The organism is Pelomonas aquatica (genome assembly GCF_026712205.1).
GTDB lineage: Bacteria > Pseudomonadota > Gammaproteobacteria > Burkholderiales > Burkholderiaceae_C > Pelomonas > Pelomonas aquatica.
This window is the reverse complement of record NZ_JAPPUW010000033.1, coordinates 1-43,223: the sequence shown is the minus strand read 5'-3', so window position 1 is coordinate 43,223 and position 43,223 is coordinate 1. Positions and strand designations below refer to the sequence as shown.

The 43,223-nt window shown below is 67.5% G+C and carries 25 protein-coding genes and 1 pseudogene; 16 read left to right on the top strand and 10 right to left on the bottom strand.

Annotated features, from left to right (window positions below; genetic code table 11):
• Positions 1-124 precede the first annotated feature (124 nt).
• Both NYP07_RS22715 and NYP07_RS22710 read left to right on the top strand, forming a co-directional pair.
• On the top strand, positions 125-349 hold the full coding sequence (locus NYP07_RS22715; RefSeq protein ID WP_338091323.1) for a helix-turn-helix transcriptional regulator: 225 nt from the start codon (positions 125-127) through the stop codon (positions 347-349).
• Between the two features lie 291 nt (positions 350-640).
• Entirely contained in the window at positions 641-904 is a 264-nt protein-coding gene (locus tag NYP07_RS22710) for a hypothetical protein (protein WP_268154262.1), read from the top strand.
• A 12-nt stretch (positions 905-916) separates the two neighbouring features.
• On the opposite strand, the gene NYP07_RS22705 is transcribed toward NYP07_RS22710, so the two are convergent.
• Positions 917-2,518 carry a methyl-accepting chemotaxis protein gene (locus NYP07_RS22705; RefSeq protein WP_268154260.1) on the bottom strand — a complete coding sequence of 534 codons (1,602 nt, stop codon included), beginning with the start codon at positions 2,516-2,518 and terminating at the stop codon, positions 917-919.
• A 94-nt stretch (positions 2,519-2,612) separates the two neighbouring features.
• Between NYP07_RS22705 and NYP07_RS22700 the strand changes: the two genes are divergently transcribed.
• The gene (locus NYP07_RS22700) at positions 2,613-3,260 is read left to right on the top strand and encodes a CatA-like O-acetyltransferase (RefSeq protein ID WP_268154258.1); all 648 of its coding nucleotides are present in this window, start codon (positions 2,613-2,615) and stop codon (positions 3,258-3,260) included.
• A 156-nt stretch (positions 3,261-3,416) separates the two neighbouring features.
• Here NYP07_RS22700 and NYP07_RS22695 read toward each other — a convergent pair whose 3' ends face one another.
• A complete protein-coding gene (locus tag NYP07_RS22695) occupies positions 3,417-4,187 on the bottom strand; it encodes an exodeoxyribonuclease III (RefSeq protein WP_268154256.1) in 771 nt (256 codons plus the stop codon).
• 175 nt (positions 4,188-4,362) lie between these two features.
• Between NYP07_RS22695 and NYP07_RS22690 the strand changes: the two genes are divergently transcribed.
• Genes NYP07_RS22690 through NYP07_RS22680 form a run of 3 tightly spaced genes read left to right on the top strand, consistent with a single transcriptional unit; the run spans position 4,363 to position 10,282 of the window.
• Complete coding sequence (locus NYP07_RS22690) at positions 4,363-5,583, top strand: efflux RND transporter periplasmic adaptor subunit (protein WP_268154254.1); 1,221 nt, start codon at positions 4,363-4,365, stop codon at positions 5,581-5,583.
• Between the two features lie 13 nt (positions 5,584-5,596).
• Positions 5,597-8,782 (top strand): efflux RND transporter permease subunit, encoded by a 3,186-nt coding sequence (locus tag NYP07_RS22685; protein ID WP_268154252.1) that lies wholly within the window; start codon positions 5,597-5,599, stop codon positions 8,780-8,782.
• Positions 8,783-8,794: 12 nt separating this feature from the next.
• Complete coding sequence (locus NYP07_RS22680; RefSeq protein ID WP_268154250.1) at positions 8,795-10,282, top strand: efflux transporter outer membrane subunit; 1,488 nt, start codon at positions 8,795-8,797, stop codon at positions 10,280-10,282.
• A gap of 5 nt (positions 10,283-10,287) precedes the next feature.
• On the opposite strand, the gene NYP07_RS22675 is transcribed toward NYP07_RS22680, so the two are convergent.
• The 4 genes from NYP07_RS22675 to NYP07_RS22660 form a co-directional block, all read right to left on the bottom strand.
• A complete protein-coding gene (locus tag NYP07_RS22675; RefSeq protein WP_268154248.1) occupies positions 10,288-11,697 on the bottom strand; it encodes a dihydrolipoyl dehydrogenase in 1,410 nt (469 codons plus the stop codon).
• 67 nt (positions 11,698-11,764) lie between these two features.
• Entirely contained in the window at positions 11,765-12,766 is a 1,002-nt protein-coding gene (locus NYP07_RS22670; RefSeq protein WP_268154246.1) for a glycoside hydrolase family 5 protein, read from the bottom strand.
• Positions 12,763-13,980 (bottom strand): AGE family epimerase/isomerase, encoded by a 1,218-nt coding sequence (locus NYP07_RS22665; RefSeq protein WP_268154244.1) that lies wholly within the window; start codon positions 13,978-13,980, stop codon positions 12,763-12,765. Before NYP07_RS22665 ends, NYP07_RS22670 begins: the two co-directional genes overlap by 4 nt.
• Positions 13,977-16,136, bottom strand: coding sequence for a GDSL-type esterase/lipase family protein (locus NYP07_RS22660; RefSeq protein WP_268154242.1), 2,160 nt, complete (start codon positions 16,134-16,136; stop codon positions 13,977-13,979). The genes NYP07_RS22665 and NYP07_RS22660 overlap by 4 nt, the downstream gene beginning before the upstream one ends.
• 210 nt (positions 16,137-16,346) lie before the next feature.
• Here NYP07_RS22660 and NYP07_RS22655 point away from each other — a divergent pair, with 210 nt between their 5' ends.
• Together NYP07_RS22655 and NYP07_RS22650 are read left to right on the top strand one after the other, a co-directional pair.
• Positions 16,347-18,827, top strand: a complete 2,481-nt coding sequence (locus tag NYP07_RS22655; RefSeq protein ID WP_268154240.1) for a glycoside hydrolase family 2 protein — start codon at positions 16,347-16,349, stop codon at positions 18,825-18,827.
• A 157-nt stretch (positions 18,828-18,984) separates the two neighbouring features.
• Positions 18,985-22,074, top strand: coding sequence for a TonB-dependent receptor (locus tag NYP07_RS22650; RefSeq protein WP_268154238.1), 3,090 nt, complete (start codon positions 18,985-18,987; stop codon positions 22,072-22,074).
• Positions 22,075-22,153: 79 nt separating this feature from the next.
• Here the strand turns inward: NYP07_RS22650 and NYP07_RS22645 are convergent, their stop codons facing one another.
• From NYP07_RS22645 to NYP07_RS22635, 3 genes and pseudogenes are all read right to left on the bottom strand, one after another.
• Positions 22,154-23,686: a tryptophan halogenase family protein gene (locus NYP07_RS22645; protein ID WP_268154236.1), complete on the bottom strand. Its 1,533-nt coding sequence runs from the start codon at positions 23,684-23,686 to the stop codon at positions 22,154-22,156.
• 16 nt (positions 23,687-23,702) lie between these two features.
• The gene (locus tag NYP07_RS22640) at positions 23,703-25,088 is read right to left on the bottom strand and encodes a GH1 family beta-glucosidase (protein WP_268154264.1); all 1,386 of its coding nucleotides are present in this window, start codon (positions 25,086-25,088) and stop codon (positions 23,703-23,705) included.
• A gap of 111 nt (positions 25,089-25,199) precedes the next feature.
• Positions 25,200-26,042 (bottom strand): annotated as a pseudogene (locus tag NYP07_RS22635) (PfkB family carbohydrate kinase); the annotation flags it as partial.
• A gap of 154 nt (positions 26,043-26,196) precedes the next feature.
• Here NYP07_RS22635 and NYP07_RS22630 point away from each other — a divergent pair.
• Complete coding sequence (locus NYP07_RS22630; protein WP_268154234.1) at positions 26,197-27,237, top strand: LacI family DNA-binding transcriptional regulator; 1,041 nt, start codon at positions 26,197-26,199, stop codon at positions 27,235-27,237.
• 128 nt (positions 27,238-27,365) lie between these two features.
• Positions 27,366-29,999: an MFS transporter gene (locus NYP07_RS22625; RefSeq protein ID WP_268154232.1), complete on the top strand. Its 2,634-nt coding sequence runs from the start codon at positions 27,366-27,368 to the stop codon at positions 29,997-29,999.
• A 78-nt stretch (positions 30,000-30,077) separates the two neighbouring features.
• Here the strand turns inward: NYP07_RS22625 and NYP07_RS22620 are convergent, their stop codons facing one another.
• Complete coding sequence (locus NYP07_RS22620) at positions 30,078-30,338, bottom strand: hypothetical protein (RefSeq protein WP_268154230.1); 261 nt, start codon at positions 30,336-30,338, stop codon at positions 30,078-30,080.
• 169 nt (positions 30,339-30,507) lie between these two features.
• Here NYP07_RS22620 and NYP07_RS22615 point away from each other — a divergent pair, with 169 nt between their 5' ends.
• The 6 genes from NYP07_RS22615 (at position 30,508) to NYP07_RS22590 (ending at position 43,102) form a co-directional block, all read left to right on the top strand.
• Entirely contained in the window at positions 30,508-33,471 is a 2,964-nt protein-coding gene (locus NYP07_RS22615) for a Tn3 family transposase (protein WP_268154228.1), read from the top strand.
• A 229-nt stretch (positions 33,472-33,700) separates the two neighbouring features.
• Complete coding sequence (locus NYP07_RS22610) at positions 33,701-37,231, top strand: FG-GAP-like repeat-containing protein (protein WP_268154226.1); 3,531 nt, start codon at positions 33,701-33,703, stop codon at positions 37,229-37,231.
• Positions 37,232-37,267: 36 nt separating this feature from the next.
• Complete coding sequence (locus NYP07_RS22605; protein WP_268154224.1) at positions 37,268-37,591, top strand: hypothetical protein; 324 nt, start codon at positions 37,268-37,270, stop codon at positions 37,589-37,591.
• Positions 37,578-37,976 (top strand): hypothetical protein, encoded by a 399-nt coding sequence (locus NYP07_RS22600; protein ID WP_268154223.1) that lies wholly within the window; start codon positions 37,578-37,580, stop codon positions 37,974-37,976. The genes NYP07_RS22605 and NYP07_RS22600 overlap by 14 nt, the downstream gene beginning before the upstream one ends.
• 163 nt (positions 37,977-38,139) lie before the next feature.
• A complete protein-coding gene (locus NYP07_RS22595) occupies positions 38,140-42,300 on the top strand; it encodes an RHS repeat domain-containing protein (protein WP_268154221.1) in 4,161 nt (1,386 codons plus the stop codon).
• Positions 42,301-42,331: 31 nt separating this feature from the next.
• Positions 42,332-43,102, top strand: a complete 771-nt coding sequence (locus tag NYP07_RS22590) for a hypothetical protein (RefSeq protein WP_268154219.1) — start codon at positions 42,332-42,334, stop codon at positions 43,100-43,102.
• Positions 43,103-43,223 lie beyond the last annotated feature (121 nt).

Here is a 43,223-nt window from a genome sequence, read left to right as displayed (position 1 = left end):
GTACCTGGTGCTTGCCACGCTCAACCTCGTCGAGTGCATCGCCTTCGTCGGATCGGCAGCTGCGTCCAAGTAGCTTCGCGTCCCGGCCTGGTCAAGGTGGCGCGCCCGGACGCTCACGGACAGGCTGCTCGGTCCCGGAGTCGACAAAGGCGACCTGCCCAAGTTTACGAAGCGCGAACTGGATGTGCTGAGCTGGACTTCCCAGGGCAAGACGGCCTGGGAGGTCAGCGTCATCCTCGGCATGAGCGAGAAGACGGTGAACTTCCATCTCGGCAACGCGATGCGCAAGCTGGGCGTGACGTCCAAGCACCAGGCGGTGCTGAAATGCGTGGCGGCGGGCCTGCTCTGAGTGCTTCGGCGCATACAACCTGGAAGACTTGCTAGGTTACCGGTTCACCAAAAACAGGGACAGTTTGGACCCAGCAAGTCCTCTCCCATCCCTGCTGGAGCCCCCCATGAAGATCATCGACCTCGTCTACCAAATCCTCGGCCTGCCCAAGCTTGGCGGCTGAGCACATGCGCCACCCACGGCGTGAACCGGACGCGGCCCGCAACGGATGCCCCAGGTGACCGGCTCCAGACCACGAGCCCCGCACCCTTGGCGCATCCGTTGCGGCCCCCGCGCCCACAGCCGCCCCACATGCAGCCCTGCGCCACCACCGTGTCCATCTCCGCTGCAACCTATGCCCGGCTGCTGAGCCTCGCCGACCAGGCGCCGCTCGAATGCCTGCCCCTGACCTCGCGCACGCTGGTCCACGCGAAGACGCTGGGCTATCAACAGATCGGCCAGATCCGCAGCACGCCGCCGCACCGGCTGCTGGCCGACCTGGGCGAGGAGCGCACCGCCGAACTGACGCGGGCGCTCTACGACTTCGGCATGCGCCCGCTCGGGCCGCGCGACTGAACTGCCGCCGCATCAGGCCTGCTTGGCCACACGCCTCAGGTCGACCGCGTCGGGCAGCGACCGCGTCTCGTTGGCCGCGAGGCGGAACACGCGCAGCGCCGCGACCACCTGGGCCGTGTCGTTGAGCATCTGAGCGGCCGCACGCGCCAGCTGTTCCACCATCGCCGCGTTCTGGTGCGTGATGCCGTCGAGCTGACGCATCGCGCCATGCACCTCGACCACGCCGCGCATCTGTGCCGCGGCGGCGTTGTCGATGTCGCCGATCAGGCCCGTGAAAGCCCGCACCTTGGACAGCGTCGCGTCGATGCTCTCCCGCGCGGTGCGCGTCTGCGCCTCGCCGGCCTGCACGCGCTGCGTCGAATCGTCGATCAGCGACTTGATCTCGCGCGCGGCCAGCGAGCTGCGCTGCGCCAGTGCCCGCACCTCGCCCGCGACGACGGCGAAACCCTTGCCGTGCTCGCCCGCGCGCGCCGCCTCGACGGCCGCGTTCAGCGCCAGCAGATTGGTCTGGAAGGCGATGCTGTCGATGAGCTGCACGATCTCGCCGATGCGGCTCGACGAGCCGGCGATGCCGCCCATCGTGTCGGTCACCGAATGCACGGCCTCGGCGCTGTGGCGCGACACCTCATGCAGCTCGCCGACGACGCCGTTGGCCGCCTGCGTGCCGTTGCTGGTGTCGCGCACCGTCGCCGCGATCTGCTCCATGCTGGCCACCGTCTGCTCCAGGCTGGCGGCCTGGGCCACGGTGCGTTCGGCCAGGTCGCGGTTGCCGTCGGCGATCTCGTTGCCGACGCTGCGGATGCGGTCGATCTCCTGGCGCGTGTCGGTCACCATCGCACGCAGGTTCACGCCGACCTGGGCCAGCGACGCCTCCAGGCCGCGCAACTGCGGTCGGCCGCTGCGCTCCAGCGTGGCGGCGAGGTCGCCGGCCGCGAGTGCGTTGGCATAGGCCTCCACCTTGCGCAGCCCGGTACGCCGGCCGCCGTCGCGCCATGCGGCGAGCGCGCCGCCGGCCGCCAACGCCGTGCCCGCCGCCACCCAGGGGCCGGCCGCGGCGTAGGCCAGCGTGCCCAGCATGGCCACGGCGACGTGGGCCGATGCCTCGCCCAGCCAGGGGGCGCGGCGGCGCAGGCCGGCCCAGGCGCCGGCCCAGCCCGTGGTGACGATCTCGCCCGCCCTCAGCCGGTGGCGCAGGCGGCCGGCGCGCGCCTCCTCGCGCATCCGTGCGAACAGCGCCTCCGTCGCGTCGACCTGGGCACGCGTCGGCTGCGAGCGCACCGACAGATAGGCCACCGGCCGACCGCCGTCGAGCAGCGGCGTCACATTGGCCAGCACCCAGTAGTGGTCGCCGTCCTTGCGCCGGTTCTTCACGAGGCCGGACCAGGGCTGGCCGGCCTGTATGGTCGCCCACATGTCGCGGAAGGCTTCCTCGGGCACGTCCGGGTGGCGCAGGATGTTGTGGGGCTGGCCCAGCAGTTCGTCCAGCGTGTAGCCGCTCGTCGCGACGAAGACGGCATTGGCGTGCAGGATGCGGCCCTTGAGGTCGGTCGTGGACACCAGCAACTGGCCGGCCGGGAAGGGGAACTCGCGCTGGGTCGCGGACTGCAGTCTCATGGGGTACTCCTCTGTGCAACGTGCGAGCATGCGTCCCCGAACCTCGTCCAAGATTGATCTTGCTCAACCTGCAGGAAATGCGCCCCAGCCCGCCATGCAAGACCGTGAAATCCCCCTCGAAAACTGGCCCCGGCGTGCAGCGCTGCAGCATTTCCGTGCAATGGCCCAGCCGGCCTTCAGCGTGACCGCCGACGTCGACGTGACGGGCCTGCGCGAGCGCGCCGCCGCGCATGGCGCCACGCCCTGGCTGGCCTATCACCATGCGGCGCTGGAAGCCGCCAACGGCATCGACGCGATGCGCCAGACCCTGGTCGACGGCGGCCTCGGTGTGCGCGAGTTCGGCGTCGTCCACGCCAGCAGCACGGCGCTGCGCGAGGACGGCAGCTTCGGCTTCGTCACGCTGCCCCGCGACGCGTCGCTGGCGCGCTTCGCCGAGCGCGGCAAGGCCAACCTGGCGCGCGTGCGCCGCGCCAGCGGCTCGCTGTTCGCCGGCGACGATCCCGGCGACGTGCGCGCGCAGACCCTGGTGCACATGACGGCACTGCCCTGGTTCGCGTTCACGGCCTTCACGCATGCGCGCGCCGCGGGCGACGACCGGCCCAAGATCGCCTTCGGCCGCTTCAAGCCGGTGGCCGGCCGGCTGCTGATGCCGGTGGCCGTCGACGTGCACCACGCGCTGTGCGATGGCGTGCACGTCGGCCGCTTCTTCGAGCGGCTGCAGGCGCAGCTCGATTCGATCTGAGGCAAGGCTGAACAAGTCCCTCGCGCGCAGCGCATCCCTGCTTTGGGCGGTCTGCTGCGTTGCAAATCCTCGCCGTAGCCCGCGCTACGGCTGCGGTTTGCGCCTTGCAGCCCATCCCAAACCAGGGCGCACTGCATCGCGGGGACTCGTTCAGCCTTACCTATCAATCGTCACGACGACCGGCGCATGGTCGCTGGGCCGCTCGTTCTTGCGCGGCAGCCTGTCGATCTCGCAGGCCGTCACGCGGGCCTTCAGCGCCGCGCTGACGAGGATGTGGTCGATGCGCAGCCCCTGGTTCCTGCGGAAGGCCAGGTTGCGGTAGTCCCACCAGCTCCAGCTCTTGGCCGGCTGTTCGAACAGCCGGAACGCATCGGTCAGGCCCAGCTCGACGAGCTGCCGGAACTGCGCACGCTCCTCGGGCGTGCAGTGGATCTGGCCGGCCCAGGCCACCGGGTCGTAGACGTCGCGGTCCTCGGGGGCGATGTTGTAGTCGCCCATCAGCACGAGCTGCTCATGGGCCTGCATCTGCCCGCCGACCCAGCCGCGCAGCGCGTCCAGCCAGCCCATCTTGTAGGCGAACTTGTCGCTGCCGGGCGCCTGGCCGTTGGGGAAGTAGCCGCCGATGACGCGCACGCCGCCGACGGTGCCGGCGATCACGCGGGCCTGCTCGTCGGCAAAGCCGGGGATGTTCTTGACGATGTCGGTCGCCGGCTCGCGGCTGATCAGCGCGACGCCGTTGTAGGTCTTCTGGCCGAACCACTGCACCTGCCAGCCCGCGGCGCCGAAGTCGGCGGTCGGGAACTTGTCGTCGGTCAGCTTGGTCTCCTGCAGCACGAGGGCGTCGACCGGGTGGGCGGCCAGCCAGTCGAGCACCTGCGGCAGGCGGATGGACAGGGAGTTGACGTTCCAGGTGGCGAACTGCTTCATCGCGGGCTTCTCGAGGCGGGTGTTGGCCGGCATTGTGACGGGCGTGTGCAAGGGCCGTTCGCGCGCTTGGTCAGTGTCCGGTCAGCCAGGGTTTTCTAGAGTGCCGCCGATTCATGAGGCCGCTGCGGACCGGAGCCCGGCGGCCAACACCTCGTCACCAATGCCCCAGACCGTCATGCGCTTGACTCCATCCGCCGGCCGCCGGCCGCAGCTCAGCTCCCGGGGACGCAGCCTGCGTATCGCAGCGTCCACCGTCGTCGCCATCGCGCTGGGCGCGCTGCTGTTGCTGCGCCACCAGGACGCCCCCAAGGCGGCCCCGTCCTCCCCTTCCGTGCTGATGCTGAACGGCGACACGGTGCGCCTCGATGCGGCCCAGATCACGGAGTTGAAGGTGGGCCCCGTCGAGACCCGGCCCTTCCAGGCCCGGCGCGAGGCGCTCGGGATCATCGACTTCGACCAGGACCACGCGGTCCAGGTGTTCTCGCCCTACCAGGGCCGGATCGGCCGCGTGCTGGTGCGCGCCGGCGACGAGGTGCGCAAGGGGCAGGTGCTGTACACGGTGCAGATCCCCGACCTCGCCCAGGCGGCCTCGGCGCTGATCGCGGCGGCCGGCAGCCTGCAGCTCACCACGCAGACGCTGCAGCGTGCCCAGGGCCTGGCGGCCGGGCAAAGCATCTCCCAGAAGGAATTGCAGCAGAACGTCGCCGACCAGCAGACGGCCGATGGCGCCTACCGTGCGGCGCGCAAGACCCTGGGCCTGTTCGGCCTCGGCAGCGGCGACATCGACGCGATCGAGAAGTCGCGCCGCGTGGACACCGAGATGCCCGTGCGCAGCCCGCTGGCCGGCCGCGTCGTGGCGCGCGCGGCGTCGGAAGGGCTGCTGGTGCAGCCCGGCGCGGGCAGCCCGCCCGTCATGGTCGCGGACATGCGCAGGCTGTGGATGGTGGCCAGCGTGCCGGAGTCCGAGCTCGGCGGCTATCGCCTCGGGCAGAAGGTGAACGTGACCGTGTCGGCCTACCCCGGCAGGCGCTTCACGGGTCGGCTGGCCTATATTGGCGACGTCGCCGACCCGGCCTCCCACCGCATCGGCCTGCGCACCGAGGTGGCGGACCCCGGCCATCTGCTGCGGCCGCAGATGATGGCCCAGTTCAGCATCGAGCTGCAGGCCGCAACCGTTGGCCCGGCCGTGCCCGAGAACGCGCTGGCCCGCGAAGGCGACGGCAGCATCAGCGCCTGGGTCGCCCGGGACGCGCAGAGCTTCACGCGCCGCAAGGTGGTGACGGGCCTGACCCAGGACGGCTGGGTGCAGGTCGTCGACGGGCTCAAGGCCGGGGAGCGGGTCGCGAAGGACCGCGCGCTCTTCCTGAGCAACCTGGCGCAGATGGCGCAGAACTGAGCGGAGCGTCGAGATGTTCCGTCCTTTGCTGGCCTTCGTGCTGACGCGCCGCCCCATGGTGCTGCTGGGGCTGCTGGCCTTCCTGGCGGCCGGGCTGCTGGCCTTCTACCAGCTCAATGTCGAGGCCTATCCCAACCCCGCGCCGGTGATCCTGGAGATCACCGCCCAGTCGGCCGGCCAGTCGGCCGAGGAGATGGAGCGCTACTACACGCGCCCCATGGAGATCGGCCTGGCCACGACGCTGGGCGTGGACAACATCCGCTCCACGTCGTTCTACGGCCTGTCCTTCGTGCGCGTGACCTTCAAGTACGGCGTCGACTACGTGGCGGCGCTGACCCAGACCGCGATCAACCTGCAGCAGAACGTCAGCCTGCCCAACGGCGTGCAGCCGCAGATCCAGGCATCGAGCCTGGTGGGCGAGATCCTGCGCTACCAGGTCAAGGGGCCGTCCACCTACAGCCTGACGGACCTGCGCGGCATCCAGGACTGGGTCATTCAGCGCCGCCTGCTCACGGTGCCCGGCGTCAGCCAGATCGTGACCTGGGGCGGCACGACGAAGGAGTACCACGTCGAGGTCCAGCCCGGCCGGCTGGAGAGCTACGGTCTGACGCTGCAGCAGGTCATCCAGGCGCTCGGCAACGCGAACAGCAATGTGGGCGGGCGCACCGTCAGCGTCGGCGAGCAATCGGTGAACGTGCGCGGGCTGGGCCTGGTGCGCAACATCCAGGACGTCGGCAACACCGTGCTCAGCCAGCAGAACGGGCAGCCGGTGCTGGTGCGCGACGTGGCCGAGATCAGCTTGGGCAACGTGCCGCGGCTGGGCGAGGCCGGGCGCGACGCCAGCAACGACGTGGTCACCGGCGTGGTCATCATGAACCGCACGATGCAGACCAAGGACGTGATCGCGCGCGTCAAGACCGCCGTCGACACGCTTAACCACGACGGCAGCCTGCCCCAGGGCGTGCACCTGGAGCCCTACTACGACCGCTCGACCCTCGTCGACGTGACGACCCACACCGTCATCCACAACCTGGTGTTCGGCTGCGTGCTGGTGTTCTTCATCCAGTGGATCTTCCTCGGCGACCTGCGCAGCGCGGTCATCGTCAGCGTCAACATCCCGTTCGCGCTGTTCTTCAGCATCATCATGCTGGTGCTGACGGGGGAGTCGGCCAACCTGCTGTCGCTCGGCGCCGTCGACTTCGGCATCATCGTCGACTCGGCCGTCATCCTGGTCGAGAACGTCTATCGCAATTTCCAGCGCACGCCGCGCCAGCGCGTGGAGGCGCTGCGGGCCATGACGCGCGGGCCCCACGGCATGGAGACCGACCCGGCCCTGGGCTGGACCCAGCGCCTGCGCATGATCTTCATGAGCGCGCTGCAGGTGGACAACTCCATCCTGTTCTCCACCGTCATCACCATCGCGGCCTTTTCGCCGCTGTTCCTGATGACGGGCGTCGAGGGCCAGATCTTCGGCCCCATGGCCCGCACCTACGGCTATGCGCTGGCCGGCGCGCTGCTGGCGACCTTCACGGTGACGCCGGTGCTGGTGGCCTATCTGCTGCCGCGGCGCGTGAAGGAGGAGGAGACCTGGCTGGTGCGGGGGATCCACCGCGTCTACGAGCCGCTGCTGCGCTGGTCGATTGCGCACGTGCGCTGGATGTGCGGCTTCGCCGTTGCCTTCCTGCTGGGCGTGGCCGTGCTGGCGGCCAACCTCGGCAGCGAGTTCCTGCCGGCGCTGGAGGAGGGCAATCTGTGGATCCGGGCCTCGATGCCCCCGACCATTTCGCTCGAGGCCGGCACCGAGAAGGCCAACAAGATGCGCCGCATCATCCAGAGCTTCCCCGAGGTCATCACGGTGGTGTCCCAGCACGGCCGGCCGGACGACGGCAGCGATGCGTCGGGCTTCAACAACGTGGAGCTGTTCGCGCCGCTCAAGCCCTTCGACCAATGGCCGGCCGGCGTGGACAAGGAACAGCTCGTGAACGAGCTGCAGGAGCGCCTGACGCGCGAGTTCCCGGGCGTGGGCTTCAACTTCTCGCAGTACATCCAGGACAACGTCGAGGAAGGCCTCTCCGGCGTCAAGGGCGCCAATTCGGTCAAGATCATCGGGCCCGACCTCGTGACCCTCGAGAAGCTCGCCGGCCGGGCCATGCCGCTGATGGGCCAGGTCCAGGGCGTGGGCGACCTCGGCATCTTCAACGTGCTGGGCCAGCCCAACCTGAACATCCAGATCGACCGCGCCAGGGCCGCCCGCTATGGCCTGAACACGGGCGACGTCAATGCCGTGGTGCAGGCCGCGCTCGGCGGCACGGTCGCGACGACGGTGCTCGAAGGCGACCGGCAGTACGGCCTGTCGGTCCGCTACGCCGGCCCGGCCCGCGCCGGCCTCGAGCGCGTGCGCGACCTGCGCGTGGGCTACAGCACCGGCAGCGGGACGGCCTATGTGCCGCTGCGCGACATCGCCACCATCGGCCTGGACACCGGCGCCACCTACGTCTATCACGAACGCAACGAGCGCTACATCCCGATCAAGTTCAGCGTGCGCGGCCGCGACCTCGGCAGCACGGTGGCCGAGATCGAGGCCAAGCTGGGCCATGAACTGGCCCTGCCGGAGGGCTACCGCGTCGAATACGCCGGCGAGTTCGAGGAACTGCAGAAGGCCAAGGCCCGCATGGCCGTCCTCATCCCGGCCGCCATGCTGCTGATCCTGGTGCTGCTCTATGCGCTGTTCAACAGCATCGGCTACAGCCTGCTGGCGCTGGTGGCGGTGCCCTTCACGGTGGCCAGCGGCGTGCTCGCGCTGTTCGTGTCGGGCCAGGTGGTCAGCATCTCTGCGGTGATCGGCTTCGTGTCCCTGCTCGGCGTGTCGGTCATGGACGGCATCCTGATCCTGACCTACTTCAAGGAGCTCAGGCTCGCCGGCAGCACGCCCGAGCAGGCCATCTACGACGCCTATCTGCACCGCATGCGTCCCTTGCTGATGACGGCGCTGTCGGCCTGCATCGGCCTCTTCCCGGCCGCCATCAGCCACGGCATCGGCAGCCAGGTTCAGCGCCCGCTCGCCACGGTGGTCGTTGGCGGCATGTTCCTCGGCCCGTTCTTCCTGCTGGTCGTCGTGCCGGCCCTGCGCCTGGCCGTGCTGCGGCGCGTGAAGCTCAAGAAACGCCGCAAGGGATTGGGCGGCGACGCACTGGCCTGAAGGAGCACAAGCATGAAATCCCCGGACAAGCACCTCCCGAGGCCCCTGGCTCGCGCCGTCCAGCTGCTTGCCGCCGCCGCGCTGGCGGGCTGCGCCGCCGGCCCCGACTTCCATGCGCCGCCCCCGCCCCAGGCGACCGGCTATCTGCGCGGCGAGCCCAAGGACGCCGCGGCACCGCCGAGCGAAGCGGCGGCGCCCCAGCCCCGTTGGTGGGCGGCCTACGGCTCCGAGCGGCTGAATGCGCTGGTCGAGCGCGCGCTGCAGCGCAACCCCGGCATCGCCGCGGGCGAGGCCAGCCTGCGCCAGGCCCAGCAGAACGTGAACGCCCAGCAGGGACTGTTCTATCCCTCCGCGCAACTGGGCTACAGCGCGGCCCGGCAGAACTCGGGCACCGTGCTGTCGTCGCCGCTGAGCTCGGGCCAGTCGCTCTACAACCTGCACACGGCCCAGCTCACCGTGGGCTTCGTGCCGGACGTTTTCGGCGGCAACCGCCGCCAGGTGGAGTCGCTGCAGGCCGCCGCCGACAGCCAGCGCTACCAGACCGACGCGCTGCGCACGACCCTCGCCAGCAACGTGGCCGCCGCCGTGCTGCAGGAGCAGTCGCTGCTGGACCAGCTGCAGATCGTGACCGAAGCGCTGAGCCTGGCGAAGGAACAGCTGCAGCACACCAGGGCGCAGCAGGCGGCCGGGTACGGCAGCGGCATGGACCTCGCCCAGCAGGAGGCCGCCCTGGCCCAGGCCCAGGCGCTGCTGCCGCCGCTGAACAAGCAGTTGGAGCAGACCCGCGACCTGCTGGCCGTGCTGTGCGGCGACCTGCCCAGCGAGCTGGCGGCACCGGACGAAGGCCCGTCGACCGGGCACCTGGCCCGCCTGCGCATGCCGCAGCCTCTGCCGCAGGTCGTGCCGTCGCAACTGGTGCAATACCGCCCCGACGTGCAGGCCGCGCAGGCGCAACTGCACGCGGCCTATGCGCAGATCGGCGTCAGCGTCAGCAACATGCTGCCGCAGTTCTCGATCGGCGCGAACCTGGCCTACAGCGCGGCGACGCTGCCCAACCTGATTTCGCCGGCCCGGCAGTCCTGGGGCCTGGTGGCCGGCCTGACCCAGCCGCTGTTCGCGGGCGGTGCGCTGACCGCCCGCAAGCGCGCGGCCGAGGCCGCCGCCGAGGCGGCTCAGGCGCAATACCAGGGCGCCGTGCTGACCGCCTTCCAGAACGTGGCCGACACGCTGTACGCGCTGGAGCACGACGGCAGGGCCCTCGAAGCCGCGGAGCGCAATGTGGCGGCCAGCGAGCGGCTGATGGCCCTGACCGACCAGCAGTTCAGCCAGGGCTATGCGGCGCGTCCGGCCTGGCTGGCGGCGCGGCAGGCGCTGCTGCAGGCCCGGCTGGCCCAGGTCGGCGCCAAGGCCAGCCATCTCGGCGACAGCGTGGCGCTGTTCCAGGCGCTGGGCGGCGGATGGCGCCCGGGCGCCGACGAGCAGGCCTCGGCCGGCCGCTGACAGGCTCAGGCGCCGGCTTCGGCCGAGGTGTCGCAGTCCAGGCAGGTCTCGATGGGCGGCGGGGGCAGGTGCAGGTCGCTCTGCAGCTGGCGCAGCGCGGTGCGCAGGCCTTCCTCGACGACCGGGTGGTAGAAGGGGCTGTCCAGCATCTGCTGCACCGTGTCGCCGCGCTGCACGCTCCAGGCCAGCAGGTGTCCGAGGTGCTCGGCGGCCGGGCCGATCATCTCGGCGCCCAGCAGCCGGCCCGTGCCGCGCTCGGCATAGACGTGCAGGCCGCCGCGGTTGACGAGCATCACGCGGCTGCGGCCCTGGTCGGCGAAGCTGACGCGGCCGGTGTCGAAGGCGCGGCCCGCGGCGGTCAGCTCGGCATGGCTGGCACCGGCCAGCGCGATCTGCGGGTCGCTGAAGACGACGGCCAGCGGCGCGCGGCGCGGGCGCCGGTGCACGCGGGGCCAGCGCGCCGCGTTGTCGCCCGCGATGCGGCCGGCGTCGGCGGCCTCGTGCAGCAGCGGGCGGTCGTCGGTCACGTCGCCGGCGATGAAGACATGGCTGTCGCCCCACTGGCCGGTGTGGCGATCCAGCTGCGGCTTGCCCAGGCCCAGCGCCTGCAGGCCGAGGCCGTCGAGATTGGGCTCGCGGCCGGCGGCGCAGAGCATGGCGTCGAAGCGCTCGTCGCCGATGCGGACCTGGTCGCCGTCCAGCACGGGGTCGGGCACGCCCGCGTTCAGGGTCAGCGGCAGCTCGTCGGCAAAGAGCCGGCGGGCCAGCGCCTGCAGCTCGGGGTCGGTCAGCGGGCCGACGCGCTCGCTGCGCGCGAACAGGCGCACGCGCACGCCCAGGCGGCGCAGGGCCAGTGCCAGCTCCAGGCCGATGACGCCGGCGCCGTAGACGGCCAGCGAGCGCGGCAGGTCCTGCCAGTCGAACACGTCTTCGTTGATGAGCAGCTTGGCACCGAGCCGTTCGCGCCAGCCGGCCGGGATGCGCGTGTGCGAACCGGTGGCGATGACGAAGGACTTGGCTTCGACGCGCTGGCCGGCCACGTCCAGCGTGTTCGGTCCCGTGAAGCGCGCCCGGCCGAACAGCCGCGTGGCCTCGGGCCAGCCGCGCACGGTGTCGAGCACGAAGCCGACGAAGCGGTCGCGCTCGCTGCGCACGCGCTGCATGACGGCGCGGCCGTCGACGCGCGGCGCCTCGGCCTGCACGCCGAAGCGGTGGGCCTCGCGCACGGCCTGGGCCGCGTCGGCCGCGGCGATCAGCAGCTTGCTCGGCATGCAGCCGACGCGCGCGCAGGTCGTGCCGTAGTGGGTCGCCTCGATGAGCAGCACGCGCTCGGTGTGCACGCGCGCGGCTCGGTAGGCCGCCATGCCGGCGGTGCCGGCGCCGATGATGGCCACGTCGCAGGAGAGGGAGGTCATGAGGCGATCCTTGCTCAGGCCAGGCAAGGATAGCCCGGGCCCCATCGCCTCCGGCATCCCGGGACTTCTAGCGGAGGAAGGGCGCCAGCCAGCGCATCTGCGGCTTGTCCCGGCCATCGGCATCGGGCTCCAGCGACAGGAAGTAGTCGCCCCAGCGCGGGCCGCCGGCCCACCACAGCCAGCCGGCCCAGACGTCGGCATTGGCCTGCAGATGCTGCAGCGCGCCGCGCACGGCCTGCTCGCAGACGGCGTTGGGGCCACCGCCGATCTCGCCCAGCAGCGCGCGGCGCTTGTGCTGGCGCAGCCAGGCGGTGAAGCGGCGCAGGCGCTCGGCGCCGATCTCGGGGCTCACGCAGTCGGGCTGGGTGCCGGAGCCGTCCTTGTCGAAATACTGGTGCACCTCGAACAGCATGCGGTTCAGCGGGTCGTGCACGCGGTCCATGACCTCGGCGTTGGCGCTGCCGTACCAGGTCGATTCGAACCAGCTCCAGGCGCCGGTGTAGCCGTTGCCGGGCACGGTGACGAGATTGGTGGCGCCGGTGGCGCGAATGGCGTCGATGGCGGCCTGGGCCGCGGCGGCCCAGGTCTCGGTGGGCAGGCCGTGCGGCTCGTTGACGAGGCCGAACTGCACGCGCGGGTTGCCCTTGAACTGCAGGGCCAGGCGGCGCCAGAAGTCCGCGAACGCGGCGATGGGCAGCTCGGCCGTGCCGACGCGCACCTCCTTGTAGGCCGCGTAGTTGTGCGGGTCCAGCAGCACCTGCAGGCCGCGCGCGGTCGTGCCGTCGACGAATTCGCGCAGGCGGGCCAGCTCGGCGGCATCGAGCTCGCCGCCGAGCACCGGCTGCAGGCGCTCCCAGCGGAAGGCGATGCGCATCAGGTTCATGCCGCTGGCCTGGTAGTAGGCCGTGCTGGCGACACCGGGGTAGACGAAGTCCTTGCCGTGGGTGCCGGGGAAGGGCAGCTTCTCGCCCCATTCGGCGCCGGACAGGCTGATGCCGCGCCATTCCAGCGGGGCGGCTTGGGCCGTGGCTGCCGCGAGCAGCGCGGCGCAGAGGAGGCGGCGGATCATGTGATGTCCTTGGCGGGCGGCTGCACGCCGAGCGCGGCGAGCACGTCCTGGCAGGCGCCCAGCGTGTGGTAGTCGGTCTTGCCGGCGGGGCTTTTCTCGTCGGTCACCTTGCCGTTATCGGGCGCGAGGATGCGGTACCAGGCGCCGTGCTCGTGGTCGACGAAGTGCTGCCAGGCATAGGCCCAGATCCGGTCGTACCACTGCCAGTAGCCGTCGTCGCCGCTGTGCACCGCCAGCCAGGCGGCGGCGGCAAGGCTCTCGGCCTGGACCCAGAAATATTTGTCGGCGTCGCAGACGTCGCCGCCGGGTGCGAAGCCGTAGACGAGGCCGCCATGCTTTTCGTCCCAGCCGTGCTTCATCGCGGCGTCGAAGAAATGGCGCGCCGTCGGCAGCAGCCAGCCGGGCGCCGCGTCACCCAGGCGCCGCTCCAGCATCAGCAATAACTTGGCCCACTCGGTCAGGTGGCCGGTCTGGAAACCCCAGGGCCGGAAGATGTTGGTCTTGTCGTGGCGGTTGTAGTCCCAGTCGGGCGTCCAGTCGGTCTTGTAGTGCTCCCAGACGAGGCCGCCGGCCAGGGCCGCCTGGCGTTGCGCGACGGAGGTGGCCAGCAGCAGCGCACGGTCGAGGTAGCGGGCCTCGCCGCTGGCGGCATGGGCGGCCAGCAGGGCCTCGCAGGCATGCATATTGGCGTTCTGGCCGCGGTAGGCGCCCAGCTGCCAGTCGGGCGTGGCCTCGTCGGCATAGAGGCCGTGGGCGGGCTCCCAGAAGCGCTGCTCCATCAGCGCGAAGGTGGCCGCGATGCCCTCCCGCGCGCCCGGCACGCCGGCCTGCGCGGCATGCGAGTTCGCCAGCAGCACGAAGGACAGGCCGTAGCAGTGGTTGCCGCCGTCGGTGACGGTGGCGCGACCCTCACTCCAGTCCAGCGTCCAGGCGTAGCCGCCCCGGGGCTGGGCGTGGGCCTGGTTCACGAAGGCCAGCGCATGCGCCACGTCCTTGGCCGATCCACCGAACCAGCGCCACGCCAGCGCGTGGTTGAAGACGAAGCGCGTGCTGCTGACGAGATGGCGGCTGCGGCGGTCGTAGACGCTGCCGTCGTCCTTGAAGAAGTGGAAGCAGCCGCCGGTTTCGTCCATCGCACGCGGCGCATAGAAGGCCAGCGTGCGGCGCATATGGGCCCACAGCGCCTCGGGCTTGCGCATGTCGGGAAGATTCATTTCAAGACCTCCTGGTTCAGGAAGCGGGTCAGCTCGTCGGCCATCCGGGCGTGGACGTCGATGCGGGGGTGGGCCCAGGCAAAGGCCTGGAAGGTGTGGGTCCAGACCTTGGCGTCGCCCTCGGCGCGCAAGGTGGCGGCGGCCTGCTCCAGCGCGCGCGGGATGGCGGGCTCGTCCTTCCAGGCCGTCATGCCGCCGGCCAGCAGCAGGAGCCTGGCATCGGGGTAGCGGCCACGCAACTGGCGCACGAAGGCGAGATAGCGAGCGCCGAAGTCCGCCGCGATGGGCCGGCCCTTGGAGGCCGGGAAGCCATGGTCGTTCTGGCCGAGGTTGAGCAGCACGACGTCGGGCGAGCGCGGGTCGGGCGGCGCGACGGGTGCGTCCAGCCGCGGGGCCTCGCGGTTCCAGACCTGGGGCATCAGCAGCTCGTGCCAGGTCGCCGTGATGCCGATGCCGCTGACGGCGATGCCGACATAGTCCGCGCCCAGCCGCTCGGCCGTCAGGGCGCCGTAGGCACGCGTGCCGTCGTGGAAATAGAGGTCGTCGTACTGGTCGTCGCCGAGGTCGGCGTTGCAGGCGCCCGCGGTGATGGAGTCACCATAGAAGACCAGCCTCAGCGGGCGGGCCGGCGGCGGGGCCAGCAGCCGGCCTCCTTCGCCCAGGCGCAGGCCGGTGAAGACGGCCTCGGCCATCGCGCCCTCGGTGCGCTTGATCAGGCGCAGGCTGTGCTCGCCGGGCGGCAGCGGCTCGCGCAGCCGCCAGTCGGACGCGGCATTGCCCGGCACGGCCAGCCAGTGGCGGACGCCGTCGATCTCGACCGTGAAATGGCTGCTGCCCCAGTGCGTGGACGCGAAGCCCAGGCCCAGCTGCGTGCCGGTGAAGCGCGCGCGCAGTTCACTGCCGCTCCAGGCCAGCAGCCGGCCGTCGGGCACGTTGGCTATGCGGCCGACCCAGCGTAGCTGCGGGGCGTCGGCCGCCACCGGCCCGCCGGGCAGGGCTTCGGGCAGGAAGTCGCTGCGGCGCAGGGCCGGCGGGTAGATGCCGGCGGACATCACCGCCAGCAGGCTGGCCCGGCGGCCGCTGCCGGCCCATTCGTCTCGCCTGACGCGGACGTGCAGCAGATGCGCCGTGGGCTCCAGGTCGCGGCCGACGACGCCGTAGTGCCAGCCGAGATAGCCCTTGCGCTCGGGCACCTGGCCGCGCAGCGTGACCCAGGGGCCGTCGTCCACGCGGGCCTCGAGATTGCGGTAGTGCTCGCTCTCGGCATGGAAGACGGCGATCTCGCTGCCCCAGGCAAGGAAATGCGCCTCGGCGTCGTCGGCCCGCGTGACCCAGCCGTGCTGCTGGCCGGGCCACTCCGGGTGTACCTCGCCGCCGCGCGCGAAGCCCTGCCGCCGGTAGGGCTGGAGCGCGTCGCCGGCCAGCATGCGCGTGAACTCGTGGGCCTGGCCGTAGAGGGGCGGGGGCAGGGCGGGCACGGCTTTGATCGGGCCGCGCGCGGCGGCGCGCAGCAGCTCGGCCAGGGCCAGCGCGATGCGCTGGTGGCCGGTGGCATTGGGGTGCACGGGCTCGTCGTAGAGCGCGGCCCAGCGGTCCTCGCCGGCCTCCACGCGGGCCTGCATCCAGCGGCTGAAGTCCAGCGCCGTCAGGCCGTAGTGGGCGGCCAGGCGCAGCTGCAGCTCGGTCGCGTCGCGCGGCTGGCCGCCCTGCTGCGTGAGGCCGAGCACGACGACGGCCGGCGGCTTCCGCGCCGTCAGCAGGCGGCGCAGGATGGCCTCGAAGCTGCCGCCGCGCACGGCCGGGTCCAGCCACTGATCGTTGACGTCGAACTCGACGACGACGAGGTCCGGCGACTTGTCCAGCACCTGGGCCTGCAGCCGCTGCACGCCGGCCGCCGAGTCCGTGCCGCCGACGCCGGCGTTCACGAGCCTGACCCTGGGGCCGAGGGACTTGGCCAGCAGCGCCGCCCAGCCGCGCTCGCGCGGCGGCTGGGCGGCATGGCCCGTCGTGATCGAGCCGCCGATGGTGGCCAGCGTGACGGCCTCGCCGGCCTCCAGCCTCTGCATGACGGCCTGCAGCCGGGCGTCCGCCTGGCTTGCGGCCGGCAGCATCGACGACAGGGCCAACGCGAATCCTTTCAAGCCGTGCTTGTTCATATGAACCTGGGGCGGCGCCGGCCTCGGCGGGTTCCGGCGACAAAATGTTTACTAAACTTATGTGATTATGTTCTCTAGCCGATGCGGCGAAAAGCGCAAGCCCGTCGGACAACATTGGGACTATCCCCGAGTGCAGCTAAAAATCCGGCGAAACAAAATGCGCAACATAAACATGTTTAGTTTAGTGAACGCGACGTGACTCCTGAACGATTGATTGACCTGCACGACGGCTGGCAACTGGCCGAGGCGCCCGAGGGCATCGACGGCCCGGCCCTGGCCGCCTTGCCCGACGCGGCCTGGCTGCCGGCCGGCGTGCCGGGCACGGCTCACGGCGCACTGCTGGCCGCCGGGCGCATCCCCGACCCCTTCGTCGGCTGCAACGAGGCCGAGGTGGGCTGGGTCGGCGAACGCCGCTGGGCCTGGCGCCTGGGCTTCGACGCGGGCGAGCTGGCGGCGCGGGAGGAACTGGTCTTCGAGGGGCTGGACACCTATTGCACGGCCTGGCTCAACGGCGCGCGCCTGTTCGACGGCGACAACATGTTCCTGCCACGCCGCGCTGACGTGCGCGCTCAGCTGAGGCCCGGCCGCAACGAGCTGCTGCTGTGCTTCGAGCCGGCGCTGGCGCGCGCCCGCGCCGTGGAGGCCGTGCACGGCGAGCGCGCGCGGTGGAACGGCGACAGCGCCCGCCTGCATGCCCGCAAGGCGCAGTACCACTTCGGCTGGGACTGGGGCCCCGAGCTGATCGTCAGCGGCCCCTGGCGCGCGGTGCGCCGGTGCAGCTGGTCGGCGCGCATCGACGAGCTGCAGTGCCGCAGCCGCATCGACGGCCGGCGCGCGACGCTGCAGGTGGCGGCGGATCTGCAAGGGGCGGCCGCCGGCCAGCGCTGCAGCTTCGAGCTGCTGGACCCCGAAGGCCATCGCGTGGCCGCGGCTACGGCGGCTGCGGCGGATGTGGCGCGCGCGACGCTCGCCGTCGCCGATGCCCGGCTGTGGTGGCCGCGCGGCCTGGGTGCGCAGCCGCTGTACACGCTGGTCGCGCGGCTGCTGGACGGCGACCGCGTGCTGGCCGAGAGCCGCCGCCGCATCGGCCTGCGCACGCTGCGCCTGGTGCAGGAGGCGGTCGACGGCGAGGCCGGCCGCAGCTTCCATTTCGAGGTCAATGGCCAGGCCCTGTTTGCCGGCGGCGCGAACTGGATTCCCGACGACAACCTGCTCGAACGCATCACGCCGGCCCGCTACCGCGAGCGCGTGGCCCAGGCCGCCGCCGCCAACATGAACATGCTGCGCGTCTGGGGCGGCGGCATCTACGAACACGAGGCCTTCTACGAGGCCTGCGACGAAGCCGGCATCCTGGTCTGGCAGGACTTCATGTTCGCATGCGGCCTCTATCCGGCCAATGCCGGGTTCCTGGCCAGCGTGTGCGCCGAGGCCGAGGCGGCCGTCAAGCGGCTGCGCCATCACGCCTGCCTGGCGCTCTGGTGCGGCAACAACGAGGACTACATGCTGGCCGAATCGGTCGGCCTGGCCGGCCCCGGCGTGCCGGCCGAGCGCTTCGAGGCGCGCGCGATCTACGAAGGCCTGCTGCCCGAGGTCTGCGCCGCGCTGGACCCGGACCGCGGCTACTGGCCCGGCAGCCCGTTCACGCCCGGCGACGGCGTCAAGTCCTCGGACGCGACCATCGGCGACCGCCACAGCTGGGAGGTCTGGCACCAGCAGATGCTGCCCTACCAGAACTATGGCGACGTGCAGGCGCGCTTCGTCAGCGAGTTCGGCATGCAGTCGCACCCGTCGCTGGCCCTGCTCGAATCGGTGCTGCCGCAAGCCGAGCGCTTCCCCGAGAGCCGCACAATGCAGTGGCACAACAAGGCCGGCTCGGCGGCCGGGCCGGACGGGCACCGCCGCCTGGCCGTCTACCTGGCCGACAACCTGCGCGTGGGGTCCACGCTGGCGGACCATGTCTATGCGACGCAGTTCGTGCAGGCCGAGGCCATGCGCGTGGCCTACCAGGACTTCCGCCGCCGCTGGCAGGCGCCCGGCGCACGCGCCGTGGGCGGCGCCCTGGTCTGGCAGCTCAACGACTGCTGGCCGGCCACGAGCTGGGCGCTGATCGACTCGGCCGGCACCGCCAAGCCCGCCTGGCACACGGTGCGGCGCGCGCTGGCGCCGCTGGCCGTGGCCCTGCGGCTGGAGGCTGGCCAGGCCCGGCTCGCCGTCATGAACGGCGCTGCGGCCGGCCGCGCCCTGAGCCTGCGGCTGCGCGTGTTCGCGATGGACGGGCGCGAGCTCGCCGGCGCCCGCCTCGCGCTGGACGTGCCGGCCTGCGCCAGCCTCGAAACGACGCAGCCGCTGCCGGCCTGGAGCGAGCCCGTCGCGGCCGAACTCTGCGCCTTCGAGGCGGGCGACGGCCGCGAGCTGGCGCGCGACTGCGCCTGGACCGAGCCCTTTCGCTTCTACCGGCTGGGCGGCGCGCGCATCGACATCCGGCGCGACGGCCAGGCGCTGCTGATCGGCTGCGACCAGCCGGTCAAGGGCCTGTGGCTGCAGGGCGCCGACCTGGCCGACAACTTCATCGACCTCGTGCCCGGCGCGCCCCGGCGCGTCGAGGTGGCGGGCGCCTTGCCGCAACAGCTGCAGGCCGTGGCCCTGGACCACGCCGGCCGCGTCCTACCACTCCTGGGGCAGGGAGGCTGAGCGACACGCTATGCGTAAACCCTCTCGCCGAGCGCCATGATGTTGACTACAACAAAAATTGTTAGCGTTACCAATTGATGGCGGCGCGCAGGCCCGCCATCGCTGCACGAGGCCCACAGAGGCCCCGATGTTTCCCACCAAAGAGGAGCAAACGAGGATGAGACAATTCAAGCGGACAGCGCTGTCCCTGGCGGCGGCCCAGACCCTGGTGGTCTGGATGGCACCGGCGATCGCGCAGAACACGGCGGCCCCGGCCGCGGCGCCGGCGCCCGCCAAGGACGCCCAGCAGCTGGAGACCGTGATGGTGTCGGGGCGGCGCGCGGCGCTGGCCACGGCGCAGAAGATCAAGCAGGACTCGGACGAGATCGTCGACTCGGTCGTGGCCGAGGACATCGGCAAGCTGCCGGACCGCTCGGTGACCGAGGTGCTGCAGCGCGTCGTCGGCGTGGCCATGGATCGCGTGTCGGCCTCCAGCGACCCGGTGCACTTCTCGGCCGAGGGCTCGGGCGTCGTCATCCGCGGCCTGACCTATGTCAGCTCGACGCTGAACGGCCGCGAGACCTTCAGCGCCAACCAGGGCCGCACGCTGGGCTTCGAGGACATGCCGCCCGAGCTGATGGCCGGCGTGGACGTCTACAAGAACCCGTCGGCCGAGCAGATCGAGGGCGCCATCGGCGGCCTCGTGAACCTGCGCACGGCCCTGCCTTTTGACTTCAACGGCTTCAAGGCCTCGCTGTCGGGCAACGTCACCCACAACTCGCTGAACGGCAAGAGCAAGCCCAGCGTGTCGGGCCTGCTGTCCAACACCTGGAACACCGACCTGGGCAAGTTCGGCGCGCTGATCGACGTCGCGCACTCGCTGAGCTCGGCGCGCACCGACGGCATCGTCGTCGACCCCTACTACATCGCCACGCCCACCTCCACGCAATGGAACCCGCGCGACATCGGCTGGCGCCAGCAGTCCTATGACCGCACCCGCGACGGCCTCTACGGCGCGCTGCAATGGCGCAAGGGCGATGTGGAAAGCTCGCTGAGCTTCTTCCGCTCCAAATACCAGTTCGACTGGAATGAGTTCAACGTCATCGCCCAGATCAACCCCTACAACGTCAACGTGCTGTCCGGCAGCTACGACGCCAACGGCGTGCTGCAGAAGGGCGTGCTGACCGGCAAGCAGAACGCGGACGGCAGCTACCAGGGCATCGAGGTCGAGAACCAGACCCGCTTCTCCAAGCGGGCCTCGCAGACCGACGAGCTGGCCTGGAAGATCGGCGGCAAGGTCAACGACCAGCTGACGCTGACCTCGGACTTCCAGTACATCCGCTCCAAGACCAACAATTTCGATTCGACCGTGGGCACCGCGGTGCAGTTGCCCAAGGAAACCATCGACCTGACCGGCTCGCTGCCGCGGCTGGTGTTCGATGCCAGCGACCTGGCGACGCTGAACGACCCGAGCAAGTATTACTGGTCCATGATGATGGAGCACCTGGACAAGGGCAAGGGCACGCAGAAATCGTGGAAGGGCGACGCGCGCTGGGTGTTCAAGGACAACCCGGTGCTGAACGACCTGCGCGTGGGCGTGCGCATCGCCGAGCGCGACGCCGAGACCATCAACAGCAGCCCCAGCTACAACTGGGCCTCGGTCACGCACGCCTGGCAGCTGGGCTGGAACATCAAGGACCTGGCCTGGATCGCCAACACCGACATCCCGACCTTCAAGAACAACTACAACGGCTACTTCGGCGGCAAGTACAACCTGCCGGCGCTCTACTTCCCGGCGCCCTCGGTGGCCTTCGGCTGGCCCAACAGCTATCAGAAGCTGCACCAGCTCTACCTGCAGCAGTGCGCGGCCCTGACCCACCCGGACTGGGGCTGGAAGCCCGGCGTGACCGGCTGCGACCAGTGGAACAGCGCCCAGGGCGGCGTGCAATGGGCGCCGGCCACCTTCACCACCGACCCGGCCGGCCGCAACTCGCAGAAGGAAACCACGACGGCGGTCTATTCGCAGCTGCGCTTCTCCTTCGACGAGCTGGGCGTGCCCATGGACGGCAACGTCGGCCTGCGCGTGGTGCGCACCAGGAACGAGGCCGACGGCTACACGACGATGACGGCGGCCGTGCCGCCTGCCGGCGCGGTCGGCCTGGCCGTCCCGCCGCTGACCAGCGGCGGCAAGGCGCAGAACTTCAACCAGAGCTTCACGGACGTGCTGCCCAGCCTGAACCTGAAGTACAAGGCCAATGCCGAGCTGCAGTTCCGCTTCGCGGCGGCCAAGGCCATCGCGCGCCCGCAGTTCAGCCAGATGCAGGCCTATCTGCCGATGACGCAGAGCATCGAGGTGGATCCCAAGCTGGTGCCGCCCACGGTCACCAAGGTGTCGCAGACCGGCAATGCCGCGGGCAACCCGCTGCTCAAGCCGATCGAGTCGACCCAGGAGGATCTGACGGCCGAGTGGTATTTCGCCAGGAACGGCTCCCTGACGGTGGCGGCCTTCAACAAGGACCTGAAGAACATCATCGTCAACCAGGCCTTCAACCAGACGGTGATCGACAACAACGGCAAGCCGACGAACTTCGTGCTGAATGGCCCGGTCAACGGCGCCAAGGGCTATGCGCGCGGCCTGGAGTTTGCCTACCAGCAGTATTTCGACCATCTGCCGGACTGGCTGCAGGGCCTCGGGCTGCAGGCGAACTACACCTACGTCGACAGCAAGATGACGCGCTACAACGCGGTGTACTCGAAATACTGCTCGCCGGGTCAGGGCCAGGACAACCTGAACCTCTACATCAACGGCTGCGACACAGACGCCCGCACCTTCGGCGACGTGCCGCTGGCCAACCTGTCGAAGAACACCTTCAACCTGGCCCTGCTCTACGACCGCGGCCCGGTCTCGGCCCGCGTGGCCTACAGCTGGCGCGGCAAATACCTGTACGGCGTGGCGCTGAACTCGGACAACACCGGACCGAACCAGACCAATGCGCTGGACACCAACCCCGCGAGCCCCACCTATGGCAAGCACGACGGCGATGCGAACAACATCCCGCTGGGCCTGCCGCTGTGGGCCGACGGCTACGGCCAGGTGGACGCCGGCCTGCACTACAAGTTCGACAGCGGCGTGTCCGTGGGTTTCGAAGCGCAGAACCTGACCAACAGGACCTACAAGCAGTTCATGCAGCAGCACATCGGCATGCTGGGGCATAACTACTTCACGTCGGGCCGCAGCTACACGGTGACGATGCAGTACAGCTTCTGATCCAAGGGCCGGGGCTCGCCCCGGCCGCCAATGATCAGGCCCCGCGGCGCCAGCCACGGGGCCGGTTACTTTCGAGGCCTCAGCGGCGTGCGGCGGCGCAGTAATGCCTCACGAATTCCTCGTGCGAAGGCATCGCGGCCACGCATTGCGCGATGGTGTCGGAGATGCCCTTCAGATAGGCCGCCGTGTCGTCGGCGCCCTGCAGCTCGGCCAGCGGCAGCCAGGCCCTGGGGCGCAGGTTCTGGCCTTCCATGACCTCCAGCCAGCTGGCCTCGCGGAACTCGTCGCCGTCGCCGTAGACCAGCCGCCCGCTGGATTCGTAGAGCCGCATGCGCCGGCGCAGCGGGGCCGGGATGTCCATCGCCGCGCAGGCCCGCCAGAACGGGCTGTCGTCGCGCTGGTTCAGGTGGTAGTGCAGCATGACGAAGTCGCGCACCGACTCGTAGCGGGCACGGCTGCGCTGGTTGTACTCGGCGATCTCCAGCGCATCGAAGCCGGCGTGCGGGAAGCGCTCGATCAGGTCGCCGATGCCCATCTGGATCAGATGCAGGGCGGTGGACTCCAGCGGCTCGACGAAGCCCGCGGCCAGGCCGATGGCGACGACGTTGCGGCTCCAGGCCTGGCGGCGCATGCCGGTGCGAAACCTGATGATGCGCGGCTCGGCCAGCGGCCGGCCGTCGAGATGCCGCAGCAGCAGGTCGGCGGCCTCGTCGTCGCTGACATGGCCGCTGGCATAGACATGGCCGTTGCCGACGCGGTGCTGCAGCGGGATGCGCCATTGCCAGCCGGCGCGGTGGGCCGTGGCGCGCGTGTAGGGCAGCAGCGGGCCGGCCGGCTCGCTGGGCACGGCGACGGCACGGTCGCAGGGCAGCCAGTGGCTCCAGTCCTCGTGGCCGGTGGCCAGCGCCTTTTCGATCAGCAGCGCCTGGAAGCCCGAGCAGTCCAGGAAGAGGTCGCCCTCGATGAGCTCGCCGCCCTGCATCTGCACCGCGCGCACCTGGCCCTGCCTGGGGCCGGCCTGCTCGTGCAGCAGCGCGTTGACGACCTTGCCCTCGGTGCGCCGCACGCCGCGCGCCTCGCTGAGGCGGCGCAGCGCCTGGGCGTAGAGCGAGGCGTCGAAGTGGTAGGCGTAGTTGATCGCGTTCAGCGGCGAGTTCTGCATCTCCGGCCGCGGCAGCATGAAGCGCCCCGCCCGGGCCGCGCTGTTGCAGATGGCGTAGGCGTCCAGCGGCAGCGCGCGGCCCAGCGCGCGCATGCGCAGCCAGTATTGGCTGAAGTCCACCGGCCAGAGCTTCTCGCGGCCGACGCTGCCGAAGCCGTGGAAATAGCGCTCGCCCCGGCGCCCCCAGTCGACGAACTCGATGCCGAGCTTGAAGCTGCCCTGCGTGGCCTTCAGGAAGTCGGCCTCGTCGATGCGGGCCAGGCTGTTGAACAGCCGGATCGGCGGGATCGTCGCCTCGCCGACGCCGATGATGCCGATCTCGTCGGACTCGACGAGGCGGATCTCGTAGGGCGGCTTCAACACCGCGCTCAGCGCCGCGGCCGACATCCAGCCCGCCGCGCCACCGCCCACGATGACCACCTTCTGCAGCGGCCGGCCCCAGTCGTCCATGCGGCGTCCCGTGTTGCTATCCCGCGGCGCGCTCGCGCAGGAAGTCCGCGTAGGCCAGCGCGCTGCGCTTGAGCGTGCGCTGCTGGGTGTCGAAGTCGACGTGCACGAGGCCGAAGCGGCGCTCGTAGCCGAAGGCCCATTCGAAGTTGTCCAGCAGCGACCAGATGAAATAGCCGCGCACGTCCACGCCGTTGGCCATCGCGCGCGAGCAGGCCGCGAAATGGCGCTTGATGTAGGCCTGGCGCTGCCGGTCGTCGACCTCGCCGGCATCGCCGCCGTCGTCGCTCGACATGCCGTTCTCGGTGATGTAGAGCGGCGGCAGCCTGACGTATTCGCGGTCCAGCGCCTCCAGCAGATCCTGCATGCCCTGCGGGTAGACCTCCCAGTCCATCGTCGTGCGCTCCACGTCGGGGCGGCGTACCCAGTCGAAGCGGTCGGGGCCGGCGGAGCGCAGCACGGCGCGGCTGTAGAAGTTCAGGCCGAGGTAGTCGACGGGGCGCTGGATGATGTCCATGTCGCCCGGCGCCACGACGGGCTCGCTGTCGTCCCGCAGGCGCCACAGCTCGGCCGGGTACTCGCCCTTGAGCAGCGGGTCCAGCACCCAGCGGTTCTGGAAGGTCTCGAACAGCCGGGCCGCGTTGCGGTCCGCGGCCGTGTCGGTGTCGGCATAGCCCGGCGCCACGTTGGCGACGATGCCCTGCCTGGCCTTGGGGTCGTTGGCGCGCAGCGCGGGCAGGGCCAGGCCGTGGCCGAGCAGCAGATGGTGCATGGCCTGGGCCGCCGAACGTGTGGACTTGTGGCCCGGCGCGTGGTGGCCGTCGCCATAGCCCAGATAGGCCGCGCACCAGGGCTCGTTGTGCGTGGTCCAGGCGGCCACCCGGCCGGCCAGTTCGCGGCTCATCAGGTCCGCATAGTCGGTGAAGCGCTGGGCCGTCTCGCGGTTCAGCCAGCCGCCGCGGTCCTCCAGGTGCTGGGGCAGGTCCCAGTGGTAGAGCGTCACGAAGGCGCGGATGCCGCGCTCGGCCAGGCCGTCCAGCAGGCGCTTGTAGAAGTCGATGCCGCGCGCGTTGGGCCGGCCGGCCTCGTCCATCACGCGCGGCCAGGCGATGGAGAAGCGGTAGGCGTCTAGTCCCAAGCGCTCGAGGATGTCGAGGTCGTCCTGCCAGCGGTGGTAATGGTCGCAGGCCGTGGCGCCGGTCTCGCCGCGCAGCACCTTGCCGGGCGTCGCGCAGAAGCGGTCCCAGATGGATTCGAGCCGGCCGTCCTCGTGCACCGCGCCTTCGATCTGGTAGGACGAGGTGCCGGCGCCGAAGATGAATTCGCGCCGACGCATGGCCGAATCGGCCGGTGGCGAGACGAGGTCGGACAGCGACGCGAGATTGGGGGGCGGGGGCAGGTCCATGACGGCGTTGCGGCGGTGGTTCAAGGGGTGGGAGAGGGCGGCAGGGCCTGCAGCGCGTCGCGCCAGCACGCCAGGGCCTGCGGGTGGGCGGGCAGGGGGGCCGCGCAGCCCGCAGACGAAGGCCGCATAGCGGTTGGCCAGGGCCAGCGTGGTCGGCAACTCGCGCCGCTGCGCCAGCCCGGCCAGCAGCAGGGCGGTGAAGGCGTCGCCGGCGCCGACCGTGTCGACGAGGCGGGGCTGGGGCTCGCCGGGCCCCTGCGCGAGCAGGGCACCCCGCGGGCCGTAGAAGCGCCAGCCCGCGGCGCCGCAGGTCAGCACCAGGCGCTGCAGCGCGAAGCGCTCCATCAGGGCCGCGACCTGGGCGGCCTCGGCGCCGGCCGGGTCGGCGAACCAGCCGGCCAGCCGGGCCAGTTCCCCGTCGTTGACCTTGACCCAGTCGGCCAGCATCAGCGATTCGGCGGCCAGCACGGGCGTGTCGGTGCCGGGGCGCAGGTTCAGGTCCAGCAGGCGCAGGCCGGCAAAGGGTTTCACGAGGGCGCGTATCGCCGCGCGCGACACCGGATGGCGCTGGGCCAGGCTGCCGAAGTAGAGGACCGCGGCACCGGCATCGGCCAGCGCGGCGCCCGCGGGGCCGGCGTCGAGATGGTCCCAGGCCGCATCGCCATGGATCTCGAAGCTGTGCCCGCCGCCGGGCCGCTCGTGCACGCCGACGCGGCCCGTGGCATGCGCCGCGTCACGCTGCAGGCCCAGCCCGGCCAGCCCGTAGCGCCGCGCGCTCTGCAGCACGAGGCGGCCGTGGGCGTCGTCGGCGCCGATGCGGCTGATGAAGAGGGCCGGCACGCCCAGCGCGGCCAGCGAGCGCGCCACGTTGAAGGGCGCGCCGCCCGCGACCGGGCCGTCATGGAATTCGTCCACCAGGGCTTCACCCAGGACGGCGATGGGGCAGTGGGACATCTGGGCAGTGAATCGGGAGATGAAATATTCTATGCAACAACATATGTTTAGTGAACAAATCGAGCCAAGGGTGATCCCGGATTCCCCGTGATGCCTGGCGGGCGATGCCACAATCGCGCCGGTTTGCGGAGCTAAACAAAGTGGAGTTCGGACCATGACCGACAAGCGGGGGGTGACGATTCGAGAGCTGGCCCAGGCGGCGGGGGTGTCCATCGGCACCGTGTCGCGCGCGCTGAAGGGCCAGCCCGGCCTGTCGGAGCAGACGCGCAGCCAGGTGCTCGATGTCGCCCAGCAGCTGGGCTACGACACGGGCAAGCTGCGCACCGGCAAGCCGCGGCGCATCCTGTTCCTGTACAGCCGCAGCATCGGCTCGCTGGCCAACAACCCCTTCTATTCCTATGTGCTGCACGGCGCCGAGACGGCCTGCCGCGAGGCCGGGGTGCCGCTGAGCATCATGTCGGTGCTGGCAGGCGACGACGTGGCCGGCCAGGTGCGCCGGCACGAGTCGGACGCGCTGCTGGGCGCGGGCTATTTCGACCCCGAGGCCATGGAGGCCATCCGCCGCTGCGAGCTGCCGCTGGTGCTGGTGGACCACTTCTTCCCCGGCGTGCGCTGCGTCAACGACGACAACCAGCTCGGCGCCTGGCTGGCGACGCGGCATCTGCTGGAGGGCGGCGCCAGGCGGGTGGCGGCCATCTTCGGCCCGCTGGCCCACCACTCGGTGTCGCTGCGGGCCAAGGGTTTCCGCCGCGCGCTCTACGAAGCCGGCCGGCTGTTCGACCCCGACTACGAGGTCACGCTGGACCCGGCGCTGGAATACCGCGAAGCCGGCCGCGACGCGATGCGCCGCCTGCTGGACCTGCCCGAGCCGCCCGACGCCGTGTTCGCCTACAACGACTCGACGGCCATCTTCGCCATCGAGGTCTGCCGCGAGCGCGGCCTGCGCGTGCCCGAGGACATCCGCTTCATCGGCTACGACGACATCGAGGAGGCCGCGCACAGCAAGCCGCCGCTGTCCACCGTGAAGATGGACAAGGAGGCGCTCGGCCATGTGGCGGCGCGCGCGCTGATCGAGGGCGACATCGAGCCCAGCGATGCATCGCTGCCGGTGGAACTGGTCGTGCGCGAGAGCTCGCGCATCGACGCCGGTGCCGCTGTCGCCGCTCCGACCCGCAAGCCCAGGCGGCCGGCATAGGTGTTTGCACCGCCTGCCGCCGGAGGAAACATCGGCAAAATCAATTCTGTTTACTAAAAAGTGCCGTTTTACGCGGCCCAGGAGACAGAGCCTTGATTGCCGATGCCGATGGGGCCGCTGCGCCTCCCATGCCCCGTTCCGCCGTGCCGGCAGCGCCAAGCGCGGCCACGGCCCCGCAGGACCGCGTGCCGCTGCCGCAGAAGATCGGCTTCGGCCTGGGCTCCTTCCTCGACATGTGGGGCCACTGGCTCTACCAGTCGTTGGCCTTCCACGTCTTCAACGTCTTCCTCGGCGTCGCGCCGGGCCTGATCTCGACGGCGCTGGGGCTGAAGATCTTCGTCGACGCCGTCTCCGACGCGCTGTTCGGCTGGATCTCCGACAACACCCGCACGCGCTGGGGGCGGCGCCGGCCCTTCATCCTCGTCGGCGGCGTGCTGGCGGGCATCGGCCTGCCGCTGATGTTCGCCGTCGGTCGCGGCTGGAGCGACGGCGAGTATTTCGCCTTCATGCTGGTCTCCACCTGCCTGTACGTGCCGGTGATGAGCTGCTTCAACATGCCCTGGAACAGCCTGGGCGCGGAGATGACGCCCGACTACCACGAGCGCACGCGCGTGATGTCGGTGAAGAACGCGATCCAGAAGCTTCCCGAGCTGGCGATGTTCGTGGCCGCGCAGTTCACGACGCTGGCGGTCTTCAACGACGCCTCGGGCAAGCCCGACATCCTGCGCGGCGCCCAGGTCTACACCGCCATCCTGGGCGGCATCATGGTCGTCGTGTCGGTGCTGATCTTCTCGCTGACGCGCGAGCGCTACTACGAGGCCGTCGTCAAGCGCAGCACGCGGCGCGTGCCCTTCAAGGACACCCTCTACCGCACGCTGAAGAACCGCCCCTTCCGCCAGATGCTGGGCACCATGCTGGCCTACAACATGGCCACGGCCATGGTGGGGCTGCTGGGCTATTACGCGACCGTCTACTACGTCTGCGGCGGCAACGTCGTCGAGGCCACGCGCTGGAACTCGATGATGGGCGTGGCCGGCCTCGTCTGCGGCCTCGTCGGCATCAGCTTCGCCGGCCGGGTGGCGCGGCGCCGGGGCAAGCGCAACGCGCTGATGACGGTGCTGTCGCTGGGCATCCTCGCCTTCGTCGGCGACTGGTTCTTCTATGATCCCGTGCTGCCGGCCCTGCAGCTGCTCGCCAGCGGCGGCGTGGCCTTCGTCGGCGCGGGCTTCTGGACCCTCTATGAGCGGGAGCTGCCCCGGTATGCCGAGGTCACGGAACTCGACACCGACCCGAAGGCCTTTTGCGAGGCGCTGAAGAACGAGCTGCTCGCCGTGTCGTGGGAAGTCGATCTGGCCTGGCCGCAAAACGCCCATGCCGAAATCGTCGACGGCCGGCTGTCATTGAAGAAGCCCCCGAGGGTGTCCGCACATCCCGACGCCACACGGTTGCAAGAGGAACTCGACAAGCGCCTGCGGCCGGTCGGCATCATCGACGTGCTGATGGCCGTCGAGAGCTGGCTTGACTTGCACAAGATGTTCAAGCCGCTGGCCGGGACCGAGAGCCGGCTGGAAGACCTGCGCGTGCGGGTCATCATGGTGCTGTTCTGCTACGGCTGCAACCTTGGCCCCGCGCAGCTGTCCCGGTCGATCCGCAGCCTCAGCGCCAAGCAGCTGGCCTGGATCAACCTGAAGTACGTCACCGAGGACCTGCTGGAGAAGGTGACCGCCAAGGTCATCAACAAGTTCAGCGAGTTCGAGCTGCCCAGCTACTGGGGGACCGGCGAGCACGCGTCGGCCGACGGCACGCGGTTCAACCTCTATGAGCGCAACCTGCTCAGCGAATACCACATCCGCTATGGCGCCTATGGCGGCATCCAGTACACCCGCGTGTCCGATCGCTTCATCGCGCTGTTCAGCCACTTCATCAGCTGCGGCACCTACGAGGGCCTCTTCATTCTCGATCACCTGAACGTCGACGAGTCGGAGCAAACCTCGATCCGGCCGAGCAAGTTGCATGGCGATACCCACCAGCAGAGCTACGCCGCGTTCGCGATGTCCAAGTTGATCGGCGTCCAGCTGATGCCGCGGATCCGCGCCATCCACAACTTGGACTTCTTCAAGCCGACCAAGTCCGCCAAGTACGAGAATATCGACAGCCTATTCAAGGGCACGATCGACTGGGAGCTGATCGAGACCCACTTGCCGATGATGTTCAAGATCGGCGTGTCCATCAAGCTGGGCCGGCTGACGCCGTCGACCATCCTGCGTCGCCTGGGCACGCACAGCCGCAAGAACAAGCTGTATTTCGCGTTCCAGGAGCTGGGCAAGGTCCTGCGCACGATCTTCCTGCTCAAGTACATCAGCGACGTCGACCTGCGCCGATTCATCAATGCGGAGACGAACAAGAGCGAGCAGTTCAACAACTTCCTGAAGCTGAGCTTCTTCGGCAATGGCGGTCTGATCGCCGAGAACCTGCGGCACGAGCAGCAGAAGGTCATGAAATTCGGCCACCTGATGGCCAACATCCTGATCCTCTACAACGTGCACGACATGGAGCGAGTCATCCGGGAGCTGAGGGACGAGGGCTTCCCGATCTCGCCCGATGTGCTCGGCGACCTCAACCCCTATCGGCTGGCGCACATCAACCTGCTAGGCGACTACGCAGTCGACCGGCGCCGGCGCGTCGCCGATCTCATCGTCGAGCCGATCCTGCGGAAGAAGGCCAGCGGCGGGGGAGGGACAGCGGCAAACGGCGCGGCATAGCCGGCCTGGCCGGCCGATGCTATGGACCCGGGATTCGGTGAGGAGGGAATTTCGAAATTCACTCGCGTGGTCAAAGACTTACGCTATTTTTGGCGTGAAATCACATGAATCCCGGCTGACCCTCTTGAGCGCGACGGAATACTGGACGGCCAGCACAGCGTCGTTCTGGGCCTGGCAGTGCACCTGCGAGCGGCCCCAGCGCGTGAGCCAGAACAGGGCCAGGCAGGCACTGCGGGGCGCGTTGCCGGCACGGTTCCAGCGGTAGACCGTGCGCGCGCCGACGCCCAGGACCTTGGCAATCCGGTCCGCTGGCGGGTCGCCCAGATCGCCCAGGATCAAATGCCAAACTGGCAGGTTCCGGGGTGATCTCGGATTTCGTGCCAAACCTACACTCTCGTGCCGTTACCTCTATCAAATCAACTGCTTAGCGCGCTCCCAGGGAGTGCGGCGATACTGGCCGCAGGCCCTGCCGAGCAGTACATGATCGGGCCCTCGGAGCCCGGAGTCCATGTCGCACACTCGCTATCGGTATGTCGGCCGCGCCTCGCTTCCTCGTCGCCTGTCCCCGGCTGAGTTCGAGGCGCACTTCGCCCTGCCGGCCCAGGTCCTGGTCAAGATCAAGGATGGGGCCGAACGCAAGCTGCGTTTGAGCCTGGCGGCACAGGTCGCCGTCCTGATGGCCACGGGCATGCATCCGCAGAGCACGGAGCCTCTCCCCCTGAATCTGATGAAGGGGCTGTGCTCGCAGCTCGACATCAGCGAGACGGTCATCGCATCAGTCGCGGCGATCAACAAGTCGCAGCGTACCGTCTGGGACCACCGCGCGAAAGCGCGGGACATCCTCCAGATGAAGCTGTTCGAAGAACAGGAACACCTGCCGAAGCTTCGCTCGGTCATGGCGATGCACGCGCTCAACGCGGCCAGCGTCGACGAGCTCGTCACGGCTGGCTGCCACGCGCTGTTCGACGCCAATGTCGTCCTGCCCGCTGACCGTGCGATTCGCGACATCGCTCGCCAGGCCTTCCAGAAGGTCGAGAAGGCCGCGCAAGAAGCCGTTGAGCGGGCCGTTGAGCCGCAATGGCTCGAAGCCCTGGTCGAACTCATGTTCACCGAGAGCGTGAAGCCTGGCGAGACGGTTCTGGAGTGGCTGAAGAAGTCGTCCGGCAAGCACGCCCCGAAGACGATCAAGGAGGTGACCCAGAAGGTCGACTACCTGAAGTCGCTCCACGTCCACGAATGGGACCTGTCCGACATCTCGTACCACCGGCTGCGCGCCTACGCGCTCATGGTGCAGGGACGGCCGCCATCGGAGACCTCCAAGCGCGAGCTGAAGTCGCTGAAGCTGCAGCTCGTCTGCTTCCTCCAGTACCAGTTGATGAGCCTGACCGACGAGACGATCTACCGCGCGTCTCGTCGTTGCGCCGACCTGCGGCGCGCCGGAAAGGACCGTGCGAAGCAGGTGCGCGAGGTCCGCAGTCACGAGTACCGGCAGACCCTCGAAACCGTGCTGGTCACGGCGGGCGACAAGACGCGAACCCCGCAGAAGCGGCTCGACGACATTGAGGCGATGGTCAAGGCCGTCGTCGGCGGCAGCGACGACACCGACGCAGCCATCATCCGGGAGACCTTGTCCAGCATCGAGCAGGCCGAGCGGGTGGAGGCCGTGCTCGATGCGTTCTCGGCGCTCGACTTGCAGGCAGCCAATGCGTCCAAGGACCTCAAGGTGATCAAAGCCCTCAACGGGCTGCGGGATGCCAAGGCCAGCGCCCTGCCAGAAGACTTCGACGCCTCCATCGTCGACCCCGCCTGGCGGGAAATGGTCGGGGCAACGGACCGTGAGCAGGCGCTCCGCGCCTTCATGGCTCACGCGATGGAGCGGATCCGGGACAGCCTCACCGGCGGAAAGATGTGGGTCGACTACAGCGGCGACTACCGCAGCCGCGAGGACTGCCTCATCCCGCGCGAGGAGTGGGATGCCAACAAAGCGGGGATCTGCGCGGCCCTCAGGCTGGAGCTGGATGTCGACAAGGTTCTCAAGGTACAGCTGGACCTGTTGAAGGATGGCCTGCAGGAGGTGTCCAAGCAGCTTGAATTGGGCTTGCTCGAAGTTGACGAGGCCGGCGGCGTGAGGATCGCCCGCCTGCGGGCTGCCGAGGAAGACCCCAAGCTCCAGAAGACGCAGGCGATGCTGGACAAGAAGATCGGCGAGGCCCAGCTGGCCGAGGTGATCATTGTGATGGACCGCAAGACGGGCTTCAGCGAAGCCTTGCTGGGCCGGCGGGCGAAGTCCAGGCAAGAACTGCTGAGCATCTACGGCGGCTTGATCGCCGGCGCGACGGGCATGGATGCCAAGGGCGTGGCGACCATGGTCTCGGACCTGAATGCTGCCGACGTGTCCTCGGGCATGAGGACGCTTGAGCTGAAAGACCGGGTCATGCGGGCCAACGCCAAGGTGCTCGAATTCCAGCAGCGCATGCCCATCGTGAAGGCCTGGGGCGACGGCAGCCGCAGCTCCAGCGACATGATGGCCCTCGATGCGACCCGGCATCTGTCGCACGCCCGGCAGAACCCGCGCCGCAAGACCATGTCGGCGGGCATGTACTCGATGAAGCTCGATCGCTACGTGATCGGCTACGGCATGCCCATCGTGCAGAACGTGTGGCAGGACGGCCCCGCCGTGCATTCGGTCTTCGAATACAACAACGCGTTGACCAGTTCCGAGCGCTGCCGGATCGAGCTGAACGCCGTCGACACCCACGGCTTTTCGTTCGTCGGCATGGCGGTCGCCAAACTCTTCGGCTTCGACCTTTACCCCCAGTTGGCCAACTTGCCCGATCGCAAGCTGCTCGTGCCCAACGGTTTCGAGGTCGAGGCCAACCTGGACCGGCTGGTGAATGAAGGCATCGCGCTGCGGCCGCTGAAGGACGGCTGGCATGAGGCGATGCGCTACATCGCCTCGGCCCGACAGGGCAAGGTGTCGGTGGCCTGGCTGATTGCCCGCAACGGCGGCACGGCCAATGGCGAGCCCGCCCATCGCACGTTCCTGGAGTACGGCAAGCTGCTCCGCACCATCTTCCTCTGCGACTACTTCACCGACGTCGATCTCCGCCGGGAGATTCACACGCTGTTGAATCGCGGTGAGGCTGTGCATGTGCTGCAGCGGGCCATCTTCCCGGGGCGCCTGGCGCCTGAGCGCGGTCGCCGGCGCGATGAGCTGCAAGCGCTGTCGGGTGCGCACTTTCTGCTGACCAACCTCGTCATCGCCTTCAACACGATGAAGTTGCAGGACGCGCTCGATGACCTGCGCGAGACGGGCCAGGTGATCGGCATCGAGGTCCAACGGCACATCTCACCCGTTCGGTGGGGCGACATCAATTTCCGGGGCCTGCACGTTTTCCAGCTCGGCGAGCATGAGGAGCACCTCGTCGAACGGCCGGCTGGCCGCCTCGAGCGTCGGCCCGGGCGCTTCTAAGAAGACCCTGCTCGCGGAGCGAGCCGCTGATGCACGCTGGGAATCGATAGTTCCAAGCAGCCTTGGTGCGCAAGCCGGATCGGCAGTTACCCGCGGTCCAAATGGACTATTAAGACGCAAAGGCGTTCATCGCTTTGCCGCGAGCGCTCGACAGACTCTGAAACGATTCAAGGACGCATCTGTCGCAAATCCCGGGCGGGGTTGCTGATGCGATCGTCAGGGAGAAGAAATGAAAACTGCCGTCCAAGGCTTCGGACGCGTCGTTCTTTTGCTTGGGCTGTCCTTGTCCGTCGGCATCGCCGCGGCTCAGGTTTCGGTAGGCGACAGCGGCACACCGTCCTACAGCCAGGCGATTGCTGTGCCGCCCGGTGTGGCGGGCATGTCCCCCAAGCTCAGCCTGTTCTACGCCGGCGGCGGCGTCAACGGTCCCCTGGGCCATGGCTGGAGCGTGCAGGGCCTGTCCTCCATCACCCGCTGCCCGGCCACGGTCGCCATGGACGGCAAGCGCGCCGGCGTCACCTACGGCCCCAACGACAAGCTCTGCCTGGACGGCCAGCGCCTGATCCAGACCGACGCCAACGGCGTCGTCACACCGGCGGCCCTCTACGACACCAGCAGCGGCAAATTCATCAGCCTGCCGCAGACCAACGACGCCGCTGGCTCCGCCCCCGGCACCACGCCAGCGCGCGAATTCCGCACCGAGAAAGACATCTACGCGCGCATCCGCGCCTACGGCTACGCCAACAACGACACCACCGGCGCCAGCGGCCCGGCCTACTTCCGCGTCTGGACCAAGGCCGGCCAGATCTACGACTACGGCGCCAACCCGAACATCAACCCCGGCGCCAACGCGCTGATCGCCGCGCCCGGCAAACCCCCCATGGCCTGGGCCGCCGCGCGCATCAGCGACACCCTGGGCAACTACATCGACTTCAAGTACGAGCAGCGCGACATCCCCTGGGGCAGCGGCCCCACCGCCGGCAGCCCCACGGTGGGCCACGAGTGGAACATCCTGGAGATCCAATACAGCGGCAACAAGGTCGTCTTCAATTACGACGTCGACGGCAATGGCAATGACCTGCGCCCCGACAAGGCCGAGGCCTACCAGATGGGCAGCAAGAACGTCAGCGTTCGCCGCCTCAAGTCCATCACCACTTACGTCAACAGCTCCGCCAGCGCGCTGGGCGCCAACGGTGGCACGGCCGTGAAGACGACCCAGCTCACCTATGAGCAAGGCACCGTCAGCGGCCGCAGCCGGATCAACAAGATCCAGGACTGCGCCGGTGGCCCGACCAGTACCCGCTGCCTGCCGGCCAGCACACTGCAATACGCCAACGGCGGCAACGACGCTTACCAGACCAACGCCGCCTTCAGCAACCCTAGCGTCAACACCAGCGGCCTGGCCACGCTGGACATGATCGGCAACGGCACCAGCGGCGTGCTGCTGGGCGACTTCAACGGCGACGGCAAGACCGACATCCTGTACTGGTCCGACACCCCGGCCAACAACAAGCTCTACCTGAGCAACGGCGACGGCAGCTTCACCCAGAGCGGCAGCTTCAACATCACCACCAACAACCTCTTCAAGAGCGACGGCTGCTACTACGCGATTGCCGCAGACTTCAACGGTGATGGCGTGACGGACATTCTGAGGGTCGCCAGATCGACAAGTCCGAGCGGCGCAGCCTGCTCAGCGGACTCCAATCTGCTCTTCTTGAGCAATGGGGACGGCAGCTTCAAGCCAGCCATTGCGCTGCCCTCCAATATTGACTTGTCCACGGTCACCGAGGTCTACAGCTCACAAGCAGTTTCCTGCATCTACGTTCAGAATGCGCGCCCCATCATGCTGGCCTCGGCTGACAGCGGGCTTGACATCATCGTCGCCGTCGTTTCGGGTGGCAACTGCTATAACTATAGCAAGACGATAGGCAAGAATTTCTATTTGATTGATGTCGATGGCGATGGTGTACTTGATATTGTCACGACAATCAATCCTGCGTATTACGTGAACTATCAGGCCGGAGATGTCAAACCCACGCCAGACCAAGCCTGTTCGACCATTGTCTGCACCCATGTTTATCGGGGAAGTCCTGCGGGTCAGTTTGCTGAGGCGACGGGGACCAATCTTGCGCATCACTCCGTCTATTCTGATCCGCCCAGTTCTAAGGCGAATTATCCGCGGCCGCCCAGCGTCGCCGATGTCAACGGCGATGGACTTCAAGACCTGTTTGTTAGAACTGGATCCTGGATCTCAAGAGGCACCATCAATGGCGACTTTGATCTGACCCGCACAACGGGTTGCAGCATTGCCATTGATTTCAATGGCGATGGAAGGGCGGACTGCCTTTACGATTCGCCTGGAAATGTGGCAGGACAGACTCTATATCCCGGTGACGGTAGTTTTAATGGACTTGGACCCGCGGCAAACTTCAACCTGAATGTCGCCGGAAAAGAACTATCCAGATATGTCGCAGGAACGAGTGTTCAAGATATCGGCAATATCATCGTCGACATCAACGGAGATGGACGGCAGGACATTCTGAGGTGGGAAGACGACGCCACGCAAAACGTCGTCTACCTGAGCAACGGCGACGGCAGCTTCACTCCGTCGAACTCCTTCAACCTCGGCTCCGGCCCCTTCGTCTTGGCCGGCACCCAACTGCAAAAGAGCGACGGCACGGCCAGCGTGATGCTGGGCGACTTCACGGGCCGCGGCAATGCCGAGCTGCTGCGCCTGCAGACCCTCAATGGCACCGCGACCAACATCCTCCTCACCAAGGCCGACTCGACACCCGCCGACCAGTTGGTCAGCGTCACCAGCGGCAGCGGACTCAAGACCAGTCTGTACTACGTGCCGCTGAGCAATGCCACGCCCAGCAATGGCATCAGCGCCAACCTAGGGCCGCGCTACCAGAGCGATCTTGGCAACGCTGCCTTTGCTCTGGCCGGCGCGGTTGACGTGACCATGCCCATGTACGTCGTGGCCACCAGCGTGAGCGACGCGGGCGTGGGCACCAACCAGCTCGCCACCGAGATGAGCTACCGCGGTCTCAAGGCCGACTTCAGCGGTCGCGGCCTGCTGGGCTTCCGGGAGGTGCTGCGCCAGCGCCCCGGCGCCGACGGCACGCCGATGACGGTCGATACCCAGTATGTGCAGACCCACCCCTACCTCGGTGTGGCTGCAAACACCAGCACCTACCAGGCGGCGCTGAACGCCATCAACGCCTCTACGCTGCTGAGCACCACCAGCAACGTCTACTGCGACCAGACCAGCGCATCAGCAGCCTCAGCCACGACCAACTGTCCTGTCACTGCCAAGGTGGCACGGCCCTACCTGTACCAGAGCACTGAGACGGGCCAAGACCTCAACCGCACTGCGTTGCCCAAGTTGGTTACCGTCAACACCTTCAACGGCAGCGGCGACCCCACCAACATCCAGGTCACCACCACCGGTCCGCCGCCGGGCAATCCGTCCGGCAATCAGCAGGTCTTCACCAAGGTCACCACCAACCTCTACCAGACGGACAACACCGCCTGCAGCGACACCCAGACCTGCGCCTGGGTGCTGGGCCGCCTGAGCCTGGCCTCGGTGACCAACACCGTGCCCAACAGCCTGGGCAGCATCGCATCGTCGGCGGGCAATTCCGCATATGCCCGCTCGATCCAGGGTTTAGGGGCGCCTCCGGCACCGCTGCCGCAACCGCAACCCATTTCACCTGCCATCCTGCAGGCCCTTGTGAATGCCCTGCTGGATGATTGATTCGATTGATTGCTTTATTCACTGAATGAGGACGATATGAAAGTATTCCGCTGCGCTGCCGCCGTCACCTGTCTGCTTGCATTCGCCCAAGCCCACGCGGCGCAGATGGTGAGCGGGCGCGTCGAATCCATCGAAAAACCCCCGAGCAGCGACGTTGGCGAGCGCATCAAGCTGGTCGGCGCCTCGAATATTTGCGGCAACAGCGATTCTGCCTATATGAACAAGGCGGACCAGCATTACGCCTCGATGCTGGAGAGCTTGCAGTTGGCGCTCAAGCAAGGCTATGTGGTGGAACTCTTCGTCTATCCGGACAAGGTCTCCGGGCGTTGTTTGATCCAGCGCATTGGTGTCTATCAATAACCAGTTTCATCAGGGGAAGAAAATGGCAACCCTCACTGCCCGATTCAAAAATACCGTCGCGCTGGCCACCGGCATGCTGATTGCCGCCACGAGCCATGCCAATGTGGCCTGCGGTGGCACGGTCGGCATGCTTGGCGTCTATGACAGCGGCAATGTCTTTGTGTCCTATCAAGGGAGCTATGGCACGTCGCCCCACGTGATTTGCAATTTGTACACCCAGGGCGGGTTTGGGGCCACGGTGAATACCTGCAAGGCATGGTATTCGTATCTCTTGGCGGCCAAACTGTCCAATCAAAATGTTTGGTCTGACTATACGATACCTGCCTCCTGCTCGGCGATTGCAGCTTGGTCTTACCAAACCACAACCTATACGGTTCGTCAGTAATCGGTGGCGTGTCTGCACTGAGTAAGTCCATGTGAATCGCGGGCCTCTCAAAGCCCGCGATCTTGGACACAAGTCTTCCCAGGGCGCCTGACCCTCAGGTGTCCGACGGGTTCATGGTCCCGGCCTCAGCCGAGCGCGCGGCAGGCCTGGCGAGGGAGTCGTTGTGTTTGCAAACATCTGCACAAACATCTGGACGAAGTGCCTGGCAGTCTGTTCAGCCCTGGTGGCGCTGAATGTCCATGCTCAAACGCCCTCCAACGCCTACAGCTACAGCCGGACCAGCAGCTTCAGCTATTACCAACCGTCGGATGGCGCCAAGAACGGTCTGCTGCAAAGCGAGACCATTGAGCCCAACAGCCCGCAGCTGTGCGTCACGACGAGCTACAGCTACGACCCCTACGGCAACAAGGCCAGCGCCACGACCGCCAACTGCGGCGGCGCCACCGGCCAGGCCCTGTTCACCCAGCACACCAGCAGCAGCACCTACGCGGCGCTGCCCGGCCAATCGATCACCGTGGGCAAGGGCACGGCCCAGGTCAACGTGGCGGCGGGCCTCTTCCCCACCAGCAGCAGCAACGCGCTGGGCCACACCGAGACCAAGACCTACGACCCGCGCTTTGGCGCCCCGCTCAGCCTCACCGGGCCCAACGGCCTGACCACGAGCTGGACACTCGACGACTTCGGCCGCGCCACCAAGGAACTGCGCGCCGACGGCACCTCCACCGTCACCGCCTACTGCACGCTCGCCAAGTTTGGGTTGACCACCGATGTCGTCAACGCTTCCAACAGCAGCAGCGCCAACGGCGACCCGCTGGACTGCCCCGCACCGCCCTCGGGCGAAGCCCCCGCGGACGCCGTCATGTTCACGCACAGCGTGCCGTGGAACACTGCCGGCGCCGCCATGGGCCCCTATGTGCGCGTCTACAAGGACCGCCTGGGCCGCGACCTGCGCAGCGTCACCGAGAGCTTTGATGGCAGCGCCCAGGCCAGCGGCAAGGCCGGTGCCCCGGTCTACAAAGACGCCCTCTACAACCTCTACGGCGTCAAAGTCCTCGAGACCCAGGCCTACTTCGCCGCCACCGGCAGCTCCACCACCACGGGCGCCAACGACGTGGGCTTCACCCAGACTGTCGTGGACGCTCTGGGCCGGCCCACCATCCTCTACGTCGCCGACCCGAATGGCCAAAACGGCTTCGTCGGAACCACCAGCTACGGCAATCGCACTGTAGCCAAGACCACCATCGCCTACACCGGCCTGAGCGTCACCACGACCAACGACCGTGGCCAGGCCCGCACCGAAGAGAAGAACGCCCTGGGCGAACTCGTGCGCGTCACCGACGCCACCGGCGCCACCCTCATCCACCAGCGCGACGCCTTCGGCAACCTCGTGCAGACCCTGGATGCCCTGGGCAACACCACCACCCTGGTCTACGACCTGCGTGGGCGCAAGACCCAGCTCCAGGACCCGGACACCGGCGTGTGGAACTATGCCTACGACGCCCTCGGGGAACTCGTCTGTCAGCAAAGTCCGAATCAGTTCGCGGCTGCGGGCAATCAAGCGACCTGCTCGAGTGGCAGCTATGTTCCAGCTGGTCAGACCACGATGGCCTACGACGTGCTCGGCCGCCTGACCAGCCGCAGCGAGCCCGAATACGTCAGCAGCTGGACCTACGACAAGAACGCCGACGGCAGCGCCTGCATGCCCGGCAGCACCGCGCAAGGCCTCAACGGCAAGGGCAAGCTCTGCCAGAGCGGCGCCAGCAACGGCGTGAGCCGCCAGTACGTCTACGACGGCTACGGCCGCCCCAGCAGTGCTCGCACCACCGTCACCAACGGCCCGAGCTTCGGCAGCGCCGTCAGCTACGACCCCGCCACCGGCCGGCTGCTGACCCAGACCTACCCCACCGGCGTGCAGGTTGGCTACGCCTACACCGCGCGCGGCTTCCTCGAGAAGCTGCTGCTCAACACCGCCGCCACCATCACCCCGCTGCCCAACGCCAGTGGGCAGACAGCGTCGGGAGGCACGTTCGGACCGGGCAAGATCCTCTGGCAGACGCTAGCCGTGAACGCTCGGGGGCAGCTAGAGACCCAGCAATATGGCGACAGCGCGCTTGCGCAAACGGTATTCGAGGCTGCCACCGGTCGAGTCACAGACCTGACCACCACCAGCTCAACTGGCGGCCGGCAGGGAGACGTCCTGTCCCAGCACTACACCTGGGACAGCCTGAACAACCTCACCGGGCGCAATGATGCCAACGGCGACGGCAATACCGGCGCTGTCACCGAGACCTTCGCTTACGGCGACAACCTCAACCGCCTCACCAGCTACACCGTCAGCGCCAACGCCCTCCCCAACCTGGCCCGCACGGTCAACCTGCAATACAACGCGCTGGGCATGCTGCTCTACAAGAGCGACGTCGGCAACTACACCTACAACGCACAAGGCGGCGGCGCCGGCTCCCACCCCCACGCCCTGCAAAGCGTGGCCGGCGCAGGCAGCACCAGCTACACCTTTGACGCCAACGGCAACCTCAGCACCGCCAGCGACGGCAAGTACCGCGCCCTGAGCTACACCAGCTTCAACCTGCCCGACAGCAGCAACGGCCTGCGGGGGATCAACAACCAAGGCCTGAACAGCCAATACACCTGGCAGTACGACGAGAACCACGCGCGCATCAAGGAAACCCACCAGGACGCCAACGGCACGCGCACGACCTGGTACCAGCACCCGGACAACCAGGGCAGCCTGGCATTCGAGAGCGAGACCGCCCCGAGCGGGGCAATCAGCAACCGCCACTACCTCAGCGTGGGCGGCCAGGCCATCGCGGTGCTGGTCACCACGGGGCAACTACCCACCTTGAGCGCAGGCCAGACCACGCCGGCCGTGCTCGCGAGCGTCACCGTCGTCAAGCTGGAGTACTGGCACAAGGACCACCTGGGCAGCCTGATCACGACCACCGACCACTACGGCGCGGTGACCGCGCGCTACGCCTACGACCCCTTCGGTAAGCGCCGCTACACCAACGGCACCTACGACAGCTTCGGCACCCTGATCGTGGACTGGAGCCCGACCGTCAACGCCGGCACCGACCGCGGCTTCACGGGGCACGAGCACCTGGACGATGTGGGCATCGTGCACATGAACGGGCGGCTCTTCGATCCGACGCTCGGGGTCTTCATGCAGGCCGACCCCCTCGTGCAGGACCCGTTCAACCTGCAGAACTACAACCGCTACGGGTACTGCTACAACAACCCGATGGGGTGCACGGACCCCTCTGGCTTCTGTTTCTTGGGGTGCTTCTGGCAACCTAAACACTGGGGTGTCGTAGGCAAAGTTGTCGTTGCATACTTTGCGTACACGGTACTTGGCCCCTTGGTTGGCGATTTCGTCGCCAACTATCTGTGGGAATCCGGTCTAGCTTCCATTTACACGGCTGCCACGATTGGTGGTGTGGCTGGTCCAGCAGCTGCAGGTTTCGTAATTGGGGCTGTGAATTCAGGCAGTGTTGAGGGCGGAATTCAAGGTGCGTTCTCTGCGGCTGCGTTTAACGCTGTGGGTGACTTTGTCAACGGTAGCGGTAGCTTTGCTGGGGGAGATGTTTACGGGGAAAAATCTTGGCAGGCAGTAGTCTTACATGGTGTGGTCGGGTGTGTAACAAGTGCCGCAAGCGGCAGCAAATGCGGTCCAGGAGCGCTTAGTGCTGCGTTTTCTCAAGCGGCCTTGCCATACAAGCCGACTGATTTCATTGGTGGCACGATTACGAGCTATGTCATTGGTGGTACGGCATCAGTTTTAGGGGGGGGTAAGTTTTCAAACGGAGGGGCTACGGCCGCGTTCGGCTACCTCTTTAATCATTGGGCGCATCGGCTTGAGCTAGCAATGTATGGACAGGAGGCGCATAGACTCCTTCAAGAAAAGGCGGACGAAGCAGGTTATGTTACAGAGCGAAAATGCGCGGCGCCTGGATATTGCGTGGATGGTAGATTTGATATCGCAGACTCCGGCTCAAAAGAGGTTTGGGAAATCAAAAGAAATTCGGCGCCTGGAATTGCGGCCGGAGGTATTGCTTTGGATGCCTATACCTCTGAAGAGACAGGTCTTCGCAGGGGTGGCGACTTGGCGGGCTTGGGATTGAAAGTGGGCCAAAGTATTGCAATATCTGAAGGGTATATTGAGTATAAATATACAAATGTGGGGGGTGGACTAATTGTTTACGATCGCACCGACTATACGCCTGCTACGAAATATGTTCCTTATCCCAATCCATTTCCGCTACCATTCCCTGGGCGCGGCCCGAAAAAGCCAGATCCAACAGGTCCATAAGCGCCTTTGATTAGCGACTTTTCGAATTAAAATGCCCGTATTTAGTGAAATTTTAAATAAATGCCTTCCTGCTGCAAGGAGTGCGTTTGCGGAACAAGGCCACTCCTTGCACTTGATGTATTTGCATGAAGTCGAAAATATTCGACCCCGCCCTGCCGGGGAGAAGAATTATCAGGAATTTTTGGACGAGGTTTTGCATGAAAGTGTCATGTTAAAACTTCCTTGGAGTCCGACCTCACGGCGTGCCCTTGCGATAGAGCAGCGGTCGCAATATCTAGAATATCTTGCGCTTCATTCAGTATCGGCTGATAATAATCTTTCGCTCGACCCAAATTATAATATATTTCTTCAATTGGGAGGGCATAGAAATTTCAACCTTAAGCCGCATGTAATTGAAAAGAAACAAGATGAATTGCAATCGTCGTTAAAAAAATTTAATATTCTTGAAGAAGGGCCGCTTCAGAATGCTCTTGAAGCCATTTCCGAATTTCACGGCCTTAAACGAAGGTCTGCCTCAAAAGATGAGATAAGTTGGATCGGGTGCTGGCCGCACTTAAAGATGACGTTACGCATTATTGATTTGCTGGCAACGAAAAAGTGGAGTACTGTAATTGTGGGCTGTGTATTTGAATATCTGCCAGGCAAAGAATTTGGGATGAATGATTTGATGGCAGGTGCTGAAGCGTATATTAATCAAAATAAAAACGAAATTGAAAAAATTTTTTCCTTTGAATCCCAGGTTGCACTTTTTTGTGATCTAGCGAAATTGATCAATAATAGTTTAGAAATGGATGCAATTTAGAGTCCTGATTAGTAATGTGCCTCAGCCCCGCCCCGAATCTCGCTGATGCGATGCGGCGAACAGCGTGCCGTGTCGACGATCAGCCGTGCGACGAGGCTGCGCAGATCGAAGCGGCGGTTGA

Coding starts and splice junctions, on each gene's coding strand:
- NYP07_RS22710 (WP_268154262.1), top strand. CDS start 641: ATGCAGCCCTGCGCCACCACCGTGTCCATCTCCGCTGCAACCTATGCC.
- NYP07_RS22705 (WP_268154260.1), bottom strand. CDS start 2,518: ATGAGACTGCAGTCCGCGACCCAGCGCGAGTTCCCCTTCCCGGCCGGC.
- NYP07_RS22700 (WP_268154258.1), top strand. CDS start 2,613: ATGCAAGACCGTGAAATCCCCCTCGAAAACTGGCCCCGGCGTGCAGCG.
- NYP07_RS22695 (WP_268154256.1), bottom strand. CDS start 4,187: ATGAAGCAGTTCGCCACCTGGAACGTCAACTCCCTGTCCATCCGCCTG.
- NYP07_RS22690 (WP_268154254.1), top strand. CDS start 4,363: ATGCGCTTGACTCCATCCGCCGGCCGCCGGCCGCAGCTCAGCTCCCGG.
- NYP07_RS22685 (WP_268154252.1), top strand. CDS start 5,597: ATGTTCCGTCCTTTGCTGGCCTTCGTGCTGACGCGCCGCCCCATGGTG.
- NYP07_RS22680 (WP_268154250.1), top strand. CDS start 8,795: ATGAAATCCCCGGACAAGCACCTCCCGAGGCCCCTGGCTCGCGCCGTC.
- NYP07_RS22675 (WP_268154248.1), bottom strand. CDS start 11,697: ATGACCTCCCTCTCCTGCGACGTGGCCATCATCGGCGCCGGCACCGCC.
- NYP07_RS22670 (WP_268154246.1), bottom strand. CDS start 12,766: ATGATCCGCCGCCTCCTCTGCGCCGCGCTGCTCGCGGCAGCCACGGCC.
- NYP07_RS22665 (WP_268154244.1), bottom strand. CDS start 13,980: ATGAATCTTCCCGACATGCGCAAGCCCGAGGCGCTGTGGGCCCATATG.
- NYP07_RS22660 (WP_268154242.1), bottom strand. CDS start 16,136: ATGAACAAGCACGGCTTGAAAGGATTCGCGTTGGCCCTGTCGTCGATG.
- NYP07_RS22650 (WP_268154238.1), top strand. CDS start 18,985: ATGAGACAATTCAAGCGGACAGCGCTGTCCCTGGCGGCGGCCCAGACC.
- NYP07_RS22645 (WP_268154236.1), bottom strand. CDS start 23,686: ATGGACGACTGGGGCCGGCCGCTGCAGAAGGTGGTCATCGTGGGCGGT.
- NYP07_RS22640 (WP_268154264.1), bottom strand. CDS start 25,088: ATGGACCTGCCCCCGCCCCCCAATCTCGCGTCGCTGTCCGACCTCGTC.
- NYP07_RS22630 (WP_268154234.1), top strand. CDS start 26,197: ATGACCGACAAGCGGGGGGTGACGATTCGAGAGCTGGCCCAGGCGGCG.
- NYP07_RS22625 (WP_268154232.1), top strand. CDS start 27,366: ATGCCCCGTTCCGCCGTGCCGGCAGCGCCAAGCGCGGCCACGGCCCCG.
- NYP07_RS22615 (WP_268154228.1), top strand. CDS start 30,508: ATGTCGCACACTCGCTATCGGTATGTCGGCCGCGCCTCGCTTCCTCGT.
- NYP07_RS22610 (WP_268154226.1), top strand. CDS start 33,701: ATGAAAACTGCCGTCCAAGGCTTCGGACGCGTCGTTCTTTTGCTTGGG.
- NYP07_RS22605 (WP_268154224.1), top strand. CDS start 37,268: ATGAAAGTATTCCGCTGCGCTGCCGCCGTCACCTGTCTGCTTGCATTC.
- NYP07_RS22590 (WP_268154219.1), top strand. CDS start 42,332: ATGCCCGTATTTAGTGAAATTTTAAATAAATGCCTTCCTGCTGCAAGG.